Source organism: Variovorax sp. UMC13, assembly GCF_014170375.1.
Taxonomy (GTDB): Bacteria; Pseudomonadota; Gammaproteobacteria; order Burkholderiales; family Burkholderiaceae_C; genus Variovorax.
Genome location: NZ_LZZW01000007.1, coordinates 1 through 57,671 on the forward strand (window position 1 = coordinate 1; position 57,671 = coordinate 57,671).

A 57,671-nucleotide genomic window follows, 5' to 3' on the forward strand; every position below is an offset into this window, starting at 1 on the left:
ATCCCCCCCCGCACGGCCTCCGACCCCGGCCCGCTGGCGCTGGTCGTCGAGGACGAGTCGGGCATCGCCGACATCCTGGTGGCCTACCTGCAGCGCGACGGCATGCGGACCCAGCGCGCGGTCGACGGCCCCTCGGCGCTGCGCCTGTTTGGCCAGTTGCGGCCCGACATCGTGCTGCTCGACATCCACCTGCCCGGCATGGACGGCGTGGACGTGCTCAAGGCGATCCGCAGCGACAGCGACACCCCGGTGATCATGGTGACCGCGCTGGCCGACGACGTCGACAAGCTGCTGAGCCTGCGCATGGGGGCCGACGACTACGTGGTCAAGCCCTTCAGCCCGGCCGAGGTGGTGGCGCGGGTGCGCGCCGTGCTGCGCCGCACCGGGGCCCGTCCGGCCGAGACGCGCGCGGCGCCGATCCGCGTTGGGCGCCTGGTGGTGGACATGGAGGCCCACGGCGCCTCGACCGTCGACGACGACGGCACGCTGCACCCGCTGCCGCTGACCCTGACCGAATTCCGCCTGCTGGCCTGCCTGGCCAGTCAGCCGCGCCGCTGCTTCTCGCGCAGCCACCTGATCGAGACCTGCCTGCCCGAGAGCGACGCGCTCGACCGGGTGATCGACTCGCACCTGAGCAAGCTGCGGCGCAAGCTGCAGGACGCGGGCCAGGAAGGGCTCATCGAGACGGTGCGCAGCATCGGCTACCGCCTATGGCCCGGCCCCTAGACCGCATCTGGATCCGCTTCGGGCTCTGGATCGCGGCCACGGTGCTGGTCACCATCGCGATCCTGGGGGCGAGCGTCATGCTGTTCTCCGAGCTGCAGTACCGGGGCTTCTACGGCAGCCTGCCGGAGAACGTGCAGCAGGAGCTCGACGTGCTGCAGGATCGCTCGCTGGAAGACAGCCCGCGCGCCATGCAGATCTACGGCCAGTACTGGCGCGGCGACCTGCTGTTCGGCGAGAAGTGGTCGCTGCTGATCGGCCTGCTGGTGTGCCTGCCCTTCGGCCTGGCCGCGGGCTTCTGGGTCTCGCGCTTCGTCACCTTGCCGCTGGCCTCGATGGCCGAGGCCGCGCAGCGCGTGGCGCTGGGCGATTTCTCGGTGCGCGCCGAGCCCGGCGGGGAACGCGGCGAGATGGCCGACATGGTCAACGACTTCAACCACATGACGGACGCGCTGGAGCAGCTGGAGCGCGAGCGCAAGGCCACGGCGGCGGCGGTCTCGCACGAGCTGCGCACCCCGCTGGCCGTGCTGCGCGCGCGCCTGCATGCGGTGTGCGACGGCGTGATTCCGGCCGACGGCGCGGAATTCCGCACCCTGCTGGACCAGGTCGAGCACCTGGGGCGGCTGGTGGACGACCTGCACATGCTGTCGATGGCGGATGCGGGCGGCCTGTCGCTGCAGACCGCGCGGGTGGACCTGGCGATGCTGGTGCAGGACACCGTGGCCGGCTACGCCAGCCGGCTGGCCGAGCACGGCATCGCGCCGGAGCTGGACATCGGCCAGGGCCATGTCTGGGTCCATGCCGATCCGGACCGGATGCGCCAGGTGATCTCCAACCTGACCGAGAACGTGCTGCGCTATGCGCGCGACGGCGCCTGGCTGGGCATCCGGCTGCGGGCGGACACCGGCGCAGGCATGGCGGTGCTGAGCATCAGCGATGCCGGGGCCGGGCTGCCCGAGGACGTGTGCCAGAACCTGTTCCAGCGCTTCCAGCGCTCGGACAACTCGCGCTCGCGCGCCACCGGCGGCTCGGGCCTGGGCCTGTCGATCGTGCACATGCTGGTGCTGCGCCAGGGCGGCGAAATCTCCGCCGACGGCTCCGCGCGGGGCGGCACGCGCTTCACGATCCGCATGCCCCTGCTGGCGGCCGATCGACGCGGCCCGGCCTGAAGCGGCAGCCGCGCCGCCCGCCTTCCGATAATGGGGAATGCCATCCCCCTCACGCCCGACGCCGATCCTCTCGGCACTCCTGCTCTCCATCGTGCTGGCCGGCTGCACGATGCCCCGCAAACCCCCGACCGACGACGAGATGCTCCCGCCGTCCGCGGGACCGGTCGCGCATCCGCCGACGATCGCCGTCGAGCAGGCCGCACCGCCGATGGTCAGCGTCGCCCCCGCGCCGCCGGCCCCGGCGGCCGTCGTGCTGCCCGTGCCGCTGCGCCGGCCGGCGCCGGTCTTTCCGGCGGCGCTGGCCGAGCGCGGCATCGACGGCACGGTGGTGGCGAGCTTCTTCGTCGACACGCTGGGCGTGCCCGAGACCGTGCGCATCCTGCGCAGCCCGCATCCGCTGCTCGACGCCGCGGTGGTGGAAGCGGTGCGCCAGTGGCGCTACGAGCCGGCGCGCGATGCCCAGGGGCGCGCTGTGCGTCACCTGGTGCAGGTGCCGTTCCGCTTCCGCCTCGAGGACTGAGGCGGCCGCGCCTCAGGCGCGCCGGAACACCAGGTCCCAGACGCCGTGGCCCAGCTTGAGGCCGCGGTTCTCGAACTTGGTCAGCGGGCGGTAGTGCGGCTTCTCGGCATAGGCGGCGGCCGTGTTGCGTAGCAGCGGCTCCTGCGACAGCACCTCGAGCATCTGCTCGGCGTAGGGCTGCCAGTCGGTGGCGCAATGGATGTAGCCGCCCGGCTGCAGGTGCTGCGCCAGCTTGGTCACGAACTCGGCCTGGATCAGGCGGCGCTTGTTGTGCCGCTTCTTGTGCCAGGGGTCGGGAAAGAAGATGTGGACACCGGCCAGCGTGCCGGGCTGCAGCATGTGGTCGAGCACGTCGACCGCGTCGTGCGCGCAGATCCGGATGTTCGGGATCGACTGTTCGCCGATGCGCTTGAGCAGGGCGCCCACGCCGGGCTCGTGCACCTCACAGCAGAGGAAGTTGGTCTCGGGCAGCACGGTCGCGATGTGGGCCGTGGCCTCGCCCATGCCGAAACCGATCTCGAGCACGGTCGGGGCGGCGCGGCCGCCGAAGGCCGCCGTCAGGTCCAGCGCCTCGGGCGTGTAGGGCAGCAGGAACAGCGGTCCCAGTTCGGCGAAGGCCCGCGCCTGGCCGTCGGTGGTGCGGCCCGCGCGCTTCACGAAGCTCTTGAGGCGCCGGTGCAGCGGATGCGGTAGGGACGCGTCGGGGGCGCCGTCGTCGGTGGCGGGCGCGTCTTCGCTGGGCGGGAGGTCGTGGGGCACGGTGTCGGGGAAGTTCATGAGGGCCGCGAATTGTAGAGAGCGCGCCATTCGGGCACCCAGCCGGCCAGCGCGGCCGCGCAATTCAGGGCCGGGGTGGCCGCCAGGCCCAGCACGCGCGCGGCCCGGTCGAGCGCGGCCAGGGCGGCTTGCGGCGTGCCGGTGTCGAGCGCGGTGGCGCCGTTCTGCTTCGACAGCTTGTCGCCGTCGGCGCCGCGCACCAGCGGCGTGTGGAGGTAGCTCGGCGTGGGGAAGCCGAGGGCGCGCTGCAGCAGGATCTGGCGCGCGGTGTTGTCGGCCAGGTCCTCGCCGCGGACCACGTCGGTCACGCCCTGCTCGGCATCGTCCACCACCACCGCCAGCTGGTAGGCCCAGGGGCCGTCGGCGCGGCGCAGCACGAAGTCGCCGACCTCGCCGGCCACGTCCTGCCGCTGCGGGCCCAGCCGGCGGTCGGTCCAGCGCAGTTCGGCATCGACCTTGAAAGTGGCGAAGCGCCAGGCGCGCGCGGGCTTGCCGTGCAAGCCGTCGCGGCAGGTGCCGGGGTAGACGCGCTCGCCGTGCCGCTCGGGCGCCTGGCCGCGCTGCGCCAGCGCCTCGCCGATGTCCTTGCGCGAGCAGCCGCAGGGATAGGCAAGGCCCTGCGCCTGCAGCGCGGCCAGCGCGGCTTCGTAGCGCGCGCCTCGCTGGGTCTGCCAGACCGGCGCCTCGTCGGGCCGCAGGCCGCAGGCCGCCAGCTGCTGCAGGATGTGCGTGCCCATGCCGGGCAGGCAGCGCTCGGTGTCGGCGTCCTCGATGCGCACCAGCCACTGGGCCTGCGGGCCGCGGGCGCGCACGTCGAGCCAGCTGGCCAGCGCGGCGACCAGCGAACCCGCATGCAGCGGGCCGGTCGGGGAGGGGGCGAAGCGGCCGCGCATGCGGTCGGCGGGCGGGCCTTAGATCACCGCCAGGGCCAGCGACAGGCCCGAGAGGAAGGCGTCCTCGACCCGGTGGCCCATGCACCAGTCGCCGGCCAGGCCGATGCGGGCCTTGGCGTCCCACAGGTGAGGCTTGCCCAGCGGGGCCTGGGTCTGGGCCTCGGGCCAGCAGCGGGCGCGCGCATAGCTGGGCGTGGCGTGGATGCCGGTGATCTCCGAGAAGGCGCGCAGCAGCTTGGCCTCGACGCGGGAAGCGTCGTCGCGCAGGTGTTCCTGCGACCAGGTGGGGCTGGCCTGCAGCGTCCAGCGCTCGACCGGCTCGCGGCCGGGCTTGGACGATTCGCGCGCCAGCCAGGCCACGCGGTGGTGGGTGCTGCGCGCCGCGTTCCATTGCGGGCCCAGGTGCGGCAGCGTGGGCTGGCTGGCCTGGGGGAAGGCGATCATCAGGGTCCAGCAGGGCGAGGCCTGCACCTTGGCGATGTTGCGCTCCAGCGTGGGCGCGATCTTGCTGCGGCCCAGCAGCAGTCGCGCACGCGCGGGCGGCACGGCCAGCAGCACGGCATCGAAGCCGGAATGGACGGGGGCCGCGTCGCCCTCGGTGCGCAGCTGCCAGCGGCTGCGGTCGAGCGCGTCGGGCTCGATCTGCAGCACCTGGGCGCCGGTCACCAGGCGCTGGCCCAGCGGCTCTGCCCAGTGCGCCACCAGCGCGTCCATGCCGGGCTGCGCCACGTAGTGCGGGTCGCGCGCGGGCAGGGCGGCCTCGGCCACGCGGCCGTGGGGGTCGAGCACGCGCACGAGGTTGGCGCTCCAGGGGCGGCAGATCTTGGTGGCGGTCTGCAGGGCCAGCGCAAAACGCTCGTCGCGCACGGTGAAGTACTGGGCGCCGCTGTCAAAGCGGCCGAAGGCCGTGGATTCGCTGGCCATGCGGCCGCCGGCGCTGGCCTCGGCCTCGAACACGGTGACCTCGTGGCCGGCCTGCAGCAGCGTGCGGGCGCAGGCCACGCCGGCCATGCCGGCGCCGACGATGGCGAAGTGACGGGGGCCGGTGGCGGTGCTTCGGTGACGGTCGGCGGGCAGGGTGGTGGTCATGGCAGGTCTCTTTCTGGAAGGCGTTCGATGACGGGACGATGACGGTTGGGCAGCTGACTCTACATCGGCTTGCGGGGCGTTCAGCGGCCGCGATGCCGCTCGAGCAATGCGCGCCGCGTGCCCTCGTGCTCGAACTGCGCGAGCCACCACTCGAGCGCGCGTCCGGGCTGCGCATTGCTGCGCACGCGCCAGGCCAGGTGCATCTGCCCCACGGGCTGGACTCGCTCGGTGCGCAGCTCGACCAGGTGGCCGGCCTCGATGTAGGGCCGCGCCATGGGCTCGGGCAGGAAGCCGCCGCCCAGGCCGTGCAGCTGGGCCGACAGCTTGGCCTGCATGGTGGGCACGGTCAGCACGTCCTGCCCGCCGATCAGGTTGACCGTCATGCGCGGGCCGGCGCGCGAGGAGTCGGCCGCGGCCACCGCGCGGTGCGCGCGCAGCGCGGCATCGCTGAGCGGCTGCGGCAACGCGGCCAGCGGATGATGCGGCGCCACCGCGTAGACGAAGCGCAGCTCGCCCAGCAGCCGGGTGCGGATCGACGGCGCGGTGAAGCCCAGGGCGGCCGCATCCAGCACCGAGCCCACGGCCAGGTCGGCCTCGCCGCTGGCCAGCGCCTCGATGGTGCCCAGCAGGGTCTCGTCGCGCAGCTTGAGCCGGGTCGGCGGCTCGAGCGCGTAGAAGGCGCCCACCAGGTCGAGCATCGGGTCGCGCGCGATCACGCTGTCCATGGCGATGGTCAGCAGCGGCTCCCAGCCGGTCGCCACGCGCTTGACGCGGTTGGCCACGGCCTCGAGGTCGCCCAGCAGCCGCGGCGCCTCGCGCATCAGCTCGGCGCCGGCTTCGGTGAGCCGGGCCTGGCGCGCGCTGCGGTCGAACAGCAGCACGTCGAGCGCGTCCTCGATCTGGCGCACCCGGTAGCTCAGCGCGCTGGGCACCAGGTCGAGCACCCGGGCCGCGCCCGCGAAGCTGCCGGCGCTGACCACCGTCTGCAGCATGGCCAGGGCCTCGGGGGTCAGGACGTCGCGGGCGTTGGGCATGGTCTGAAGGTCATTCAAAAAAATTGAATGGTGCCATCAAAAGCGGGCCACTGCAGGGCGGAACGGCCGCCCTAAAGTTACATGCATCCGCTGCGCACACGGCGCGGCCCTTCGAAAGAGGCCCCAGGGCCCAGGAGTTCAACGATGTTGACGATTCGCAAATCCCAGGAACGTGGCTACGCCGATCACGGCTGGCTCAAGTCCTTCCACAGCTTCTCCTTCGCCGGCTACCACGACCCGGCCCACATGGGCTTCGGCAACCTGCGCGTGATCAACGAGGACCGCGTCGCGGCCGGCGCCGGCTTCGGCACCCATGGCCACAAGGACATGGAAATCATCAGCTATGTGCTGTCGGGCGAGCTGGCGCACAAGGACAGCATGGGCAACATCGAGAGCATTCCGCCGGGCGACGTCCAGCGCATGAGCGCGGGCCGCGGCGTGATGCACAGCGAGTTCAACCACAAGAAGGACGAGACCACGCACTTCCTGCAGATCTGGCTGCTGCCCAACGAGCGCGGCATCGCGCCGGGCTACGAGCAGAAGCAGTTCGATGCGGCCGACAAGCGCGGCCGGCTGCGGCTGGTGGCCTCGCCCGACGGCAGCGAGGGCTCGGTCACGGTGCATGCCGATGCGCGGCTCTACGCCGGTCTGCTGGATGGCGACGAGAAGGCGGCGCTGACGCTGGACCCGGCGCGCAAGAGCTATGTGCACCTGGTGCGCGGCGAGCTCGAGGTCAACGGTCGCAAGCTGGTGACCGGCGACGCCGCGATGCTCGAAGGCGAGGCGCAGCTGGCGCTGGCCGGCGGCAAGGATGCCGAAGTGCTGGTGTTCGATCTCGCCGCCTGAGAACGAGCGAATGAACCTGCTGCGCACCCCGATCCCGCATCTGCGGTGCTCACCGCACGCAAGTGCGGCTCCGCTCCTCGACGCAGGCTCGGCGCGCTCGCGACGGTTCCTTCGCCCGTTCTGACCCGTCTTTTCTCTTTCCATTTTTTCAACCGAGGAGTTTTTTCATGTCCACCATCACCACCACCCGCCCGACGGGCGTCTCCACCACCGGCAGCCAGGACGTCGCCGCGCTCGTCGGCCGCATCCTGCTGGCCGCCTTGTTCGTGCCCGCCGGCTTCGGCAAGCTCATGGGCTTTGCCGGCACGGTCGGCTACATCGCCTCGGTCGGCCTGCCGGTGCCGCAGGTCGCGGCCGTGGTCGCGATCCTGGTGGAGCTGGGCCTGGGCCTGGCACTGCTGGTCGGCTTCAAGACGCGCTGGGCCGCCATCGGCATCGCGCTGTTCACGCTGGTCGCGACCTTCTCCTTCCACAACTACTGGGCCATGGCCGCCGACAAGGCCTTCGTGAACCAGCTGATGTTCTTCAAGAACATCGCCGTGGTCGGTGGCCTGCTGGTCGTCTGGGCCTTCGGTCCGGGCCGGCTGAGCATCGACAAGCGCTAAGCTGCGTTTTATTTTTCAAGAGGATCGCTCCATGCCCCGCATCGCCGTCGTTTTCCATTCCGGCTATGGCCACACCCAGCGCGTGGCGCAGGCGGTGGCGGAGGCTGCGGGCGCCGAACTGATCGCCATCGACGCCGACGGCAACCTGGCCGCCGGCGGCTGGGAAGCCCTGGCCGAGGCCGACACCATCGTGTTTGGCTCGCCGACCTACATGGGCGGCGTGAGCTGGCAGTTCAAGAAGTTCGCCGATGCCTCGTCCAAGGTCTGGTACGCCGAGGGCTGGAAGGACAAGCTCTTCGCGGGCTTCACCAACAGCGCGACCATGAACGGCGACAAGGTCGCGACCATGGGCTACCTCTGGACGCTGGCCATGCAGCATGGCGGCCTGTGGATCAGCATGGGCATCCATCCCGCCAACGACAAGGCCGCGCGCCGCGATGCGCTCAACTACGTGGGCGGCTACGGCGGCCTGCTGACGGTCTCGCCCTCCGACGCGAGCCCGGCCGAGATGGCCAAGGGAGACTTCGACACCGCGCGCGCCTTCGGCGAACGCGTGGCCCAGGTGACCGCGGCACGCACACGATGAATGAAGGAACGAAAAGAATGACCGCACCCACGCTGCTTCGCCCCCACGACAAGGACCTCGGTGGCGGCTTCAAGGTCCGCCGCCTGCTGCCGGCCGCGCAGCGCCGGTCGGTCGGCCCCTTCGTCTTCTTCGATCATTTCGGGCCGGCCACCGAAACCCCCGACACCCAGCACGACGTGCGCCCGCATCCGCACATCGGGCTGGCCACCGTCACCTATCTTTTCGAGGGCGCGATGATGCATCGCGACAGCCTCGGCAGCGTGCAGGAGATCCTGCCCGGCGCCATCAACTGGATGACCGCCGGGCGCGGCATCGTGCATTCGGAGCGCAAGCCCGAGCGCCTGCGCGCCGACGACTACGTGAACCACGGCCTGCAGCTGTGGGCCGCGCTGCCGCAGGCCTTCGAGGAGGTCGAGCCCAGCTTCACGCACACCGCGGCCGACGCGATCCCCGAAGCCGACGAACAGGGTGCGCGCGTGCGCGTGCTGATCGGCGAAGCCTTCGGCCTGCGCTCGCCCGTCAAGACCTTCGCGCCCACGCTCTACCTCGACATCGCGCTGCCCGCGGGCACCTCCTTCGTGCTGCCCGCGCTGGCACCCGAGCTGGCGGTGTACCCGGTCGACGCCGATGTGCGCATCGACGGCGTGGCGGTCGAGGCCCACACCATGGCCGCGCTGCCGGCCGGGCAGGGCGCAACCTTGAGCGCCGACACGGCGGTGCGCCTGATGGTGGTCGGCGGCGCGCCGCTCGACGGCCCGCGCTACATCACCTGGAATTTCGTCTCGAGCCGGCGCGAACGCATCCTGCAGGCCGGTGACGACTGGGCCGCCCAGCGCATGGGCCAGGTGCCGGGCGAGACCGAGTTCATCCCGCTGCCGGGGCATCCGTTCCAGGTGCAGAGCCCGGCGCCGGACACGGGGACCACGCCGGCCTGAGTTTCTTTTCCTTCTCCTTTTGGGAGAGGGCAGGGTGAGGGCGGCGGCGGTCGTTCGACAACGTGCTTCAGCGAGGGCTGCCAGCCCTCACCCCCACCCTCTCCCGGAGGGAGAGGGAGTAAGACAAGCTCAGCCCTTGAGCGCCAGGTCCGGGTCTTCCGCGGCCCGCGCGCTCGCCGCGTTGCCGGTCGCGCTCAGGTCGGGCGCCAGCGTGCGGCGGCCGTCGAAGACGAAGCAGTCGCCGCGGTAGTGCGCGCCGCCGATGGTTTCGAAGTATTTGAGGATGCCGCCCTCGAGCTGCAGCACGTTCTCCACGCCCTGTTCGCGCATCAGGATCGCGGCCTTCTCGCAGCGGATGCCGCCGGTGCAGAAGCTCACCACCGTCTTGCCCGCGAGCTCGTCGCGGTGGTCCAGCAGCGCCTGCGGGAACTCGGTGAATTTCTCGATCCGCCAGTCGATCGCGCCCTCGAAGGTGCCGTGGTCGACCTCGAAGGCGTTGCGCGTGTCGAGCAGCACCACGGGCTGCCCGGCGTCGTCGTGCCCCTGGTCGAGCCAGCGCTTGAGCGTCTCGGCCTCGACCCCCGGCGCGCGGCCCGCCGCCGGCTGGATCGCGGGATGGTCCATGCGGATGATCTCGCGCTTGACCTTCACCAGCATGCGGCGGAAGGGCTGGGTATGGGACCAGCTCTCCTTGGTCTCGAGCGTGGCGAAGCGCGGGTCGGCGCGCAGTTCGGCGACGAAGCCGTGCACTTCCTCCGGCGCACCGGCCAGGAACAGGTTGATGCCCTCGGGCGCCAGCAGGATGGTGCCCATCAGCTGGCGGGCCTGCGCGCTGGCCAGCAGCACGGGTTTCAGGGCGAGGGGGTCTTCAATGGCGCTGAAGAGATAGGCGGCGATGTTGAGGATGGGAAGCACGGGCGGAATTGTAGAAGCGCCGGCTGCCCGGCCGCGGCGCCGCTTCTTGACCTGGCGCAAGGTGCGGCGTCTTCGGGCGATCTAGCATGGGCCTTTGCCCGTCCGGCCCCTGGCCTGCTACACACACACACCGCATGAGCATCCGCCTCGCCATTCCCGCCGCCCTGCGCTTCGTCGAGAACCTGCTGCGCAAGCAGGGCGTGCCCGAGGACATCGCCCAGGCCGTGGCGCTGCACCTGGTCGAGTCCGACCGCGTGGGCTACGCCAGCCACGGCATCTCGATCCTGCCGGGCTACGCCAAGGCGCTGGCCGAGGGGCAGCTCGACGGCAGTGCGCGGCCCGAGCTGCTCAACGACAGCGGCAGCCTGCAGGCCTGGCACGGCCACCACGGCTTCGGCCAGTTCGTGGGCCGGGAGGTCATGGCCTCGGCCGTCGAGGCCGCACGCCGGCACGGCCACTGCATCGTCACGCTGCGCGACAGCCACCACCTGGGCCGCATGGGCCACTACGGCGAGCAGGTGGCGGCCGCGGGCATGGTGCTGATGGCCTTCACCAACGTGACGCACCGGCCGCCGATGGTCGCGCCCTTCGGCGGCGCCGAGGCGCGCATGACGACCAACCCCTTGTGCTTCGCGAGTCCGCTGCCCGATGGCCGGCCGCCGTTGATCGTCGACATGGCGACCAGCACCATCGCGCTCAACAAGGCGCGCGTGCTGGCCGACGAGGGCGAGCCGGCGCCGCCCGGCGCACTGATCGACGGGCAGGGCCGGCCCACCACCGACCCGGCCGCGATGTTCGCCGACCCGCCGGGCGCGCTGCTGCCCTTCGGCGGCCACAAGGGCTATGCGCTGGGCGTGGTGGCCGAGCTGCTGGCCGGCGTGCTGTCGGGCGGCGGCACGATCCAGCCCGCGCACCCGCGCCGCGGCCTGGCGACCAACAACCTGTTCGCGCTGGTGTTCGACCCGGCACGGGCGGGCGCGGCGGCCTGGCAGGCGCAGGAGACCGGCGCCTTCATCGACTACCTGCTGTCCTGCCCGCCGCAGCCGGGCCGGGGCGCGGAGGAGGGCGTGCAGTACCCGGGCGAGTACGAGGCGCGCCACCGCGCGTGCCATGCCACGCACATCGAACTGGGCGAGGCCGGCTGGAAGGCGCTGGCCGACCTTGCGGCGCGGCTGGGCGTGGACGGCGCGCCCTAACATATTGCAACCCGGCCCGCGGCCGGCGCGGGCGGCCCGGCTTCCTACAATGGCGCGATGTTTGTCCATCTGCGCCTGCACACCGAATTCTCCGTCGTCGACGGCACCAACCGCATCGACGAAGTCGTGGCCGCCGCCAAGGCCGACCGCCAGCCCGCGCTGGCCATCACCGACCTGAACAACCTGTTCGGCGGTGTCAAGTTCTACAAGGAAGCGCGCGGCGCCGGCATCAAGCCGGTGCTGGGCGCCGAAGTCTTCATCGAGGGCCTGGGCGCCGAGCCCGGCGCGCTGACCCGGATCATCCTGCTGGTGCAGAACACCGAGGGTTATCTCCACCTGTCCGAGCTGCTGGCGCGGGCCTGGACGCAGAACGTCGGTCGCGGGCAGTCGCAGGCCGCCTGCAAGCTGGCCTGGCTGGAGGAACTCAACGGCGGGCTGATCGCGCTCTCGGGCGCGCAGGCCGGGCCGCTGGGCGCGGCGCTGCTGCAGGGCCAGGCCGAGCGCGCGGGCGAACTCGCGCTGCAGCTGGCCGGCCTGTTCCCGCACCGCTTCTACATCGAGCTCCAGCGCGCCGGCCGGCCCGAGGACGAGCCGCACGTGATCGCCGCGGTGCAGCTGGCCGCGCGGCTCAAGCTGCCGGTGGTCGCCACGCACCCGGTGCAGTTCGGCACCGCCGAGGACTACGAGGCGCACGAGGCGCGCGTCTGCATCTCCGAGGGCGAGATCCTGGGCAACCCGCGCCGCGTGCGCAAGTTCACCCGCGACCAGTACTTCAAGTCGGCCGCCGAGATGGAGGCGCTGTTCGCCGACGTGCCCAGCGCGATCGCCAACACGGTCGAGATCGCCAAGCGCTGCAACCTCACGCTGGTGCTGGGCAAGCCGCAGCTGCCCGACTTCCCGACGCCCTTCGTCTCCGAAGGCGTGCGCATGCCGATCGACGACTTCTTCCGCCAGGAGTCCTTCGAGGGCCTGGAGGTGCGGCTCAAGCACCTCTATCCCGATGCGGCCAAACGCGACGCCGAGCGGCCGCGCTACGTCGAGCGGCTGGAGTTCGAGATCAACACGATCCTGAAGATGGGCTTCCCCGGCTACTTCCTGATCGTGGGCGACTTCATCCAGTGGGCCAAGGCCAACGGCTGCCCGGTGGGACCGGGCCGGGGCTCGGGCGCCGGCTCGCTGGTGGCCTATGCGCTCAAGATCACCGACCTCGACCCGCTCGAGTACGCGCTGCTGTTCGAACGTTTCCTGAACCCCGAACGCGTCTCGATGCCCGACTTCGACATCGACTTCTGCCAGGGCAACCGCGACCGGGTGATCGACTACGTGAAGGACAAGTACGGCCGCAACGCCGTGAGCCAGATCGCCACCTTCGGCACCATGGCCGCGCGCGCCGCGATCCGCGACGTGGGCCGGGTGCTCGACATGAGCTACATGTTCTGCGACGGCGTGAGCAAGCTGATCCCGAACAAGCCCGGCATGTCGGTCACGCTGCAGTACCCGCCCGAGAAGAAGATCGAGGGCGACAAGAACAACTACGCCATCGAGATGGAGCCCCAGCTCAAGGAGCGCATCGAGAAGGAAGAGGAAGTCCGGATGCTGGTCGAGCTCGCGCAGAAGCTCGAGGGCATGACCCGCAACATCGGCATGCACGCAGGCGGCGTGCTGATCGCGCCCGGCAAGCTCACCGACTTCTGCCCGCTCTACCAGCAGCCGGGCAGCGAGTCGGCCGTGAGCCAGTACGACAAGGACGACGTGGAGGCCGTGGGCCTGGTCAAGTTCGACTTTTTGGGCCTGGCCACGCTGACCATCCTGGAGATCGCGCGCGAGTTCATCGTCAAGCGCCACAAGGGCCGCGAGAACTTCAACTACGAGGACATCAAGCTCGACGACGCCGCCACCTACCGGCTGTTCTCCGACGGCAAGACCGAGGCGGTGTTCCAGTTCGAATCGCGCGGCATGCAGGGCATGCTCAAGGACGCGCGGCCGACCCGGCTGGAAGACCTGATCGCGCTCAACGCGCTGTACCGCCCGGGCCCGATGGACCTGATCCCCAGCTTCGTGGCGCGCAAGCACGGCCGCGAGACGGTGGAGTACCCGCACCCGGCCGTGGCCCAGATGCTCTCCGAGACCTACGGGATCATGGTCTACCAGGAGCAGGTGATGCAGACCGCGCAGATCCTGGGTGGCTACTCGCTCGGCGGCGCCGACCTGCTGCGCCGCGCGATGGGCAAGAAGAAGCTCGAGGAGATGGCCGAGCACCGCGAGAAATTCCGCGCGGGCGCGCTCGCCACCCACGGCATCCCGCAGGACAAGGCCGACGAGATCTTCGACTTGATGGAGAAGTTCGCGGGCTACGGCTTCAACAAGTCGCACGCGGCCGCCTACTCGCTGCTGGCCTACCACACGGGCTGGCTCAAGGTCCACTACACGGCCGAGTTCTACTGCGCCAACATGACCGTGGAAATGGACGACACGGACAAGCTCAAGCTGCTGTTCGAGGACGCCACCAAGAACTTCGGCATGAGCTTCGAGCCGCCGGACGTGAACCGCGGCAACTACCGCTTCGAGCCCGTGACCGACAAGGTGATCCGCTACGGGCTGGGTGCCGTCAAGGGCACGGGCCAGCTGGCGGTCGAGGCCGTGGTGCGGGCGCGGGAAGAGGGCGGGCCGTTCAAGAGCCTCTACGACTTCTGCGTGCGCATCGACCGCCAGCGCATCAACAAGCGCACGGTCGAGGCGCTGATCAAGGCCGGCGCCTTCGACGCGATCCAGCAGAACCGCGCGTCGCTGCTGGCCTCGCTCGACCGGGCCTTCGAATTCGCCGCGGCCACGGCCGCCAACGCCTCGCAGGTCGACATCTTCGGCGACTGCGAGCACGGCTCGGCCTCGCAGGAGCCCGAGCTGGTCGACGCCACGCCCTGGGGCGTGAAGGAGCGGCTGACCTACGAGAAGACCGCCGTCGGCTTCTACCTGTCGGGCCACCTGTTCGACGAGGTGGCGCACGAGGTGCGGCGCTTCTGCAAGCGCCAGATCGACGACCTGCTCGACGGCCGCGAGCCGCAGGTGATCGCCGGCATCGTGAGCGACATGCGGGTGATCAACGGCCAGCGCGGCCGGCTGGCCATCTTCAAGCTCGACGACAAGTCGGGCGCGATCGACGCCACCGCCGACGAGGCGGTGATGAACGCCAACCGCAACACGCTCAAGGACGACGAGCTGGTCATCGTCAGCGGGCGCTTGCAGCCCGGGCGCAACGGCTTCGAGGCCCGCTTCCAGGTGCAGCAGGTCTGGGACCTGGCGGCGGCGCGCTGCCGCTTCGGCCGCTACCTGCGCGTGGCGGTCAACGGCAAGGCGCCGGACATCGCGCAGCTGGTGAAGGACTTCCCGCCGCGCATCGAGATGAGCGAGGTGGGCGAGCTGCGCCAGGGGCTGCCGGTGCGGCTCACGATGGCGCGCGGCGGCGCCAAGGTCGAGCTCGAACTGGGCGAGCGCGCCAAGTTCTTCCCCAACGACGCAGCGCTCGCGAGCTGGACCGCGCAGGCCGAGGCCGGGAAGGCCGTGATCGTCTACGACTGAGACGCGGGTGTGCCGAAATAACTTGTTGCAGTTAGTAAAAAGGACTACATTCCAGCCCGCGCCATCCGGCGCAGCCGCGCGGCGCCATGCCCGCGGCAAGAGAGAACTGGAGTGGGCGATGCAGTGTTTCGAGGACGGTGCGGCGTTCGAGCATTTCGACCGCGAGGCCTTCAAGTTCCAGCACAAGCTCATGGGCCATCCGGCGCTGAGCCTGGAGAACCTGGCGCGCGTGATCCCGGCCCTGCCGCCCAAGCGCGTGATGTACTCGATGGGTCGGCTCAAGGAAGGCGACGACTTCGAAGGCACCTTCAGCCGCAAGCCGGCCGAGCGCAGCATCGAGGAGACCATCGAGAACATCCGGGTCAGCGATTCCTACGTGATGGTCAGCGGACCGGAGATCGATCCGTCCTTCGCGTCGCTGCACCGCGAGCTGATCGGCGACGTCGAGAGCCTGATGCGCCGCCACGGCGTGGGCACCGAGGCGGTCGACCCGCAGCTCTACCTGTTCATCGCCTCGCCCAACAGCGTCACGCCCTTCCACATCGACCGCTATTCGACCTTCCTGATGCAGTTCCGCGGCAGCAAGGAGGTGACCGTGTTCCCGCAGTGGGACGAGCGGGTCGTGACCGCGGTGCAGCGCGAGGCCTACGTGTCCTATGCCAACACGCGGCTCCACTGGTCGAAGGAGACCGACGCGCTCGGCACCTGCTTCGCCTTCCAGCCGGGCGAGGCCATCCACATCCCCTTCGTCGCGGGCCACCACGTGCGCAACGGGCCCGACGACGTATCGATCTCGATGTCGATCATCTTCAACACGCGCCAGTCGATGGCCTGGCGCCGCGCGCTCAACTTCAACCACGCCTCGCGCCGCGTGCTGGGCCGCTTCGGCATGGCGCCCGCGCCCATCGGCGCTCAGGCCTGGCGCGACAGCGCCAAGTCGGGCCTTTGGCAGGCTGCCAGCCGCCTCCGCGGGCGTTGAGCAACCCGGGCCGCAGTGTTGTCTTTGGTGTTACGGGTACGAAGCTTTTCTTCGTAACGTGACGGGTACATCGCCCCGGCGGGGCGCCGTCGAGTCATGGCAATGACTTACCTGGGCCCTACAGTGCCTTCTGTCCGCAGCAGGCCGTGGCACGCACTTTGCATTCTTTGTCTCCGAGCTGTGATTCCCAAACAGCAGGAGCCGAGACATGGACAGCAGATTCGAACAGTGGACCGCCATGACCGACGAGTACGCCCAACTGCTGCTGGCCATCGCCAACGGCGAAGCCGGTGCGTGGACGCGGCTTCGACAACTGTCCGAGGACATCCGCGCCCTCGACTTGGTGGAGACGGCCGAGCTCGAGGCCTGAGCCTCGCGCGGCCGGCCGCTCAGCCGGCGAGCCCGACGTACACGTTCTGCACGTCGTCGTTGGCGTCGATGGCCGCCAGGAAGACTTCGACTTCCTCCAGGTCCGCCGCGCTCAGGCTGGCCGGATCGACCGGGTTCTTGGGCTTGTAGCCCAGCTTGGCCGACAGCACGGTGAAGCCCTGTGCGGGCAGCGCGCGGCTCACCAGGTCGAGGTCGGCCGGGGCCGTGAGGAACAGCGTTGCGCCTTCCTCATGGCCGGGCTCGAAATCCTGGGCGCCGGCTTCGATGGCCGCGAGTTCGGGATCGGCACCCGCGGTGGCCGGCTCGGCCTCGATCATGCCGAGGTGGTCGAAATCCCAGGCCACCGAGCCCGAGGTGCCCAACTGGCCCTTGCGGAACAGCACCCGCATCTCGGGCGCGGTGCGGTTCACGTTGTCGGTCAGGCATTCGACCATCACCGGCACCCGGTGCGGCGCGAAGCCTTCATAGATCACATGCTCGAAATGCACCGCCTCGCCGGTCAGGCCCGCGCCCTTCTTGATCGCGCGGTCGAGCGTTTCCTTGGGCATCGAGACCTTGCGCGCCTGCTCGACCACCAGCCGCAGCCGGGCGTTGGAGGCCGGGTCGGCGCCGCTGCGTGCCGCGATCATGATGTCCTTGGCCAGTTTTCCGAACATCCGGCCCTTGGCATTGGCGGCCAGGTCCTTGTGCTTTGCTTTCCACTGTGCGCCCATGGCTTGCTCCTAGTTGGGCGGACGGTCCGGGCCGCCCGCAGGAATGAATGATTTTGCGCGCCGGATCGGTGGCTCAGCCGCCGAGACCCTTCCAGAGCATGTACGCGGCCAGCAGGTACAGCACGCTGGCGAACACCCGCTTGAGCTTCTTCACCGGCAGGCTGTGCGCTGCCCGGGCGCCCAGCGGGGCGGTGAACACGCTGCAGGCCGCGATCACGACCAGCGCCGGCAGCCAGATGTAGCCGAAGGCGCCGGCGGGCAGGCCCTGCACCGAGGTACCGCTGAGGACGTAGCCCACCACGTTGGCCACGGCGATCGGGAAGCCCAGCGCCGCGCTGGTGGCGACGGCGTTGTGGATCGCGACGTTGCACCAGGTCATGAACGGGACGCTGATGAAGCCGCCGCCCGCGCCGACCAGGCCCGAGATGAAGCCGATCACGCCGCCCGCGGCGAACTGGCCGCCGGTGCCGGGCATCTGGCGCGTGGGGGTCGGCTTCTTGTCGAGGAACATCTGCGTGGCGGAGAAGCCCACGAACAGCGCGAAGAAGATCGCCAGCGCCGTGCCCTTGAGCAGCGCGAACACGCCCAGGCTGCCCACCAGGCTGCCGACCACGATGCCAGGCGACAGCCGCTTGACGATGTCCCAGCGCACCGCGCCGCGCTTGTGGTGCGCGCGCACGCTCGAGACCGAGGTGAAGACGATGGTGGCCATCGAGGTCGCGATCGCCATCTTCACCGCCAGGTCGGGCGACACGCCGCGCTGGCCGAGGATGATGGTGATGAAGGGCACCATCACCATGCCGCCGCCGATGCCCAGCAGCCCGGCGAGGAAGCCGCTGCCGATGCCCAGCAGGGCGAGTTCCACGATCAACAGCGGTTCGAGCGGCATGGGCGGTGCGGGGCGGAAAAGACGACGGCCCCGATCAAGGGGCCGTCGCCAGGAAAAAAGGTGTCTGCAGTGGGGTGCGCCGGACCCGCATCCTGAACCAGGGTTCAGGTGGGCGAGGGCAGCAGGACTTCGGGTTCATCTGACGCGAGATGATCACGCCCGTCCAGCGATGTACCAAGCCCGGCTCCGGAGAGCATTGGAACAAGGAAATATTAAGCCCGACGCGCACTGCAGACAGGCGTGATTTTACGCCTGCATCGACCCCGCCCGCGTGACCGCGCGGGCTTTTTGTCAGAGCAGGTGGTTGTCGCGCGCGAGGGCCTGGTCGAGGCGCTGCAGCAACTGCGCGGCGCGCTCGGCATCGTGCGCGCTGTGGGCCGTGGGCTCGGCCTCGGCGGGCGCCGGCGCGGGGGCTTCGGCCGCTTCGGGCTGCTGGCCCAGGTCGAAGGCCAGGTTCAGCGCGGCCAGCACCGCGATGCGGTCACGGGCCTTCACCTTGTTGGCATCGCGGATCTTGCACATGGCGAGGTCGACGCGTTCGACCGCCTCGCGCAGCTGCGCTTCGCCGCCTTCGGGGCAGCCGAGCAGGTAACTCTGTCCCATGATCTGGACTTCGAGCTGTTTCATGGGGTGGCGGGATCCTGTGGCGGGTCGAGGGGCAGCCGCTCCAGGACCGCGTCGATGCGCGTGCGTGCGGCGGCGAGGCGCGACTTGAGCGCGTCGCGTTCGCGCGTCAGCGCATCGACCTGTTCCTGCAGCAGCGTGTTGGTGCGCTGAATTTCTTCGTGGCGCACGAGCAGACGTTCAACGCGCTCGGCAATCTGATCGATGGGGCTCTGTGCGGACATGGCTGCAGATTGTAGGGGCGCCTTAGAATCGCCCGCGTTGGTGCTCGCACCGCGGTTCACGCGGCGCAGTTCAACGGGAAGCAGGAACCAGAGCTCTTCGGGCCGCGGTCAGCCTGCGCTGCCCCCGCAACGGTCCAGCAGACGGCGCATTCACGCGCGCCGCTTTCGTCACTCAGCCACTGGGCGCCCTGAAACAGGCGCCTGGGAAGGCGACGACAGTCGTTCTGCCAGCCCGGATACCGGCCAACGAGGAGAGGGTGGGTGCGCGTGATGCGCGGCCGCCTTCGTGACGCCCACACGTCCGGCGGGGAAGCCGGACAGGGTTTTGTTCTCAAGTTCGTCCCCATGAAGAATCGTTTTTCTCCCGACGGCGCCCGCGCGCCGGTGTCCGTGCGTGTGCGCACCGCCGCCCTGCCGCTGGCTGCCCTGAGCGCGGCCATCGCCGTGGCGCTGCCCGGCCTGGCGCTGGCCCAGCAGCAGTCGCTGCCCGAAACCGTGGTCACGGCCACGCGCGTGGCACAGCCGCTGTCGGACCTGACCTCGGACGTGTCCATCGTCGACCGCGAGACCATCGAGCGCAGCGGCGCCACCGGCGTGGCCGACGTGCTGGCGCGCCTGCCCGGCATCGAGATCAGCCGCAACGGCGGCATCGGCAACACCACCAGCGTGTTCATCCGCGGCGCCGAATCGCGCTTCACCGCGGTCTACATCGACGGCGTGCGCATCGACTCGCAGTCCACCGGCGGCGCCGGCTGGGAAGGCATCCCGCTGGGGCAGATCGACCGCATCGAAGTCCTGCGCGGCCCGGCCGCGGCGGTCTATGGCTCCGATGCCATCGGCGGCGTGATCCAGCTGTTCACCAAGCGCGGCGAAGGCCCGGCCACGCCCTTCGTCGGCGTGGCGATCGGCAGCAACAAGCTGCGCAAGGCCGAGGCCGGCCTGAGCGGGACGGCGGGCGTGAACGGCGCCTTCGACTACTCGTTGGGCGTCTCGCACGAGGAGAGCGACGGCTTCAACATCCAGCCGCTCGAGAAGCGCAACCCGGTCAAGACCGCGCAGTACGCGGCCGACGGCTGGACCAGCCCCGACCGCGACGGCTACCGCAGCACTGCGGCCAATGCGCGCCTGGGCTTCCAGATCAATCCGGCGCACCGGCTCGAAGGCACCTTCCTCTACAACGACATCGAGGCGCAGTACGACGCCTCGAAATCGGGCGCACGCCCGCCGGCCGTGTTCCCTGACGACATCTCGACCAACACGCTGCGCACCGCGGGCGTGTCCTGGATCGCCAAGTGGACCGACAACTACACGACGCGGCTGCAGGTCACCGACAGCAAGACCACCTACCAGACCGACCCGAGCTTCTACCGCACCGAGACCGCGCTGCGCGGCTACCTGTTCCAGAACGAGCTGCACTTCGGCGCGCACCGTTTCACGGCCGCGCTCGAGCGCCGCGAGGACGATCTGGAAAACGCCGCCACCGCCTCGGCCAAGCTGCTGGCGCGCGATCGTTCGCAGGACGCGGTGTCGCTGGGCTACGGCTTCGTGCAGGGCCCGCACACGGTGCAGCTGCAGGCGCGCCGCGACGACGACAGCGAGTTCGGCGCCAAGACCACCGGCAGCGCGGCCTATGGCTATGCGATCACGCCGCAATGGCGCGCCACCGCCTCGGTTGGCACCGCCTTCCGCGTGCCCACGCTCTACCAGCGCTTCAGCGAATACGGCGTGGCCAGCCTGCAGCCCGAGGAAAGCCGCAACGTCGAGCTGGGCCTGAACTGGACCTCGGGTGCCAGCAACGCCGGCGTGGTGGTCTACCGCAACAAGGTGCGCAACCTGATCACCTACGACGGCAGCGCCCGCGGCTGCCTCTCGAGCTTCGGCTGCTATGCCAACACCGCGCGCGCCGAGTACGAGGGCCTGACGCTGACCGCCGGCCACCGCATCGGCGACGTGACGCTGCGCGCCTCGGCCGACTTCCAGGATCCGCGCGACCTCGGCACCGACAAGCTGCTGGCCCGCCGCGCGCGCCGCCACGGCATGCTGGGCGCCGACTGGAAGGTCGCCGGCTGGACCTTGGGCGCGGAGGTGCAAACTTCGGGCATGCGCTATGACGATGCCGCCAACCTGCGCCGCCTGGGCGGCTACACCGTGCTCAACCTGGTCGCGAGCACGAAGCTCACGCCTTCGCTGACGCTGATCGGCCGGCTGGACAACGCGGGCGACAAGGACTATTCCTTCGCCCGCATCTACGCCACCGCGGGCCGCAGCGCCTACCTCGGGCTCAAGTGGTCGCCCCAGTAAGCCACAGCGCCACCTGCGCCGCCGTGCTCGTGGCCGCGCCTGCCTCCGGGCAGGGCAAGACCACGGTCACGGCCGCGCTGGCCCGCCTGCACGCACGCGCCGGGCGGCGCGTGCGCGTGTTCAAGTGCGGGCCCGATTTCCTCGACCCGCGCTGGCTCGCGCTGGCCAGCGGCGCGCCCGTGCATTCGCTCGATCTCTGGATGAACGGCGAAGCCGACTGCCGCGCGCGCCTGCATGCGGCGGCGCGCGAGGCCGATCTGCTGATCGTCGAGGGCGTGATGGGCCTGTTCGACGGCACGCCGAGCGCGGCCGACCTCGCTGTGCATTTCGGTTTGCCCGTGCTGGCCGTGATCGACGCGCGCGCCATGGCCGGCACCTTCGGGGCGCTGGCCTACGGCCTGCAGCATTTCAAGCCCGGCCTGCCGTGGTTCGGCGTGCTGGCCAACCGCGTGGCGAGCGAACGGCATGCGGGCATGCTCGAAGGCGCGCTGCGCAATCCCGCGCACTGGCTGGGCGCGCTGCCCAAGGGCGAGGATTTCACGCTGCCCGAACGGCACCTGGGCCTGGTCGCGGCCGACGAGACGCAGGATGCGCTGGCCCGGCTCGATGCCGCCGCCGATGCGCTCGCGGCCACGCCGCTGGGCCGGCTGTCGGTGGCGCAGCTGCCGCAGGTGCGCTTTGACGCTTCAGAGGTCGAGGCCATTGCGCCGCTGCTCGCGGGGCGCACGATCGCGATCGCGCACGACGCCGCCTTCGCCTTCATCTATCCGGCCAACCTCGAGGTGCTGCGTTCGCTCGGGGCGCGCCTCGCATTCTTTTCGCCGCTGGCCGGCGATGCCTTGCCGGAATGCGATGCCGTCTGGCTGCCCGGCGGCTACCCCGAACTGCACGCCGAAAAATTGGCCGCCTGCACGCCCTTGCGCGATGCACTGGTCGCGCATGCCGCGGCCGGCAAGCCGGTCTGGGCCGAGTGCGGCGGCATGATGGCCCTGTACGACACGCTGGTCACGGCCGACGGCGAATCCCACGCGATGTGGGGCCTGCTGCCGGGCCGCGTGACGGTGCAGAAGCGGCTCGCGGCGCTCGGGCCGCAGCAGCTGGCCCTGGCCGGGCACAGCCTGCGCGGCCACACCTTCCACTACTCGGTCTGCGACTCGCCGCAGCCTGTGGCGGCGCGCACCACGCGCCCGAACACCGACGCCGGCGGCGAAGCGGTCTATGTGCGCGGCACGCTGCGCGCGAGCTATTTCCACGCCTGGTTCGCCTCCAGTCCCGAAGCCACCGCGCGGCTGTTCGATGCCGCGCCGATCGGATTCCCGCATGACGACAGCTGAACGCGAATTCCTGCTCGGCGGCCAGAAGAGCGGCAAGTCGCGCCGCGCCGAGGAACGCGCGGCCGCCTGGCTGGCCGCCTCACCCGCGCACGATGCGGTGCTGATCGCCACCGCCACAGCCTGGGACGACGAGATGCGCGACCGCATCGCGCGCCACCAGGCCGACCGCGCCGAGCGCGTGCCGGGCCTGCGCACCGTCGAGGAGCCGGTGCAGCTGGCGGAGGCCCTCGCGGCCCACAGCGCGCCGGGCACGATGGTGCTGGTCGACTGCCTCACGCTGTGGCTGACGAACCTCACGATGCCGATGGAGGGCGCGGCCCGCGATGCGGCGCAGGCCATCGCGGCGCTGCGGGCCGCCTTGCGCGCGGCGCGCGGCCCGGTGGTGCTGGTGGGCAACGAGATCGGCCTGGGCGTGATCCCGATGGGCCGCGAGGTGCGCGCCTTCGTCGATGCGCTGGGCCGGCTCAACCAGGACGTCGCGGCCGAATGCGATCGCGTCACGCTGATGGCAGCAGGCCTGCCGCTGACCCTCAAGGAACCGACGTGAAGCGCTGGCTGCCCGGGTTGCTGCTCCTGCTGACGGGCCTCGCGCACGCCCAGCCCATCGAGATCACCGACGAGCGCGGCGTGCACGTGAGCCTGCCGCGCGCGCCGCAGCGCATCGTGACCTTGCTGCCCTCGCTCACCGAATCGGTTTGCGCGCTGGGCGCCTGCGAGCGCCTGATCGGCGTCGACCGCTACTCGAACTCGCCGGCCTCAGTGCGCGCGCTGCCGCAGCTCGGCGGCGGCATCGATCCCAACGTCGAGGCCATCGTCGCGCTCAAGCCCGACGTGGTGCTGCTGGCCAAGTCCTCGCGCGTCACGCAGCGGCTCGAAACCCTGGGTCTCAAGGTGCTGGTGCTCGAGCCCAAGACCCATGCCGACGTCAAGCGCGTGCTCGACCAACTGGGCCGCGTGCTGCAGGCCGACGATCCGCAGCGCGTCTGGCGCGCGATCGACGCCAGCGTCTCGGCGGCGGCGCAGTCGCTGTCGCCCGCGGCCAAGGCCACGCGCGTCTATTTCGAGGTCAACAGCGGCCCCTACGGCGCGGGCGAGAGCTCCTTCATCGGCGAGACGCTGACGCGGCTGGGCGTGAAGAACATCGTGCCCGCGGCGCTGGGCCCGTTCCCCAAGCTCAACCCCGAGTTCGTGGTGCGCGCCAATCCCGACCTGATCATGGTCAGCGTGCGCAGCGCCGCGGGCATGGAACAGCGCCCGGGGTGGGCCAGCATCCGCGCGGTGCGCGACGGCCGCATCTGCCGCTTCGCGCCGGAAGAGTCCGACGTGCTGGTGCGGCCCGGCCCGCGCATGGGCGAAGCCGCGCGCATCATGGCCCGCTGCCTGGCCGACAAGGCGCCGAAATGATCCGACACCGGCAACGCATCTGGCTGCTCGCGGCCGTGCTGATGCTGCTGTGCGCGGCCCTGCTGCTGCTGGGCGTGGGCATCGGCAGCACCGGTTTCGAGAGCGTGCTGGCCGCGCGCCACGACCCCATCGCGCTGCAGATCGTGCAGGAGATCCGGCTGCCGCGCACGCTGGGCGCCTGGTTGGCCGGCGCCTTGCTGGGCCTGGCGGGCGCAGTGGCGCAGGGGCTGTTCCGCAATCCGCTGGCCGACCCCTACCTGCTGGGCAGCGCCTCGGGCGCCTCGCTGGGCGTGGCGCTGGCGCTGGCCCTGTTCGGCGCTTCGCCCTCGACCACGCAATGGCTGGTGCGCCTGGGGCTCACCGGCGCGGCCTTCGTGGGGGCGGTGCTGGCGGTGCTGCTCACGCTGATGCTCGCGCGCGGCGTGCAGCAGACGCTGCGGCTGCTGCTGGCCGGCGTGATCGTCGGCGTGGTGCTGGGGGCCGCGAAGGACCTGGTGACCATCGGCTCGGCCGACATCCTGCAGGCGCTGCAGGGCTTCATGCTGGGCGGTACCGGCCTGGTCGGCTGGAGCGCCTGCGCGGTGATGGCCGGGCTCGGCGCCATCTGCCTGCTCGCGGGCTGGGCGCTGGCGCCGGTGCTCGATGGCCTGGCGCTGGGCGAGGCCACGGCCGCCAGCCTGGGCCTGCCGCTGGGCGCGATGCGCGCGGCGCTGGTCGCGGTGCTGGCGCTGGCCACCGGCACGGCCGTGGCCCAGACCGGGCTGATTGCCTTCGTCGGCCTGGCCGCGCCGCACCTGGTGCGCTCCATCGTCAAGACCACCCACGCCTGGCTGATCGTGCTGTCGGCCGTGATGGGCGGCCTGCTGCTGATGGCGGCCGACCTGCTGGCGCGCTGGCTGATCGCGCCGCAGGAGCTGCCGGTGGGCGTGCTCACCGCCGTTCTGGGCGGCAGCTACCTGCTGTGGCTCATGCACCGGCGCGGACGCGGAGGCATCCGGTGAGCGCGGCCCTCGAAGCACGCCAGGTCGGCGCGTCGCTGGGCGGCACGCCGGTGCTGCACGCCATCGACCTGGCCATCGCGGCCGGCCGCTGGACCAGCATCGTCGGGCCCAACGGCGCGGGCAAGTCGACCCTGCTGCGCGTGCTCGCGGGCCTGCTGCCGCACGGCGGCGAGGTGCGGCTGTTCGACGCCTCGCTGCACGGCCTGCCGGGCCGCGTGCGGGCGCGGCGCATGTCGTGGCTGGGGCAGGGCGGGGCGGGCGAGAGCAGCGCCGACGACCTGCTGGTCTACGACCTCGCGATGCTGGGCCGCATGCCGCACCAGCGCTGGCTCGCACCGCCCAGCGAGGCCGACCGCGCCGCGGTCGAGCGCGCGCTGCGCAGCACCCAGGCCTGGGAGTGGCGCGACCGGCCGCTGGGCCAGCTCTCGGGCGGCGAACGCCAGCGCGTGCTGCTGGCGCGCGCGCTGGCGGTCGAGGCCGAGGTGCTGCTGATGGACGAGCCGCTGGCCAACCTCGACCCGCCGCACCAGTCCGACTGGATGCAGACCATGCGCGCGCTGGTGGCCGAGGGCCGCACCGTGGTCAGCGTGCTGCACGAACTCTCGATGGCGCTGGCCGCCGATGCGCTGGTCGTGATGGACCGCGGACGCATGGTGCACCACGGCGGCTGCAGCGACCCGGCCACCCATGCAGCGCTCGAGCAGGTGTTCGAGCACCGTGTTCGCGTGCATCGCGTGGCGGAACAATGGATTGCGTTGCCGACATGACATACGGGATCGGGATCGGACAGCCGGACGCAGAAGACGCGGGGGTTTCGCAGAGGACGCGGAAGAAGACATTCAAAGACTTGTCTTGGTTTTCCTTTTGCGCCTTCTGCGAAACCTTTGCGTCCTCTGCGTCCGGCAACCCGCATTCCCGCCCTTCGAATTCGACCGCCTAGGAATCAACATGCAAATCGAAACCCCACCCAGCGCCAAGCCCTACGAGAAGCCCGAGGGCGAACGCCGCGGCATCGTGATCGTCAACACCGGCGACGGCAAGGGCAAGAGCACGGCCGCCTTCGGCCTGGCGCTGCGCGCGCATGGCCGCGGCAAGGCCGTGAAGATCTGGCAGTTCATGAAGGTGCCGACGGCGCGCTTCGGCGAGCACCGGATGTTCGAACACCTGGGCATCCCGATCGAGGGCCTGGGCGACGGCTTCAGCTGGAAGAGCCAGGACCTCGAGCATTCGGGCCAGCTCGCGCGCGACGGCTGGCTGCGCGCCAAGGCCTCGATCCTGTCGGGCGAGTACTTCCTCGTGGTGCTCGACGAGATCACCTACCCGCTGATCTACGGCTGGCTCCCGCTGGACGACGTGCTGGCCACGCTGCGCGAACGGCCCAAGCACGTGCACGTCGCGCTCACCGGCCGCCGCTGCCCGCCCGAGCTGATCGAGCTGGCCGACACCGTGACCGAGATGACCATGGTCAAGCATGCGTTCAAGGCCGGCATTCCCGCCCAACGCGGCATCGAAGATTGAGCACCCCGGCCTTCACCGCCGACGAGGCGCAAGCCGTCCATCGCGCGATCCGCGAGCGCCGCGACATGCGGCACTTCGCGGGCGGCGAGGTCGCGCCCGAACTGCTGCGCCGGCTGCTCGAGGCGGCCCATCACGCGCCCAGCGTGGGCTTCATGCAGCCCTGGCGCTTCATCCGGGTGCGCGACGCGGCCCTGCGCAGGCAGCTGCATGCGCTGGTCGAGCAGGAGCGCGTGCGCACCGCGCAGGCGCTGGGCGAACGCGAAGACGCATTCATGCGCCTCAAGGTCGAGGGCCTTCTCGATGCGGCCGAGCTCATCGCCGTCACGCTGGCCGACGGCCGCGAGCACCATGTGTTCGGCCGCCGCACCCTGCCGCAGATGGACCTGGCCTCGGCCGCCTGCGCGATCCAGAACCTGTGGCTGGCCGCGCGCGTCGAGGGGCTGGGCATGGGCTGGGTCTCGCTCTTCGACCCGGCGCAGGTCGCATCGCTGCTGGGGCTGCCCGCGGGCGCCGAGCCCATCGCGCTGCTGTGCCTGGGGCCGGTGCACGGCTTCTACGACGAACCGATGCTGCAGCGCGAACGCTGGGCGCAGCGCGCGCCGCTGGCATCGCTGGTGTTCGACGACCGCTGGGGCACGGCCTCGGCGCTGTTCGATGCCTCCGAAAAAAAGGAAACCCCGTGATGCTGGCCTTCGATAGCGTGCTGTTCGAGCTCGCGCGCCTGTTCCTCTGGCCGGTCACGCTGGGCGTGCTGCTGTCCTTCGTCTACGCGGTGTGGAGCCTGGGCGCCTTCGCGGTCGAAGGGCTGCAGCGCCGGCGCGACCCCGCACGGGTGCTGGTGCTGCGCGCGGTGGCCGACCAGGGCCAGGAACAGATGGAGCTGGCGGTGCTCAAGTCGCTCGAGGGCGTGCGCCTGTGCAGCCGCGTCGCGCCCATGCTGGGCCTGATCGCGACCATGATCCCGATGGGCCCCGCGCTGGTGGCCGTGGCCTCGGGCCAGTCGCAGGGCGTGGCCCAGAGCCTGGCGCCGGCCTTCGCGGCCGTGATCGTGGCACTGGCCTCGGCCTCGATCACCTTCGTGGTCTACACCGTGCGCCGGCGCTGGCTGATGCGCGAACTGGTGACGGTGCTGGACGCACGCGACGCACTCGTATGAGCGCAGCGCCGGGCCGCCCCAAGCCAGCTCGCACCGCAGCGCGGAGCGCGGAGGTTTCCGAATGCGCAGCGCCGGGCCGCCCCAAGCAAGCTCGCACCGCAGCGCGAAGCGCGGAGGTTTCCGAATGACGCGCCGCCGCTTCAGCATTCTCGACAGCCTCGACGCCGAGGACGACGACCCGGTGCTGTCGACCATCAACCTGATCGACGTGTTCCTGGTCGTGATCGGCATGCTGATGATCGCGGTGATCGACAACCCGATGAACCCCTTCGCGCAGGACAAGCTGACGATCATTCGCCACGAGGGCCAGCCTGACATGGAGATCCTCACCAAGGAAGGCCAGAAGCTCACGCGCTTCAAGGCCAGCGGCGCGACCGGGCAGGGCGACGGCGAGAAGGCCGGCACCGCCTGGCGGCTCAAGGACGGCACCATGGTCTATGTGCCGGCCGACGCGACGCCGGTGCAGGGTTCGAAGTGATGCGCTGGTGGCTGGCCGTGTGCTTGCTCCTTTGCGGGCTGCAGCCGGTGCTGGCGCAGCCTTCGCCATCGCATGTCGTGCTGCTGAGCACGCCGCTGGTCTCGCCCGCGCGCCTCGCGCGGCTGCAGGCGGCCGCGGCCGAGGCCGGCCTCGCGCTGCAGGTGGTGTCGGCCGCGCGTGATACGCCCGAGGTCCTGAGTGCCGCTTTGAAAGATGCGCGCCTGCTCGTGATCGACGCGCCGCACGCGAGCGTGGCGCAGGCCGCGGCGGCGCGCTTCGGTGAGATGGTCGCGCGCAGCGGCACGCCCTATGTGCTGATCGGTGAGTTCGCCCTGGTCGCCAAGGGCCAGGCCGCGGGCGCCGCGCCGCTGGCGGCCGAGCGCGGCGTGGACCCGGCCTGGGCGCAGCGGCTGCGCGCCTACTGGCGTTTTTCCGGCGCGGCGAATATCGCATCGGCCATGACGGCACTGGGCCGGGTCGGCGACATGGCCGGCCTGCCGCCACCGGTCGAGCTGCCGCTGGCCGGCTTCTACCACCCGGGCTGGCCGCGTGTCGAAGGCGACATCGCGGCGCTCGACACACTGCCCGCTTCGGCCGGCGGCACAGTGGCCATCGCGGTCAACAGCGCCACGCTGACCGGCGACGACACGGCCTGGCTCGACCAGCTGATCGACAGCCTCGGCCAGCGCGGCCTGCGCGCCTATGCCTTCTACGGCCCGCGCCAGCAGGCCGACCTCTACTTCCGCATGACCCACGCCACGGCCGCCGACGGCGGTACGCGCCGCATCGCCGACCTGATCGTGAATGCCGCGCTGGTGTTCAACCCCAACGAGCGCAAGGCCGAGCTCGAACGCATCGGCGTGCCGGTGCTGCAGACCCTGCCCGCACTGGCGATGAGCGCTGCGCAGTGGGAGGCCAGCCCCGACGGCCTCGCGCCCAGCGACGTCGCCTCCTACTACAGCCCCAGCGAGCTCGCGGGCATGACCGACGCGATGCTGGTCTCGGCGCGCGATCCGGCCACCGGCACATTGCAGCCGCTGCCCGCGCAGATCGACGCCGTGGCCGACAAGGCGGCCGCGCTGCTGCGGCTGCAGCGCACGCCGCCGGCCGAGCGCCGCGTCGCGATGCTGGTCTACAACTACCCGCCGGGCGAGGCGAACTTCGGTGCCTCCTTCCTCAACGTGCCGCGCAGCATCGACCGCATGCTGGGCGCGATGCAGGCGGCCGGCTACCGCACCGGCCCACCGGGCAGCGAGGCGCTGATCGCGCAGGTGCAGGCCACGATGCAGGCCTACTACCGCGCCGACGCGCTGCAGCCGCTGCTGGACCGCGACCTGGCGGCCAGCCTGCCGCTGGCGCGCTACCTCGCCTGGTTCCGCGCGCTGCCGGCCGCGACGCAGCAGCGCATCGAGGCCTACTGGGGTCCGCCCGAAACGTCGACCCTGCTGCGCACCGTGGACGGCGCGGCGGCCTTCGTGATCCCGCGCGTGCGCTTCGGCAACGTGGTGGTGCTGCGCCAGCCGCCGCGCTTCGAGCCCGGCACGACGGTGCGCGACCCGGCCGCGCAGGTCTACCACCGCTCGGCCGTGCCGCTGAGCCACAGCTACCTCGCGACCTACCTCTGGCTGCGCACGGCCTTCGGTGCCGGCGCGGTGGTGCACGTGGGCACGCATGGCACGGTCGAATGGTCGGCCGGCAAGGAGCGCGGCCTGTCGGCGCAGGACGATCCGCTGCTGGCGCTGGGCGACCTGCCCAATGTCTATCCCTACGTGATGGACAACCTCGGCGAAGCCACCACCGCCAAGCGCCGCGGCCGCGCGACCATGGTCAGCCATTCGACGCCGCTGTTCTCGCCGGCCGGCCTGCGCCCCGGCGTGCAGGCCCTGCACGAGCGCCTGCACGACTGGGAGACGCTGGCGCCGGGCCCGGTGAAGCGCGCGCTCGAAGCGCAACTGGCGACCGAGTTCACGGCCCAGCACTACGAGCGTGACCTGCAATGGACGCCCGCGCGCCTGCGCGCCGACTTCGCAGGCTTCGTCGCGGTGTTGCATCCCTACCTGGAGGAACTCGCGCAGACCGCGCAGCCCCTGGGCCTCGCCACCTTCGGCGAGACGCCTTCCCCCGAGCGCCGCCGGCTCACGCTGCTGCAGATCCTGCGCAAACCATTGCTCGCGGCGCTGGGCGGGGACCCGGAAGAAGCCGTGTTCGTCGAGGGCGACCAGCTCGCGGCGTCGGCATCGGCGCGCTGGCTCGAAGTCGCGGTGCGCGATCCCGAAGCCGCGGCCGCGCAAGGCCGGGGCCCGGCCGAGGTCGAGGCCCTGCGGGCGCTCGCGCTGCGCGCGCAGCGCCTCGATGCACTGCTCGCCGACAACCAGGAAACCGCGGGCCTGCTGACCGCGCTCGACGGCCGCTACCTGGCCTCGCGCTACGGCGGCGATCCGGTGCGCAACCCCGACAGCCTGCCGACCGGGCGCAACCTCCACGGCTTCGACCCCAGCCGCGTGCCGACGCGGGCCGCCTGGGCGGTCGGTACGGCCGCGCTCGATGCGTGGATCGCGGAGCATGCGAGAACGCATGGCGGCCGCGCGCCCGAGAAGATCGCCTTCACGCTCTGGGCCGGCGAGACGCTGCGCCACCAGGGGATGATGGAAAGCCAGGTCTTCCATGCGCTGGGCGTGCAGCCGCGCTGGGACGAAGGTGGGCGCATCGTGGGCATCGACATCGTGCCCAGGGCCACGCTGGGCCGGCCGCGCATCGACGTGCTGCTGAGCGTGACCGGCTCCTACCGCGACCAGTTCCCGGCCGTGATGCGCTGGATGGACGAGGCGGTGCGGCAGGTCGCGGCCCTGAACGAAGCCGACAACGCGGTCGCGCGCCACAGCGCGGCGATGGCGCAGCGCCTGCGCACCCAGGGCGCCTCGGCCGAGGAGTCGCAGCGCTGGTCCACCGCGCGCATCTTCTCCAACGCGCAGGGCAGCTACGGCGCCGGCCTGGAAGAGGCCGCGCTCGCGACCGCGCTCTGGACCGGCCAGCGCCGCGCGGGCGGCGACGCGCAGATGGCGCAGCTCTACATGGACCGCATGGGCCACGCCTACGGCGCCGGTCTCGAGGGCGCGCTGCGCCAGGGCGCCTATGCCGACAACCTGCGGCAGGTCGATGCCGCGCTGATGTCGCGCACCTCCAACCTCTACGGCGTGCTGACCAACGACGACCCCTTCCAGTACCTGGGCGGCATCGCGCAGGCGGTGCGCCAGCTCACGGGCCGGGACCCGGCGCTCTACGTGCAGAACCTGCGCAACGCGGCGGGCGAGGGCGGCGTGGTGCGCACCGACACCGCCGCCGGCGCCATCGCGCGCGAGATGCAGACCCGCTACCTGCACCCGCAATGGATCGCGGCCCAGAAGGCCGAGGGCTACAGCGGCACGCTGCAGGTGCTCAAGACCGCGCAGTTCCTCTGGGGCTGGCAGGTGACCGCGCCCGCGACCGTGCGGCAGGACCAGTGGCAGTCGCTGCACGACGTCTATGTGCGCGACCGCTACCGGCTCGGCACGCGCGCCTGGCTCGAGGGCGCGAACCGCGCGGCCTTCGCGCAGACGCTCGAACGCATGCTCGACGCGGTCCGGCTCGACTACTGGCGGCCCGATGCCGCGACCCGGCGCGAACTCGCGCGGGCCTATGCCGAGGCCGCCAAGGCCAGCGGCCTGGTCGAGCGCCATGCGGGCGTGCAGCGCTTCGCGCAGGCGGTGCTGGCGCCCGCGGCCGTGCCTTCGGTCAATGCCCCGGTGCGGCCGGTGGAAGCGGCACCGCCCGCCACCGTCGAGGCGCCCGCCGACCCCGACGCACCCCGGCGCGTGCAGGGCCTGCGCCTCGATGCCGTCGCGCCCACGCCGCCGCCCGTGCCGCCGGTGGTGCAGGGCCTGTGGGCTGCGCTGGCCGTCGCGCTGCTGCTGGCCTTGGGCGCGATCGCGCAATGGCGGCGCGGCCGCCGCACCGCCGCCGCGGAGGCGCGCGCATGACGGCCGCGGTCGCGATGGCCGCCGCGCTGCTGCTGGCACTGTGTGTCGACCATGCCTTCGGCGAGCCGCCCGCGCGCTGGCATCCGGTGGTGTGGATGGGGCGCTACCTGGGCGCGGCGGGCCGGCGTATCGCGCCGCTCGCAGGCACGGCCGAAGCGCCGCGGGCCAAACCCTTCATCGCGGGCGCGTTGGCCTGGTGCGTGGGCGCCGGGGTCGTGGTGCTCGTCGCCTACCTGCTGCAGCGCCTGGTGGCGCAGTCGTGGCCGGTGGTGGCCGCGCTGCTGCTGGGCCTGCTGCTCAAGCCGCTGCTGGCGTGGCGCATGCTGCGCGACGAGGTGCTGGCGGTCGAGGCCGCGCTGGCCGAATCGCTCGATGCGGGCCGGGCGCAACTCGCGCGCCTGGTGAGCCGCGACGTGAGCGCGCTGAGCGCGGCCGAGGTGCGCGAGAGCGCGATCGAGTCGCTGGCCGAGAACCTCAACGACTCGGTGGTCGCGCCCATCTTCTGGTTCGTGCTGGGCGGCCTGCCCGGCGCCGCGCTGTGCCGCTTCGCGAACACCGCCGATGCGATGTGGGGCTACCGCGGCGAGCGCGGCGGCCGCATCTGGGAATGGGCGGGCAAGTGGGCCGCGCATGCCGACGACTTGCTGTCTTGGGTGCCCGCGCGCCTCACGGCGCTGCTGCTGCACGGGCCCTGGCCCACTGCGGCGCTACGCCGCGAGGCGGCGCGCACGCCGTCGCCCAACAGCGGCTGGCCAATGGCGGCGATGGCGCTGCGGCTGGGCGTGCGCCTGGGCAAGCCGGGCGTCTATGTGCTCAACGCCGAGGGGCGTGCACCGGAACCGGCGGACCTGCCGCAGGCCGCGCGTCTGGGCGGCCGCGCGGTGCGCGTGTTGGCCGCGCTGGCGGCGGTGGCCGCAGTGGCCGTGCGCTGCTGAGGCGCGCTTGCGTATCCTCGACCCGATGTCCTCTTCCTCCTTCCCGCCCATCGTGCACGGCGGCCCCGATGCGCTGGGCGTGCCGGCCCACGATTTCTCGAGCAACGGCAATGCCTGCGGCCCATGCCCGGCCGCGCTGGCGGCCCTGCAGGCGGCCGATGCCGAACACTATCCCGACCCGCACTACACGGCCCTGCGCGAGACGCTGGCCCGCTTCCATGGCGTCGACGCCTCGCGCATCGTGGTCGCGGCCAGTGCCAGCGAGTTCATCTTCCGCATCACCGCGGCCTTCGCCGCCCGCGGTGGCCGCTATGTGGTGCTGCCGCCGCACAGCTACGGCGACTACCGCCGCGCGGCGCGCGCCTGGGGGCTGACGGCGGTGGCGCGCGGGGCGCCGGTCGAGCCCGCGGCGCTGCACTGGTACTGCGACCCCTCGAGCCCGCTGGGGCAGGCCGAGCCGGCCTTCGGCGCGGGCATCGATGCGCTGCCGCCGGCGGCCTGCGGCGTGCTCGACCTGGCCTACGAGCCCCTGCGCCTCGAAGGCGCATTGGCACTCGACGCGGTGCAGCGCGACCGCGTCTGGCAGCTCTGGACGCCCAACAAGGCGATGGGCCTGACCGGCATCCGCGCGGCCTACGCGATCGCGCCGCGCGCCGACCGCACGCTGCACGAGGCGCTGCTGCAGATGGCGCCCTCGTGGCCGGCCGGCGTGCATGGCGTGGCCCTGCTCGAAGCCTGGACCCGGCCCGATGCGCAGCAATGGCTGGCAGGCTGCCGCGCGACCTTGCGGCCCTGGAAGGCGCGCCAGCAGGCGCTGTGCGAGGACCTGGGCTGGACGGTGCTGCCCAGCGTGGGAAATTTCATCGGCGTGCGCCCGGCCGGGGGCGGCGTGCCGGCCCTGGCCGCGGCGCTGCGCGCGCGGGGCGTCAAGGTGCGCGACGCGGCCTCCTTCGGCCTGCCCGAGGCGCTGCGGCTGGCGGTGCTGCCGCCGGCCTCGCAGGACGCCTTGCGCGACGCGGTGCGCAGCCTGGGCTGAGCGCCCGCGCATCGACACTGCCCGCGGGCTTGCGTACCATCGCCTGCCCATGGCCCTTTCCAACACCCTTGACGCGAAGACCGTTGCGCTGACCGCAGCCCCCGTGCCGGCGGCGCCGGTGGCGGCATGGCCGTCCTGGCGCTGGCTGGCCGCCTGGCTGCTGCTCATGGTGCTGGGCGCCGCGCTGCTCGCGGGCTGGCGCTTCCACCAGCTGGGCCAGCGCTTCGACGACGAGGCCCGCACCCTGCACCGCACGATCGCGCAGCGGGTCGGCCAGCACGACGCGCACCTGACCAACCTGCATGCGATCGCGCAGCTCGACGATCCGCAGCGCGCCACCTTCCGCGCCGTGGCCTCGGCCATCCGGACCTTCTACCCGCGCATCGTGGCCATCGACCTGGTGCGCCTTTCGCCCACACCCGAGGTGCTGGCCTCGACCCGCGACGTTGGCGCCGCGCCGGTGCGGCTCGAGGTCGTGGCGCAGCGCGCGGCCACCCTGGGCGCGGGCAAGGCCGCCATGCTCGACGCGCCTGTGGGGACGGGCTACGCGATGGTCAAGCGCATCGGCGATGCGCCCTTGAGCGCGCTGGTGCTGCAGATCGACGCGGCGCAACTGATCGCGCCCGACGGCCTGGCGCCTGCGAACATGGCCGTGTGGCTCACCGATGCGCAGGGCACGGTCTTCGGCGGGCGGCCCGCCGACGCGGACGAGGGTTGGCCGCGTGCGCTGGGTTTCGCACAAGGCCTGGGCAGCACCAGCCAGCCGCTGCAGCTGGTGCTGAGCCGCCGCCTGGGCTGGGCCGAGCTGCTGCCGGCCGGTGGGCTGCTCGCGCTGGCCATCGGCGGCGCGGCGCTGCTGTGGGCCGCGGGCAGCGTGCAGCGCGTGCGGCGCGCGCGCCGCGAGGCGGCCCGCCAGGCGCAGGAACTGCGGCTGGCCCATGCGATGCGCGTCAACGGCCTGGGCGAGATGGCCTCGGGCATCGCGCACGAACTCACGCAGCCGCTGACCGCGATGCTGAGCCAGAGCCAGGCCGGATTGCGCCTGATCGAGCAGGGCGCCGACGCGGCGGCGATGGTGCCGATCCTGCAGGCCAACGTGCGGCTGGCGCGGCGCTCGGGCGACATCCTCGAGCGCATCCGTTCCTACGTGAGCCAGCGCGAGCCGGCGGTGGAAGCGGTGGCGCTCAATGCGCTGGTCGAGGGCGTGGCCGAACTGGTGCAGGCCGACCTGCGCGCGCGCGGCATCGCGCTCGAACTGGTGCTCGATCCCGCGGGCCCGGTGGTGCGCATCGACGCCATCTCAGTCGAGCAGGTGCTGCACAACCTGGTGCGCAACGCGGCCGAGGCGCTGCAGGGGCAGGACGGCGCGCGCATCACGGTGCGCACGCGAGCCGACGCCGCCGGCGCGCAGGTCGCGGTGATCGACAACGGACCGGGCATCGCGCCCGAGCAGCTGGCGCGCGTGTTCCAGCCCTTCTTCACCACCAAGGAGGGCGGCATGGGCCTGGGCCTGTCGCTGTGCGAGCGGCTGGTGGAGAACATCGGCGGGCGTATCGAGGCGCAGAGCACGCCGGGCGAGGGCAGCGTCTTCACCGTGCAGTTGAGGAAGGCCGCGCGATGACGCACCCGGTGTTCCTGATCGACGACGACGCCGACGTGCGCGAGGCCCTGGCGCTGCTGCTGCGCACCCTGGGCTATGCGGTGCAGGCCTTCGATGGCGCGGCCGCCTTCCTGCAGCGCGAGCCGGCTGGCGCGCAGGGCTGCGTGGTGACCGACGTGCGCATGGCCGGGCTCTCGGGCCTGCAACTGCTCGAGCGGCTGCAGGCCGATCCGCAGCCGCTGCCGGTGGTGGTGATCACCGGCCACGGCGACGTGTCGGTGTGCCGGCGTGCGTTCCGCGGCGGGGCGGTGGATTTCCTCACCAAGCCGGTGGACGAGCAGGCCCTGCTCGAGGCGGTGCAGGCCGGCATGGCGCGGCTCGAGGAGAGCGCGGCGCTGCAGGCGCAGCGCACGCAGGCCAGTGCCAAGCTCGAGCAGCTGAGCGCGCGTGAAGACGAGATCCTGCGGCTGATCGCCGACGGCCTGTCGACCAAGGAGATCGCGCGCCGGCTCGAACTCTCGCCGCGCACCGTGGAAAAACACCGCGCCGGCATCGCCTTCAAGCTCGGCACGGGCTCGGTGGCGGAGATGGTGCGCGCGGTGCTGTCGCCCTGAGGCTGAAGCGACTGGGTAGAACTACCCAGCCGCGCGGGTAGCGCCACGGCTGTTCAGCGCGCGGCGCGAAATTTAGATTCCCTGCTGAGCCGGATGTCCCGGCTTCGCCTCAAGGAAATCCAAATGAACACCTCCCGTCTTCTGATCGCCGCCGCACTCGTCGCCGCCCCGCTGCTGGGCCAGGCCCAGGTGCTGCAGGAGCGCAACATCTCGCTGGCCCTCGCGCAGGAAATCGCGCAGTCGGCCGTGGCGGCCTGCACGCAGAAGGGCGTCAACGTGACGGCCACCGTGGTCGACCGCGCGGGCCTGGTGCGCGCCGTGCTGCGCGCCGACAACGCCGGCCCGCATACCGTCGAAGCCAGCCGCGCCAAGGCCTTCACCTCGGCCTCGACCCGCGCACCCACGGCCAACCTGGGCGAGAACGCGCAGAAGAACCCGGGCGCGCAGTTCCTCAACGACATCCCCGGCTTCCTGCTGCTGGCCGGCGGCGTGCCGATCCGCGCGGGCAACGACGTGATCGGTGCCATCGGCATCGGCGGCGCACCGGCCGGCAGCACCGACGCGGAATGCGCGGTGGCGGCGCTCGAACTGGCCAAGGACAAGCTCAAGTAAGTCAGTCCTCGGTGCGCTCCTCGCCCGGCGCCTGGTCGAGCTTGGGGTTGCGCACCTTCTTCATCAGTTCCTCGCCCTCGGTGTCCTTGCCATCGCTGGGCACCGCTTCCTCCTGGGTGATCTCGGGCTCCTCGTGCAGGGTGGCGGGCTTCTGCGGGGTGGCGGGGCTGTTCGTCATGCGGGTCTCCAGGCTGGTAAAGCACCAAGGTCGCAGCTTCCGGCGCCCGCGCGCTTCAGGCCAACGCGCCGATGCCCGTCAGCCAAAGCCGACAGCGCGTTCGGCCTCCAGCCGCTGCTTCGCCCGCGGTCGGGTCGCGGCCACGGCGTCTTCCGGCACCACCAGCACGTCGCTGCCGACGCAGCCCAGCAGCCGCTGCGCCGTGCCGGGGCACAGCCATTCCGCCAGCAGTGAGCGCCGCTGCCGCCCGATCACCACCAGGTCGGCGCGCAGGTAATCCTGCTGGATCGCCAGCTGGCGCGCCGGGTCGCCGCGGCCGATGGCCGACATGACGCGGTTGCGCCGCGCGTCCGAGCCCCGGCCGAGCCCGGCCATGCGCGCGCGGGCGCGGTGCAGCCGCTCGCGCAGGTGGGCGTCGATCACGGCTTCGGACACCGAGGCATAGCGCAGCTTGGCCTCGTGACCCTCGCCCAGCGCGTGGAACAGCGCGATCTCGGCCTGGGCATCGAAACGGCCCGCGAGTTCGAGCAGCGGCTGCGATGCGGGGCCCAGGTCGACCGCCACCACGATGCGTTCGTAGTGGCGGCGTGGCCGCACGCGCGTGACCAGCACCAGGCAGCGGCACTGGCGCAGCAGCCGTTCCACGGTCTGGCCGAGCAGGTGCGCGCCCAGCGTCCGGTCGCGGCGATGGGCCAGCACCAGCAGATCCACGGACCGGGCTTCGTCGGCGATGTCCGCGACGCTGTTGACGGCCTGTTCGACCGTGCGGATCGCCAGCCCCAGCCGGCTGTTCATCTCGCGCGCCAGCTGGGCCAGGTGACTGGCGGCGCCCAGGCGCGGCGGGCTGCCGGCCGGACCGGCGTACATCAGCTTGAGCGTCGCGCCATGGGCCAACGCCAGGCGCGCGGCGCGCTCCATCGCCAGGTTGCCGTCGATCGACAGGTCGGTCACGGCCAGGATCGATTGGATGTTCTGCATCGTCTTGTCTCTTTCGGTGACGGACGGCGCGCGCATTGCTTCGAACGAACGCGCGGCGGTCCATCGCATGCGGCGGCCCCGAAACCCACGGGACGGCCGCGACCGCGCGGGGCGGATGCCCGGCGGTCGATGGTTTGCGCGAAGGAGGGGAAAGGGGCGGACCGCCGGGCTCAGGGATGTCCGGGCGTGGGCCGGAGATCCGCCGTTCCCGCCATGCGGCGTCCACGCGGCAGGCCCGTCGCGAGGGACGGGCGGAGGCTGTCGAGATGACGGCAGGACGCAGGGGAGGTGTGCACGCGCCCGAGTGTAGGAAGCCCGCGCGGGCGCGACAAGCAAAGGCCATGCGGCGTCTGCCGATATGCGCTCGCTGCGCCGATGTAACGAGGCTGTCGCATTGGGGCGCCACCATCCCATGTTCAGTGGAATGGTGCACAGGCCTTGTCGATTCGAATCGTCCTCCCTTCACGCTTCTTGCGGCGAGCCCGCGGGCGTGCGCCCGCGCGCGGCCGGGCAGGGCGCGCGGACGGTTCGCGGTGCGTTCCCAAGCAGCCGGCGTGAGCCGTCACCGGGTCATCCTGCAGATGCTGCTCTGCGGCCTGGCCGCGCCGGCGTGGGGGACGGATGAGGCGCTGCACGCCGCGCCGGGCCCCGTGGACATGGCGCGCGGCACGCTCGCATCGGCGGCGGCGCCGTGGTTCGATTTCGACATCCCCGCCCAGCCGCTGGCCGCGGCCTTGAACGCCTATGCCGACACCACCGGCCAGCCGGTGCTGCTGCCCAGCGAGGTCATCGGTCGCCGCTTTTCGGCGGCGGTGCAGGGCCGCCATTCGGCCGCGACGGGACTGCAGATCCTGCTCGAGGGTTCGGGTCTGGCCGCGGACCGGCGCAGCTCCCCATGGGGCCAGACCTTCGTGCTCAAGGAGAAGCTCGCCACCGCCGCCGCGCCGCCACCGCAGCCCGGCATGGCGGCGCTGTTCGGCGCGGAAGGCTATGCGGGGCTGGTGCAGGCGCGCGTCTGGCAGGCGCTGTGCGCCGATCGACGCAGCCGGCCGGGCGACTACGGCGCCGTGCTGCGCTTCGAGCTCGAGGCCGACGGCCGCGTCGGCCGCACCCGGCTCGTCGGCAGCAGCGGCGACGCCCGCCGCGACGCGGCCTTGCTGGACACGCTGCGGGCGGTCCGCATCGAGCGCGCGCCGCCGGTGGCGATCGCGCGGCAGCCACTCACGATCCGGATCGCGCCCGCGGGGCCGGGCGTCGGCCCCGCCTGTGCATCGCCAGGCGTGGGATAGCCATGGCCAACGAGACCCAACTCGTGCTGCTCGACTACCTGGGCAAGCACTACGCGACCCTCAAGCAGCGGCTCACGCGCAAGCTGGGCAACGCCGAGGACGCCGGCGACGCGCTGCACGACACCTGGCTGCGGCTCAAGGGCGGCGAGGACCTCGGGCCGATCCAGAACCCGGGCGCCTACCTGTCGCGCATGGCGGTCAACATCGCGGTCGACGTGCAGCGCCGGCACAGCCGCCTGCTGTCGGGCGAAGACGTCGACCAGCTGCTGGAGGAGGTGATGGACCCGGCCCCCGGTCCGGCGCAGACCGCCGAGGCGCGCTCGGAACTCGAGGCGGTGCGCCAGCTGCTGGAGCGCATGCCCGAGCGCCGCCGCGCGGTCGCGCTGCTGGTGCACGCCGAAGGGATGACGCAGAAGGAGGCCGCTGCGCACCTGGGCGTTTCGCTGCGCACGGTGGAGTACGAACTCAAGCGCTGCCATGAGCGCCTGGACGCCAGCCTGGCCGCGCAGCAAAAATAATGCGGGTTTCGCGGCCCGCCATTCGTCATCCCATATGAGAGAACAGAACGCACCCACGTCGCCCGCCGGTCTCGAGGACCAGGCGTGGAACTGGCTGCGCCTGCTCAGCTCGGGCGACGCCCGCGACATCGATGCGCAGCGCTTCCGGCGCTGGGTCCAGACCAGCCCCGCGCACCGGGCCGCCTACCAGCAGGTCAAGCTGCGCTGGGACGCGATCGAGCCGCCGGCGCGCGCGCTGCTGCGGATGAAGCCGGAGGCCGCCACGGTGCGGCCGCCTGCCATGCCGGCGCGCGGCCGCCGTGTTTTTCTCGGCACGGCGATGGCGGCAGCGGCGGTGACCGGCATGGCGGTGCTGCGCCCACCCATGGGCCTGTGGCCGGCGCCCGACGAATGGGCGGCCGACGACCGCACCGCGGCCGGCGAGCAGCGGCCGCTGCGGCTGTCCGACGGCGTCGAGGTCACGCTCAACACCCGCACCAGCGTGCGCCGCCAGACCGAGGACGGCCAGCCGGTCGGGCTGGACCTGATCGTCGGCGAAGCGGCCATCGACCTGAAGCGCGGCGGCCCTGCGTTCACCGTGGTGGCGGGCGTGGGCCGCAGCCAGGCGAGCGCGGGACAGTTCGAGGTGCGCCACCTGGACGGCAAGGTCTGCGTGAGCTGCCTCGAGGGCGCGGTGCGCGTGCAGCACCCGGCCGGGCTGCGTGCGCTCGAGGCGCGCCAGCAGACGGTCTACAGCGCCAGTGCGATCAGCGGCATCGCCCCCATCGACCCGCGCACGGTCTCGGCCTGGCGAGAGGGCATGCTGGTGTTCGACCAGACCCGGCTGGAGGACGCGCTGGCCGAGATCAACCGCTACCGCGCCGGCCGCGTGGTGCTGATGAACGATGCGCTGCGCGGCAAGCCGGTCAGCGGCCGTTTCGCCATCGCCGCGCTGGACCTCGCGCTGTGGCAGGTGCAGGAAGCCTTCGAACTCCGTGCGCGGTCCTTGCCCGGCGGCCTGCTGCTCCTGAGCTGAACGCGCGCTGCGCAAAAAACCACCTGCAGGAAGGGATCGGCCGCGTGTCATGCGCGCGGCCTACGCTGTCGTGTGCGTTCGAGGGTGCGGCGCGCGGCCCCTGCTTTCCCCGATCCGCGGCGGCTTCGAAAAAAGTTTGCGGTATCGGCCCGGGGCCACTCGTCAACCCTGCAGAGGGGGGAAGTTTCCGCAGCGCTCGTGCCGTGGACACCCCCATGGATCCGGCGGGCCGCGACGAGACGGCCCGCCGCATGGCAGCGACACCATCACCGGGCGGAAACCTCACATGAACACACGCGGACGCGGCGACAAGAACCTTCCAGGCACAGCCATGCAGGGGCGCGGATTCCGGCAGGCGCCGATCGCACAGGCCATCGCCATGGCCTTGGTCGCGAGCGGCGTCATGGCCGACGCGCAGGCCCAGCAGGCCCTGGGCGGCGCATGGTTCGCCGCCAAGGGCGCGATCCAGAACACGGCCGCGGCCACCGGCCGGCTGCCCAACGGCCTGCCGGTGTCCTCGCTGACCAACCCGCAGGCGCAGCAGCAGCAAGCGCAGGCACAGCTCGCGCGCTCGATCGACAACCTCAACCTCGCGGCACGCGGCATCGCGGCGCAGCAGGCGGCGCAGGCCGCGGCCCGCGCGGCGGCGCTGGCGGCCGGTGGCGGCGTGCCCGATGGGCTGGCCGAAGGCGGCCTCAAGGTCGACACGAACAGCCTCACGGCCGGGTGGTTGAACGCCAATGGCCCGGCCCAGACGACGGCCGATGGCAAGACCAACGTCGCGATCCAGCAGACCGCCGACAAGGCGATCCTGAACTGGGAGACTTTCAACGTCGGCAAGAACACAACGGTCGAGTTCAAGCAACACGCCGACTGGGCGGTGCTCAACCGCGTCAACGATCCAAGCGCGCGGCCCTCGCAGATCCAGGGCCGGATCAAGGCCGACGGCACGGTGCTGATCGCCAACCGCAACGGCATCGTGTTCAGCGGCAGCAGCCAGGTCGACACGCGCAACCTGGTGGCCGCGGCCGCGCACATCGGCGATGCGCAGTTCCAGGCCAACGGGCTCTACAGCAACGGCAGCGCGCCGAGCTTCACCGGCGCACAGGGCCAGGTCGAGGTGCAGGCGGGTGCGCGCATCGCCACGCTGGCGCCCCGCACCTCGACCGAGGGCGGGGGCTATGTGCTGCTGCTGGGCCAGGCGGTGCACAACGCCGGCGAGATCGCCACGCCCAAGGGCCAGGCGGCGCTGGCCGCGGGCGACAGCTTCCTGATCCGCAAGGGCGCGGGCACCGGTGGCAACCAGGCCTCCACCACGCGCGGCAACGAGGTCACGCCGCAGTTCGCCGCCGACAGCCTGGCGGGCCAGGTGACGAACACCGGCCTGATCGTGGCGCGCGAAGGCGATGTGACGATGACGGGGCGCGATGTGCGGCAGCAGGGCGTGCTGCTGTCGACGACCTCGGTCAACACCCGCGGCACGGTGCACCTGGCCGCGAGCGGTGCCACGGGCGCCGTGCGCTTCGGCACCGGCAGCGTGACCGCCATCGCGCTCGACGACAGCGACGCCACCGCGCTGGACAGCCAGCGCACCGGCCTGATGGGCCCGGCCGTGCCGATCGACAACAACAGCGGCCTCATGCCCGCGGGCAAGGACCGGCGCGACCTGTCGCGCGTGGAGGTCGCCAGCGGCGGCACGGTGGAGTTCCTGCAGGACTCGCTCACGCTGGCCACGGGCGGCCAGGTGGTCGTCGAGGCCGCGCAGCGCAGCCTGGTGCGCGAGGGCGCGCGCATCGACGTGTCGGGCGCGGTGGGCGTGAAGCTCTCCATGGCCTCGAACAACGTCAAGATCAACGTGCAGGGCAACGAGCAGCGCGATGCGCCGGGCAACCGCGACAGCAACCAGCTGGCCAACAACGACCTGTGGATCGACCGGCGCTCGCTGGTCTTCGTGCCCGGCGGCACCAACGGCTACGCGGGCGAGCGCTGGTACACGGGCGGCGGCCTGCTGGAAGTCGGGGGCTACCTGGGCACGCAAGGGCACACGGTGGGCGAATGGATGGCACAGGGGGGCGTGGTGAACTTCGGCGGCGGGGACCTGGTCACGCAGCGCGGCTCGAGCATCAACCTGTCGGGCGGCACGCTGGACGTGCAGACCGGCAAGCTCAACCAGAGCTGGCTCAAGGGCGCCGACGGCCGGCTGTACGAGGTGAACAAGGCGCCGGGCGACCTGCTGTACACGGGCGTCTACCGGGGCTTCGAGGATGCGCACGCGCGCTGGGGCAAGAATGCCACCGAATACTTCTACAGCCCGCTGATCGGCGCGCAGCAGCGGCTGGAGAGCGGCTACACGGTGGGCCGCGATGCCGGCCTGCTGATCGTCGGTACCCAGGCCGCGGTGCTCGAGGGCGAGATCGTGGCCGAGGCCTTCCAGGGCCCGCGCCAGACGCAGGCGGCGCAGGCGGGACTCGACGGCTACCGCCAATCCAGCCTCGCGGCCGCGCAGCGCGGGCAGCTCATCGTCGGCAGCTACGAGAGCTACTTCGACAAGAACACGGGCGCGCTGCACCGCCGGCTCGATGCCGGCAGCGTGAAGCAGGTGACGTTGAGCGACACGGTGCAGGCCATCGCGGCGGGGCTCGACCTGTCGAGCGTGCTGCCGGCCGAGCGGCGCGACACGCTGGTGCTCGACACCACCCTGCTCAGCGGCTTCGGCCTGGGTGCGGTGCGCATCGCGGCCAGCGAAAGCATCGCGGTGTACGGCGCCTTGCAGGCCGGCCACGGCGGCCACATCACGCTGTACGCGCCGAGCGTGTCGGTCGGCGCCGACCTGGTGGCGCACGGCGGCAGCATCCAGCTGGGCAACGTGCTGGAGCAGGTCGGCGCCAACAGCCTCAAGGACACGAGCACGCTGCTCGCGCCGGAAGGCCGCGTGGCCTCGGTGCGGCTTGCGGACGGCGCCCGGCTCGACACCAGCGGCCTGTGGACCAACCTGCTGAAGGACCCGGTCGACAGCGGCGGCGTGGCCTTCCGCAACGGCGGCAATGTGTCGGTGCGCAGCAGCGGCGACGTGCTGCTGGGCCAGGGCAGCGTGGTCGACGTGTCCTCGGGGGCCGCGCTGCTGGCCAAGGCGAAGACGCAGGGCGGCAAGGGCGGCAACGTGACGCTCGAGTCCGACGGCTTCAACACCGGTTCGGGCCAGGTGGTGCTCGAGGGCGCGGTGCTGCGCGGCCACGGGGTGGACGGCGGCGGCACGCTCACGCTGCAGACCCGTCGCATCGCCATCGGCGACAGCACGGGCACCGCATTGCCCGACACGCTGGCGCTCGGCGCCGACTTCTTCGACAAGGGCTTCAGCCGCTATGCCCTGATCGGCAATCACGGCTTCGCGGTGGCCGATGGGGCGCAGGTCGAGGTCACGATGCCGGTGTTCCGCTTCGGGCCCGAGGCGCTGGACAGCGCCACCGGCCGCCGGCCCGCCGACGCGCTGACGCTGTGGACGCCGCCGCTCTACCAGGAGGACCCGGTCAAGGGCGTGCTCACGCAGCGCAAGGGCGCGAGCCTGTCGCTGCAGGCGGGCACCATCAACACGCGCGCCGAGGACCTGCCGGTGGTGCGGGCCGTGGTGGGCCAGGGCGCGCTGATCGGTGTGGACCCCGGCCAGGCCATCGACCTGCGCAGCGTCGGCCAGCTCACGCTGGACGGCACGCTGCGCGCCTGGGGCGGCAGCGTGTCGCTGGCCGGCCTGACAGCCCGCGGCTTCGAGGCGGCCCAGGCGGCCGGCCACGGGCGTTCGATCTGGATCGGCGAGCAGGCGCTGATCGACGTGGCGGCCCGCGCGGTGAGCGCGGTGGACGACCATGGCCGCAGCTACGGCCAGGTGCGCGACGGCGGCAGGATCGTCGTCGGCGGCCAGATCGACCCGGTCACCGGCATCGCGACGGCCGGCGACCTGTTCGTGGTGGTGCGCGAGGGCGCGCGGCTGGAGGCGTCGGGCGACCAGGCGGCGCTGGACATTCCGGGCCAGGGTCGGGTGCAGGTGGCGAGCCAGGGCGGCAGCATCAGCCTGGCCTCGAACAACGGCCTGTACCTGGACGGCCGCTTCACGGCCCGTGCCGGCGGCGCGGGCGCGGCGGGCGGCAGCCTGTCGGTGGCGCTGGAAAGCCCGTACTACATCAAGGACGCGGTCAGCGAGCGCGTGACCAAGATCCGCGAACTGGTGCTCGGCCAGACACACCAAGGCAGCCCGCTGCCGGGCAGCGCCGATGCGGCCGCGGACAGCCTCGCGTATGGCCATGGCCGGCTCGGCGTGGACCAGGTCCGCGCGGGCGGCTTCGACACCCTCTCGGTGCTGAGCAACGGACTGCTGAGCTTCGACGGCGACGTGACGCTGGAGATGGGCCAGAGCCTGCGGCTGTACAGCGCCGCCATGGGCCTCACGGACAACGCCGCCGCCGCGTCGCGGGTCCGGCTCTCCGCGCCGCACCTGCTGCTGGCGGGCATCCTCGCCGCACCGGAAGCCAACCGGGACTGGTACCTGCGCCCGGTGTTCGGCCTGCCGACCATGTCGCAGCGCGACACCGCCGCCGTGTTCGAGGCCAGTGCGAAGCTCATCGACGTGCGCGGCAGCGTGCTGTTCGGCGCGCTGGGCAAGCTGCCGCAGGCCGACGGCAGCGACGTGAGCGTCGAGCGCCGCGGTTTCGACGATGTGCAGCCCCACAGCCAGGGTGACCTGCGCTTCCTCGCCGGCGCCAGCCCGGACGCGATCGCGCTGGGCATCAGCTCCCAGCTGCTGACCAAGGGCGACATGACGCTGCGGGCGGCCCAGCTGTACCCCGCGACCGACGTCGGCGCCCGGGTGGTGGCGGGCTTCCTCAGCGCCGTGTCCGACGACTTCACCGGCTTCCACTACGACCGCACGCGCACCCTGACCATCGCCCGCAGCGGCGAGGGCGATGCCGCCGTGCCGTATTCGGCCTTCGGCCGCCTGCAGCTGGGCGGCCCGACCATCCATCAGGGCGGCGTGGTGCGCGCGCCCCTGGGGCGGCTCGAGATCGGCTCGCTGGGCAGCAGCGACGTCGTGCTGCAGCCCGGCAGCCTGAGCTCGGTCAGCGGCAAGGGCCTGGTGCTGCCCTACGGCGGCACGGTCGACGGCCAGGTCTACAGCTACGACGGCAAGCCGGTGAGTTTCCTCGGCCAGGGCGGCAACACCAACGGCGACCTGGGTGTCGGGATGGTGCTGGGCAGCCGGTCGGTGGTGGTGCAGCCTGGCGCCATCGTGGACCTGTCCGGCGGTGGCGAGCTGCTCGGCGCGGGCTTCGTGTCGGGGCGCGGTGGTTCGACCGATGCGCGCTACCACCCGCTGGTGCAGACCGGCACCCAGGGCGGCTTCGTGCTGCCGGGACTGGGCACCAACCCGGTCTACGCGCTCGTGCCGGGCGTGCAGCCGGGCCAGGCGCCGGTGGCACCCGAGGGCGGTGCGTCGGCTGCGCTGGTCGGGCGGCAGGTCACGATCGGCGCCGGCGTGCCGGGGCTGCCCGCGGGCACCTACACGCTGATGCCGTCGACCTATGCCTTGATGCCCGGGGCCTTCCGCGTGGAGATCAACGGCCTGGCCGGCCCGGGCACCGGGGCGGGTGCACAGGCGCTGCGCAATGGCTCCTGGTCCGCGACAGGCCGCCTGTCGGTCGCCCATACCGGCATCGCCGATGCCGTCGCCAGCCAGCTGACCCTGACGCCGGCCGACACCCTGCGCCGCTACGCCCAGTACAACGAGACCGGCTATGCGGCCTTCGCCATGGCCGACGCGGCCCGGCTCGCCGTGCCCCGGCCCCTGCTGTCGGTGGATGCCAGGACCCTGAAGCTGGGCCTCAGGCAGGGTGCCGGGGCGGACGCCTTCTCCTTCGAGGGCATCGGCCGCTTCGAGGCCGCGACCGGCGGCTACGGCGGCACCGTGGCGCTGCTGAACATGGACTACGACGGCATCGAGGTGGTGGCGGCGGGCAAGGCCGCCACCAGCGGCTTCGGCGGCGTCACCGTGGCGGCGGAGAGCCTCAACGCGCTGGGCGCCTCGCGCCTGATGATCGGCGGCATGACCGTGGTCCTGTATGGGCAGACCGGCAACTACATCAACCTCGTGCAGGGCATCAACGCCAGCAACAGCTCGATGATCCTGCGGGACGGCGCGCACCTGGCGGCGCCGGAAGTGTTCATGGTGAGCAAGGGCGCATCCGGCGCGGTCATCGTGGAGCAGGGCGCGTCGATCAACACCATCGGTCGCGGCAAGGCCAGCTACGACGCGCGCGACGGCTTCGTCTACCAGGTGGGCAACATGCTGGCGGTGTCCAACGGGCTGCTCGACGTGATCAGCCCGACCGTCGTGCAGGACAGCGGCGGCATCCGCCTGGGCGTGTGCAGCAGCGCGCCCTGCAGCGGGGCGACCGCGCTCTACTCCGAAGGCAGCATCGTCGCCATGACCGACAAGACCTTGCAGATGGGCGAGGCGGTGCGCTACGGCACCCGCCACCTCAACGTGGGGCTGAGCAGCATCAACGTTGGCAGTCCCGAAGCCCTGGCCGCCGCCGCGGCGGCCAACCGCCTGCCCACCGGCCTGACCCTGACCCAGCCCGTGCTGGACCGCCTGCTGCGCGGCGACACGCAGTTCGGCGCGCCGGCCCTGGAGACGTTGCAGCTCTCGGCGCGCGACAGCTTCAACTTCTACGGCACGGCCGCGCTGGACACCTACGACGCGGTGACCGGCAAGTCGCTGCTCAGCAAGCTGCTGCTCTCGACCCCGGCGATCTATGGCGCCGGCGGCGCCGACGACGTGGCGACCATCCGCACCGCCAACCTGATCTGGCAGGGCGCGACCACCCCGCCGTCCGCGGTGGTGGCGGGCGGCGCCGGCACCGGCAGCGGACGCCTGGACATCCGCACCGAGCGCATCGACTTCGGCTATGGCGCCTTCGCCCAGCCCAGCACCACCCTCCGCTTCGACCGGCTGGCGCTGGGCTTTGCCGACGTGGACCTCGCCGCCACTGAACGCATCACGACCAACCACAAGGGCAGCCTCGCGGTGTACGAGCGCCGGGGCGCGTACGACCCGGTCCAGGGTTTCGCCTACAGCGGCGGCAACCTGCACATCACGACCCCGCTGATGACCGGCGAGGCGGCCTCGGTGAACCGCATCACGGCCGGCGGCGCCCTCGACATCGCGGCCTCGGGCGGCCCGGTCGGGCAGGCCGAGGGCCTGGGCGCCGAACTGTTCCTGCAGGGCGACAGCATCCGCCTGGCCAGTGCCGTGGTGCTGCCCAGCGGCAAGCTCACGCTGGAGGCGCGCGGCGACGTGGTGCTGACCGATGCGGCCTCGGTCGACGTGTCGGGTCGCGCCATCGCCTTCAACGATTTGACCAAGTACAGCGCCGGCGGCGAGGTGCTGCTGGACAGCCGCGCGGGCAACGTGCTGCAGGCGGCGGGCTCGACCATCGACCTGTCGGCGCGGAACAACCAGGCCGGCCGGCTGCGGGTGGTGGCGGTGGACGGCACGGCCGGCAGCGTCGACCTGGCAGGCCGGATCCTGGGCGGCAGCAGCGGCGAGTACGACGCGGGCGGCACGCTGATGCCCTACCTGTCGGGCGCGGTGGAGATCCAGGCCCAGCGCCTGGGCGCCAGCGGCACTTTGGACGCGCAGTTCGCGTCGCTCAACCAGCGCCTCAACGAGGGCGGCGTGTTCGGCGCGCGCAGCTTCCAGCTCAAGCAGGGCGACCTCACCATCGGCAACGACCTCAAGGCCAGCAGCATCAGCGTCTCGGTGGACAACGGCAGCCTGCGGGTCGCGGGCCGGGTCGATGCCAGCGGCGAGCGCGTCGGCAGCATCACGCTGGCCGGCAAGAACGGCCTGAGCCTCGACAGCAGCGCGGTGCTCGACGCCCATGGCAGCCGCCTGCGCGTGGACAGCTACGGCAAGATCATCGATTCGCCCAACCGCGCCATCGTGAACCTGGCTTCCGGCACCGGCGCGCTGACGCTGGCCGACGGCGCGCGCATCGACCTGCGCCACGGCACCGACGTGGCCGTGGGCAGCGCGGCGGGCCAGAACGACGGCCGCAGCCGCGGCACGCTGGAGCTCGACGCGCCCCGCGTGTCCAAGGCCGACGGCAGCAGCGACGACATCGCCATCGACGCCCGCGGCCGGCTGGAGATCGAGGGCGCGCGCTCGATCGCGGTCAACGGCATGGCCCGCTACGACGACGCGCCCACCCGGACCGACGCCACCGCGAGCGGGCGTCCGTACCAGGTGATCGACCAGTCCTACCTCGACCAGAAGCATGTGCTGAGCGAGCGCTTCATCGACGCCGCGCTGCAGAACGACGACCTGATGCGCCACCGGCTCGCGGGCCTGAACAATGCCCGCTATGCCGATGCCTTCCATCTGCGCCCGGGCGTGGAGATCGTCAGCAGGACGCCGGACGGCGACCTGGTGGTGCAGGGCGACCTCGACCTCTCGGGCTACCGCTATGCCAGCGTCAACCCCCACACGCAGAAGAACACTGCGGTCTACGGCTCCGGCGAGGTGGGCCGGCTGACGCTGCGCGCGGGTGGCGACCTGAACATCTACGGCAGCATCAACGACGGCTTCGCGCCGCCGCCGCCGACCGACGACGACAAGGGCTGGATCCTGCGCGCCGGCGTCGATTGGACCGGCGGCAACGTGGTGGTGCCGGGCAGCGGCGTGACCCTGGCCGACGGCACCACCTTCCCGGCCGGTGTGACCCTCAACTTCGACCTGCCGATCAAGGCCTTGAACCTGATCGCCGGCACCCGGCTGCCGGTGCCGGCATCCCTCACCGCGGCGCTGGTGCTGTCGGCCGGCACGGTGCTGGCGGCCGCCGTGCGGGACGCCACGGGCAAGGTGCTGTACCCCGCGGGCACGCTGCTGAGCCAGAACGTGACCCTGCCGGTCAACAGCACGCTGGACGCCGGCACCCTGCTGGTCAGCCTCGCGCGGGTCAAGGCCATGGTCTGGCCCAAGGGCGTTCCCCTGCCCGGGAACCTGGGCACCATCGCCACCGTGAGCCTCAACGGCAGCAAGGTCCTGCCGCGCGGCGCCATCCTGCCCGCGCGCACCAACGTCAAGCTGCCGGGCGGCGCGGCCTTCGTGCAGCTGCGGGTGGAGGAGGCCGGGCGCCAGGGCCAGAACTGGGCGGTCGCGCCCATGCTGGCCGACGGTGCCCAGTCCTGGTCGATCCGGCTGGTGGCCGGCGCCGACACCGAAGCGGCCGACAGCCGCCAGCTGCAGCCGCACCCGGTGTCCGGCAACCTGCGGCTGGCCGACAGCCATCTGGGGGCCCATGGCAAAGGCGCCTTCGTGTGGAGCGAACAGGGCTCCGTGGACTTCTTCGGCGACGACAGCATGGCCGGACAGCCGATCGATTTCGTCCGCGATGCCTATGACGGCATGTGCAGCGACTTTCCCGAGTACTGTGTCATGAGCGGCGACGTCTACACCCTGGTGACAGGCGGTAGCACCCGCTTCAGCGTGGTCCGCACCGGCGCGGCCGACCTGGACCTGCTGGCCGCGCGCGACCTGAGCATGGAGTCGCTCTACGGCGTCTACACGGCCGGCACTTCCTCGGCCCGCACCGCGGCCGGCGACCCCTACAGCCTGGGCCGGGCCCTGGGCCCCAACGGCCGGGTGCTGGGCGACGCGGGTGGCCACGAGAAGCTGGTCAACGGCGGACCGGACAGCGTGTACCGCGCCTGGTATCCCGAGGGCGGCGGCAACCTGGTGCTGAAGGTGGGCGGCAACCTGAGCGGCAACATCGTCAGTCGTTCCTCGGCCAACGCCGGGCGCCCCGTGGACATCGACAGCGGCCACGACACCGCCAACGTCGGCAACTGGCTGTGGCGCCAGGGCAATGGCCTGAGCGGCGACCGGGCGCAGGCCACCGCCTGGTGGATCAACTTCGGTTCCTACGCGGCAAGCCTGACCGGTGGCGCCGACCAGATGGTCGGCTTCACCGGCTTCGGCACCCTGGGCGGGGGCAACCTGGATGTCGAGGTGCGCGGCGATGCGGGAATCATCAGTCCTCTGGCGGTGGGCTACGTGCCAGTCAACGTCAACGCGCGCAGCCCGGGGCTGGTGCTGGCGGTGGGCAGTACCGGACGGGTGGCGGCCGACGGCAGCCTGCAATTGACCGGTGGCGGCGACCTGAACCTGCGGGTCGGCGGCGCCGTGAACCCCGGCAGCCAGATCACCGGCGGCCATCTCAATGGCGCGCTGGTCGATGTGCGGGGACATGTGCAGCTGACCGGCGGCGCCCTCGGCAGCCTGACGCTGCGCTATGGCATCCGTGACGGGGAGAAGAATCCCAACGAAGTGCGGGCTTTCGACCCCATCGGCTACGGCACGGCCCGCGCGGCCGGCGGCCTGAGCCTGCTGCCGGGCGACGCCACCGTCAGCCTGGCCACGCGCGGGGACCTGGTGGTGCAGGACGTGGCGGACCCGGGGCGCGCGCCGCAGGCGAACGCGTCACCCTATGTGAGCGCCGGGGCCCCCGGCTTCGGCCAGAGCTGGTTCAGCCTCTGGACCGAACGCACGGCGGTGGACCTGTTCGCTGCCGGCGGCAACCTCACGCCGCTGACCGAGTCCGCGCCGACCGACATGGCGACGGTCTATCCCTCGACCTTGCGGGCGGTCGCGGCCAGCGGCAACCTGTACTACGGCCGCGCCGCGGCCCTCGACACGACGGTCGTGCCGGCGCACGGCGCGCTGGTGCTGGCGCCGTCGGCGCGTGGCCAACTGGAATTGCTGGCGGCGGAGTCGATCTATGGCGGGGAACTGTCCATCAGCCGTTCCGGCGCGGCGCCGTCGTCGCTGGCGACGGTCCTGCATCCGGCCTTCCAGGCCTTCGCTCTCGACGGACCGATCGCGGGCGCCGGCAATCTGTCGAGCGACGGCAGCGTGGCCCGCATGGGGCTCTCGCCGCTGTTCGCCTTCGGACCCAACACCGCCAGCCTGTCGTGGGGCGACGCGCTGGAGCCGGCGCGCTTCTATGCGCTGGGCGGCGACCTGCTGGGCGTCAACAGCGGACGTTCCATCACGCTCAACAGCCCGTACGACCCGCGCTTCGGACAGACCTTCCACGAAGGCGCGGGCCCGGTCTGGATGCTGGCCGGGCGCGACATCGTCAGCAGCGGCACGCAGCTGGGCGGCACCATCGCTGGCGAGACCTCGACGGGTGTCTACAACCAGGCCGGCAACCTGTTCGTGCACCAGAGCCCCACCGACATCTCCATCGTGAGTGCCGGCCGCGACATCATCTACAGCGCCTTCAACGTCGCGGGACCCGGCACGCTGGAACTGACGGCCGGCCGCGACATCCGCATGGACGACAAGGTCGGCGTCACCAGCCTCGGCGCCGTGGCTTCCGGCGACAAGCGCCCGGGCGCCAGCATCGTGATGCAGGCGGGCGCGGGCCCCCTGGGCCCCGACTACCGGCGCTTCGTCGAGGGCTACCTCGACCCGGCCAGGCTGACCCAGCCGGGCGAGAGCCTGGCGATCGGCAAGACCGTCAAGACCTACGAGGACGAACTGGCCGCCTGGCTGGCCGCGCGCTTCGGCTTCGCCGGCGACGGCACGCAGGCCCGTGCCTACTACGCCGCGCTGCCCGCCGAGCAGCAGCGGGTGTTCGCGCGCAGCGTGTACTTCGCCGAACTCCTGGCCGCGGGTCGCGAGTACACCCAGGACGGCGGCGTGCGCCAGGGCAGCTATGTGCGCGGCCGGGCGGCCATCGCCGCGCTGTTCCCCGACCAGGACGCGGCCGGTGAGGCCCTCCGCTACAAGGGCGACATCACGCTGTTCGGCGGCGCCGGCGTGCACACCGATTTCGGCGGCGACATCCAGCTGCTCACGCCGGGCGGCGCCCAGACCTTCGGCATCGAGGGCACGGCGCCACCGTCGACCGCAGGCGTGATCACCCAGGGCGCGGGCGACATCGCGATCTACTCGCTGGGCAGCATCCTGCTGGGCCAGAGCCGGATCATGACCACCTTCGGCGGCGGCATCCAGGCCTGGTCGGCCGCGGGCGACATCAACGCCGGCCGCGGCTCTAAGACCACCGTGGTCTACACGCCGCCCAAGCGGGTCTACGACCAGTGGGGCAACGTCTCGGTCTCGTCGGTGGTGCCCAGCACCGGCGCGGGCATCGCCACGCTGGCGCCGATTCCGGAAGTGCCGGCCGGCGACATCGACCTGATCGCGCCGCTGGGCACCATCGATGCGGGCGAGGCGGGCATCCGGGTCTCGGGCAACGTGAACCTGGCGGCCCTGCAGGTGGTGAACGCGGCCAACATCGCGGTCAAGGGCGAGGCCACCGGCATCCCGACCGTGGCGGCGGTGAACGTGGGCGCGCTGAGCAACGCCAGCGCGGCCGCCGCGCAGGCCGCGGGTGCGGCGCAGGAGGTGATGCAGCGCGAACGCGTGGCCTCGCGCCAGGCGCTGCCCTCGGTGTTCACGGTGCGCGTGCTGGGCTTCGGCAACGAGCCGGCGCCGGGCGCCGAGCCGGCAACGGCCGCGCCCCGGGCCGCGCTGCAGCCGGTACGCGGCCTGCCTTACGACCCCGCGAGCCCGGTGCAGTTCGTCGGCGTGGGCCAGGACTTCGATGCCGCGCAGCTGGCGCGGCTGAGTCCCGAGCAGCGGCGCCAGCTGCGGCAGGAACGCTGAGCCGGGGCAGGGTGGACTGTCATGGCATTGAGCATCCTGTACGACCCGGAGGCCGCGGTGGGCGACGAAGCGGCCAACGAACCGCTGGACGAGGCGCAGCGCCGCGTCGCGCTGCAGGCCTTCATCGCGGCGCACTACGAACGGCTGCGGCAGCGGCTGCTGCGCCACCTGGGCTGCCCGGCGCTGGCCAGCGAATGCCTGCACGACGCCTGGCTGCGCCTGGGCGAGATGGATGTGCGCGCCGCCGTGCAGAACCCGGAGGCCTACGTCTACCGCGTGGCCTGCAATGCCGCGATGGACCGCATGCGCAGCCACCGGCCCTGGCAGTACGCCGGCCTCGCGGACGATGCGCTCGACCATGTGGCCGACCCCGCGCCGGGGCCCGAACACATCGCCGCCGACCGCTCCGAGCTGGCCGCGGTGGACCGGGCCATGGCCAGGCTGCCGCGCCGCCATCGCGCGGTGCTGCTCGGGCTGCGCCTGGACGAGCTGAGCCGGCCCGAGGTCGCGCGCCGGCAGGGCATCTCGCTGCGCAGCGTCGACACCGCGCTGCGCCAGGCGCTGGACCACTGCGCGGGCGGCAGCGGCCGCACGGTGCTGGCCGGCGTGAGCGCGCCCCGGCGCGCGCTGCGCTCGCCGCCGCCCTGAGCGGCGCTCAGCCGCGCTGCATCTGCGCGTTCTTGGCGAACAGCTCGGCCGCCCAGTCGACGAAGGCCCGCACCTTGGCGCTCAGGTGGCGGTTGGGCGGGTAGACCACGTAGATCGGCAGCGGGTCGCGCGCCCAGTCGGCCAGCACCTCGACCAGCTCGCCGCTGTCCAGGTAGGGCTGGGCGATGACGGTCGCCATCTGCGCCACGCCCAGCCCGGCCACCACGGCCGCGGTGTGGGCGATGTTCTCGTTCACCGCCAGGCTGTAGGGCGCGGCCGGTTCGAAGTGCTCGCCGTCCTTGTTGAACTCCATCGGGAACATGCGCCGCGTGTTGCCGAAGAAGTGGTTGACCACGCGGTGGTTGCGCTCCAGGTCGCGCGGATGCTGCGGTGCGCCATAGCGCTTCACGTAGGCGGCCGAGGCCACCGCGATCAGCGGCAGCTGGCCGATGCGGCGCGCCACCAGCGACTGGTCGGTGATCTCCCCGATGCGGATCACGCAGTCGACGTTGTCGGTCAGCAGGTCCACCACCCGATCGCTCACGCCCATGTCGATCTGGATGTCGGGATAGCGCGCGTAGAAGGTGTCGAGCGCGGGGATCAGCAGCAGGGTGGCAGTGGACGAGCCCACGTCGATGCGCAGCCGGCCCGAGGGGTTGGCCTGGGCGTTGGTCATGCTGGCGTCGAGGTCGTCGAGGTCGGTCAGCAGCTGGGAGGCCCGCTCGTAGTAGGCGGCGCCGTCGGGCGTGACCGTGACGCGGCGCGTGGTGCGGTTGAGCAGCTTGACGCGCACGCGCGCCTCCAGCGCCTGGATCTGCTTGGTGACCGTGCCCTTGGGCAGGGCCAGCGAATCGGCGGCGCGCGTGAAACTCCCGGTTTCCACGACGCGCGAGAACACCCGCATGGCCTGGATCTGATCCATGGGACTTTCCTCTCTCTGTCTTTATGGGGGGCGCAGCCCCCGCTGCGTGAGGGAATTCTCACACGCACACGAGCCCTCATTGTTGTTCCGATGGAAACGGTGAGGTGGCAAAGTGCCTGATTCAGGCTTGCCATTGGCCCGTACATTTAATCCCATCGTTCTTCCACCTCCGCCTACAGGTTCACCATGTCCACCCGTTCATCGCCAAGCGCCACCGAACTGCCGGCCACTGCTGCACTGCAGGCGGTCGAAAGCGACATCACCATCGAGCTGCCCGGACGCGAACCGGTGGCGGCCCGCACCTACGGCGTGCGCACCCAGCGCGGCGCGGGCGCCGAGACCGACCGCCCGCTGGTGCTGCACTTCCATGGCGGCAACTTCGCCTGCGGCGACCTCGACGACGGCCGCAGCGTGGCGCGGATGCTGGTGAGCGCGGGCGCGACCGTGGTGTCGATGGCCTATCCGCTGGCACCGCTGCATCCCTTCCCGGATGCGATCGAGGTGGGCTACGAGGCGCTGGAGTGGCTCTACAAGCAGCGCACCAAGCTGGCCGGCAAGGGCGCCCGCGTCTACCTGGCGGGCGAGGAGGCCGGCGGCAACCTGGCAGCCTCGCTGGCGCTGATCGCCCGCGACCGGGCCCATCCGCCGCTGTCGGGCCAGGTGCTGCTGTCGCCGATGCTCGACCCCTGCGCCGGCACCGCCTCCCTGCGCCAGGCGACGGGCGACGCCACCGGCTGCAAGTACACCGAGGGCTGGCAGCAGTACCTGCGCTGTCCGCGCGATGCCGAGCATCCGTACGCGGTGCCGGGCTCCTCGCGCCGCCTGGCCGACCTGGCGCCCACGCTGGTGCTGGTGGGCAAGGACGACCCGATGCGCGACGAGGCCGTGGCCTATGCGAAGCGGCTCGAGGGCGCAGGGATCCCGGTGCGCAGCGAGGTGCTGAGCGGTGCCGAGGGATGGCCCGACGCGCTGGCCGACCCCGTCACCGGCTGCGAATGCCCTTGTGCCGGCGCGGTGACGCAGCAGTTCCGCGACTTCTTCGAGGCGACGCGCGCACCCGTCGCGCCGCAACCGCCGCACTAGGCGCTGGCCGGTGACTGCAGCGCAGCGCACCGGCACTGAACCCCACTGAACCGATTTCGGCAGCCGGAGACCCCGGCGGCCAGCCCTTTTGTCGCCCGACGTATCGCGCCGGGTGGCGCTTCGCATCTCCAGAAACATCCCAAGAGGACGGAACACATCATGACCAAGCCACTCGCCACCCCCTCCGCCAAGCCCCTCGCCGCCGTCGCCCGCCGCGGTGTCTGGCCCGCCGTGACCGCGCTGACCGCGGCCGCGGCCATCGTCTCCGCCGTGTTCGGGCTGCGCCCGCTCGAGGCCGAAGCCAACACGCCCGCAGCCGCCCCGCAGGCCACGCCGGTGTCCGTCGCGGCGGTGGTGCAGACCGACGTCACGGCCTGGGACGAGTTCTCGGGCCGGCTCGAGGCCGTCGAGCGCGTCGACGTGCGCTCCCGCGTCGCGGGCGCCGTGCAGTCGGTGCACTTCAAGGAAGGCTCGCTGGTGAAGAAGGGCGACCTGCTGATCACCATCGACCCCGCGCCCTATGCGGCCGAGGTCGAGCGCGCCGAAGCGCAGGTCGCCTCGGCCCAGGCCCGCACCGCCTTCAGCCGCAGCGAGCAGGAACGCGCCAAGCGGCTGTGGGACGAGAAGGCCATCGCCCAGCGCGAACTCGACGAGCGCACCAACGCCGGCCGCGAAGCCGAAGCCAACCTGCGCGCCGCCCAGGCCGCGCTGCAGACCGCGCGCCTGAGCCTGGGCTACACCCAGGTGCGGGCGCCGGTGTCCGGCCGCATCGGCAAGCTCGAAGTCACGGTGGGCAACCTGGTGGCCGCCGGCCCGGGCGCGCCGGTGCTGACCACGCTGGTCTCGGTGAGCCCGATCTACGCGAGCTTCGATGCCGACGAGCAGATCGTGGGCAAGGCGCTCAAGGACATCGCGGGCGGTTCCGGCGGCCGCATGCCGATCGAGCAGATCCCGGTCCAGATGGGCACGGCCGCGAGCACCGGCACGCCCTTCGAGGGCAAGCTGCAGCTGATCGACAACCAGGTCGACGCCCGCAGCGGCACGGTGCGCGTGCGCGCCGCCTTCGACAACAAGGACGGCGCGCTGATCCCCGGCCAGTTCGCCCGCATCCGCATGGGCCAGGCCCACACCAGCAGCGTGCTGCTGGTGAGCGAACGCGCCATCGGCACCGACCAGAGCAAGAAGTTCGTGATGGTCGTGAATGCCGACAACAAGACCGAGTACCGCGAGGTGACGCTGGGCGCGCCGGCCAATGGCCTGCGCGTGGTGAGCGCCGGCCTCAAGGCGGGCGAGCGCGTGGTCGTGAACGGCCTGCAGCACGTGCGCCCCGGCGCGCTGGTGGCACCGGCCACGGTGCCGATGGACGCGGCCCAGGCCAAGGCCCAGGCCAGCGCCAAGGTCGCGGCCGGCTGAGCCCGGAGCCGCGACGCTTCGTAGAAGAAAGAACACCATGAACCTCTCCAAATTCTTCATCGACAGGCCGATCTTTGCCGGCGTGCTGTCGGTGCTGATCCTGATTGCCGGCCTGATCGCCATGCGCGCGCTGCCGATCTCCGAGTACCCGGAAGTCGCACCGCCCTCGGTGGTGGTGCGGGCCCAGTACCCGGGCGCGAACCCCAAGGTGATCG

The 57,671-nt window shown here is 71.8% G+C and carries 47 protein-coding genes and 1 riboswitch (1 of these 48 running past the window's edge); of the genes, 35 read left to right on the forward strand and 12 right to left on the reverse strand.

The features are described 5' to 3' along the window. From A9977_RS03595 to A9977_RS03605, 3 genes are read left to right on the forward strand one after another with little or no spacing between them, the layout of a single operon-like run. Positions 1–726 carry a response regulator gene (locus A9977_RS03595; protein WP_183023516.1) on the forward strand — a complete coding sequence of 242 codons (726 nt, stop codon included), beginning with the start codon at positions 1–3 and terminating at the stop codon, positions 724–726. Continuing rightward, on the forward strand, positions 711–1,892 hold the full coding sequence (locus A9977_RS03600; protein WP_183023517.1) for an ATP-binding protein: 1,182 nt from the start codon (positions 711–713) through the stop codon (positions 1,890–1,892). Before A9977_RS03595 ends, A9977_RS03600 begins: the two co-directional genes overlap by 16 nt. A 37-nt stretch (positions 1,893–1,929) precedes the next feature. Then, positions 1,930–2,412: an energy transducer TonB gene (locus A9977_RS03605; RefSeq protein WP_183023518.1), complete on the forward strand. Its 483-nt coding sequence runs from the start codon at positions 1,930–1,932 to the stop codon at positions 2,410–2,412. Positions 2,413–2,424: 12 nt separating this feature from the next. Here the strand turns inward: A9977_RS03605 and trmB are convergent, their stop codons facing one another. From trmB to A9977_RS03625, 4 genes are all read right to left on the reverse strand, one after another. Beyond that, positions 2,425–3,189, reverse strand: a complete 765-nt coding sequence (trmB, locus tag A9977_RS03610; protein WP_183023519.1) for a tRNA (guanosine(46)-N7)-methyltransferase TrmB — start codon at positions 3,187–3,189, stop codon at positions 2,425–2,427. Continuing rightward, on the reverse strand, positions 3,186–4,082 hold the full coding sequence (gene gluQRS, locus A9977_RS03615) for a tRNA glutamyl-Q(34) synthetase GluQRS (protein WP_183023520.1): 897 nt from the start codon (positions 4,080–4,082) through the stop codon (positions 3,186–3,188). Before gluQRS ends, trmB begins: the two co-directional genes overlap by 4 nt. Before the next feature lie 18 nt (positions 4,083–4,100). Beyond that, positions 4,101–5,171 carry an NAD(P)/FAD-dependent oxidoreductase gene (locus A9977_RS03620; protein WP_183023521.1) on the reverse strand — a complete coding sequence of 357 codons (1,071 nt, stop codon included), beginning with the start codon at positions 5,169–5,171 and terminating at the stop codon, positions 4,101–4,103. Positions 5,172–5,251: 80 nt separating this feature from the next. Next, positions 5,252–6,205 carry a LysR family transcriptional regulator gene (locus tag A9977_RS03625; RefSeq protein ID WP_183023522.1) on the reverse strand — a complete coding sequence of 318 codons (954 nt, stop codon included), beginning with the start codon at positions 6,203–6,205 and terminating at the stop codon, positions 5,252–5,254. 144 nt (positions 6,206–6,349) lie between these two features. On the opposite strand from A9977_RS03625, the gene A9977_RS03630 reads away from it, so the two are divergent. The 4 genes from A9977_RS03630 (at position 6,350) to A9977_RS03645 (ending at position 9,177) form a co-directional block, all read left to right on the forward strand. Further along, on the forward strand, positions 6,350–7,051 hold the full coding sequence (locus tag A9977_RS03630; protein WP_183023523.1) for a pirin family protein: 702 nt from the start codon (positions 6,350–6,352) through the stop codon (positions 7,049–7,051). A 167-nt stretch (positions 7,052–7,218) separates the two neighbouring features. After that, positions 7,219–7,656, forward strand: coding sequence for a DoxX family protein (locus A9977_RS03635; protein ID WP_183023524.1), 438 nt, complete (start codon positions 7,219–7,221; stop codon positions 7,654–7,656). Positions 7,657–7,687: 31 nt separating this feature from the next. Continuing rightward, positions 7,688–8,242, forward strand: coding sequence for a flavodoxin family protein (locus tag A9977_RS03640; protein WP_183023525.1), 555 nt, complete (start codon positions 7,688–7,690; stop codon positions 8,240–8,242). A 17-nt stretch (positions 8,243–8,259) separates the two neighbouring features. Then, positions 8,260–9,177, forward strand: a complete 918-nt coding sequence (locus A9977_RS03645; RefSeq protein ID WP_183023526.1) for a pirin family protein — start codon at positions 8,260–8,262, stop codon at positions 9,175–9,177. A 129-nt stretch (positions 9,178–9,306) separates the two neighbouring features. On the opposite strand, the gene A9977_RS03650 is transcribed toward A9977_RS03645, so the two are convergent. Next, positions 9,307–10,092, reverse strand: a complete 786-nt coding sequence (locus A9977_RS03650) for a sulfurtransferase (RefSeq protein WP_183023527.1) — start codon at positions 10,090–10,092, stop codon at positions 9,307–9,309. Between the two features lie 140 nt (positions 10,093–10,232). Between A9977_RS03650 and A9977_RS03655 the strand changes: the two genes are divergently transcribed. From A9977_RS03655 to A9977_RS03670, 4 genes are all read left to right on the forward strand, one after another. Beyond that, positions 10,233–11,288, forward strand: a complete 1,056-nt coding sequence (locus A9977_RS03655) for an Ldh family oxidoreductase (RefSeq protein ID WP_183023666.1) — start codon at positions 10,233–10,235, stop codon at positions 11,286–11,288. A gap of 57 nt (positions 11,289–11,345) precedes the next feature. Continuing rightward, the gene (dnaE, locus tag A9977_RS03660) at positions 11,346–14,864 is read left to right on the forward strand and encodes a DNA polymerase III subunit alpha (protein WP_183023528.1); all 3,519 of its coding nucleotides are present in this window, start codon (positions 11,346–11,348) and stop codon (positions 14,862–14,864) included. Positions 14,865–14,982: 118 nt separating this feature from the next. Further along, positions 14,983–15,843 carry a cupin-like domain-containing protein gene (locus A9977_RS03665; protein WP_183023529.1) on the forward strand — a complete coding sequence of 287 codons (861 nt, stop codon included), beginning with the start codon at positions 14,983–14,985 and terminating at the stop codon, positions 15,841–15,843. Positions 15,844–16,051: 208 nt separating this feature from the next. Beyond that, positions 16,052–16,213, forward strand: a complete 162-nt coding sequence (locus A9977_RS03670) for a hypothetical protein (protein WP_183023530.1) — start codon at positions 16,052–16,054, stop codon at positions 16,211–16,213. Positions 16,214–16,232: 19 nt separating this feature from the next. Here the strand turns inward: A9977_RS03670 and A9977_RS03675 are convergent, their stop codons facing one another. The 4 genes from A9977_RS03675 to A9977_RS03690 all read right to left on the reverse strand — a co-directional run bounded on the left by A9977_RS03675 (position 16,233) and on the right by A9977_RS03690 (position 18,683). After that, positions 16,233–16,946 carry a YebC/PmpR family DNA-binding transcriptional regulator gene (locus tag A9977_RS03675; RefSeq protein ID WP_183023531.1) on the reverse strand — a complete coding sequence of 238 codons (714 nt, stop codon included), beginning with the start codon at positions 16,944–16,946 and terminating at the stop codon, positions 16,233–16,235. 73 nt (positions 16,947–17,019) lie between these two features. Continuing rightward, the gene (locus tag A9977_RS03680; protein WP_183023532.1) at positions 17,020–17,835 is read right to left on the reverse strand and encodes a sulfite exporter TauE/SafE family protein; all 816 of its coding nucleotides are present in this window, start codon (positions 17,833–17,835) and stop codon (positions 17,020–17,022) included. Between the two features lie 291 nt (positions 17,836–18,126). Continuing rightward, positions 18,127–18,462, reverse strand: a complete 336-nt coding sequence (locus A9977_RS03685; protein ID WP_183023533.1) for a cell division protein ZapA — start codon at positions 18,460–18,462, stop codon at positions 18,127–18,129. Beyond that, the gene (locus A9977_RS03690; RefSeq protein WP_183023534.1) at positions 18,459–18,683 is read right to left on the reverse strand and encodes a DUF904 domain-containing protein; all 225 of its coding nucleotides are present in this window, start codon (positions 18,681–18,683) and stop codon (positions 18,459–18,461) included. Before A9977_RS03690 ends, A9977_RS03685 begins: the two co-directional genes overlap by 4 nt. 21 nt (positions 18,684–18,704) lie before the next feature. Beyond that, positions 18,705–18,946: riboswitch (cobalamin riboswitch) on the forward strand. Positions 18,947–19,028: 82 nt separating this feature from the next. Here A9977_RS03690 and A9977_RS03695 point away from each other — a divergent pair. The 16 genes from A9977_RS03695 to A9977_RS03770 all read left to right on the forward strand — a co-directional run bounded on the left by A9977_RS03695 (position 19,029) and on the right by A9977_RS03770 (position 36,688). Continuing rightward, on the forward strand, positions 19,029–20,984 hold the full coding sequence (locus A9977_RS03695) for a TonB-dependent receptor domain-containing protein (protein WP_183023535.1): 1,956 nt from the start codon (positions 19,029–19,031) through the stop codon (positions 20,982–20,984). Beyond that, positions 20,969–22,318, forward strand: coding sequence for a cobyrinate a,c-diamide synthase (locus A9977_RS03700; protein ID WP_310936083.1), 1,350 nt, complete (start codon positions 20,969–20,971; stop codon positions 22,316–22,318). Before A9977_RS03695 ends, A9977_RS03700 begins: the two co-directional genes overlap by 16 nt. Further along, positions 22,305–22,865 carry a bifunctional adenosylcobinamide kinase/adenosylcobinamide-phosphate guanylyltransferase gene (locus A9977_RS03705; RefSeq protein ID WP_183023536.1) on the forward strand — a complete coding sequence of 187 codons (561 nt, stop codon included), beginning with the start codon at positions 22,305–22,307 and terminating at the stop codon, positions 22,863–22,865. Before A9977_RS03700 ends, A9977_RS03705 begins: the two co-directional genes overlap by 14 nt. Further along, positions 22,862–23,722 carry a helical backbone metal receptor gene (locus A9977_RS03710; RefSeq protein ID WP_310936084.1) on the forward strand — a complete coding sequence of 287 codons (861 nt, stop codon included), beginning with the start codon at positions 22,862–22,864 and terminating at the stop codon, positions 23,720–23,722. The genes A9977_RS03705 and A9977_RS03710 overlap by 4 nt, the downstream gene beginning before the upstream one ends. Continuing rightward, entirely contained in the window at positions 23,719–24,723 is a 1,005-nt protein-coding gene (locus A9977_RS03715; RefSeq protein ID WP_183023538.1) for an iron ABC transporter permease, read from the forward strand. Before A9977_RS03710 ends, A9977_RS03715 begins: the two co-directional genes overlap by 4 nt. Further along, positions 24,720–25,490, forward strand: coding sequence for an ABC transporter ATP-binding protein (locus A9977_RS03720; protein ID WP_183023539.1), 771 nt, complete (start codon positions 24,720–24,722; stop codon positions 25,488–25,490). Before A9977_RS03715 ends, A9977_RS03720 begins: the two co-directional genes overlap by 4 nt. Before the next feature lie 181 nt (positions 25,491–25,671). Continuing rightward, positions 25,672–26,241, forward strand: coding sequence for a cob(I)yrinic acid a,c-diamide adenosyltransferase (gene cobO, locus A9977_RS03725; RefSeq protein WP_183023540.1), 570 nt, complete (start codon positions 25,672–25,674; stop codon positions 26,239–26,241). Beyond that, positions 26,238–26,924, forward strand: coding sequence for a 5,6-dimethylbenzimidazole synthase (gene bluB, locus A9977_RS03730; RefSeq protein ID WP_183023541.1), 687 nt, complete (start codon positions 26,238–26,240; stop codon positions 26,922–26,924). The genes cobO and bluB overlap by 4 nt, the downstream gene beginning before the upstream one ends. Further along, positions 26,924–27,397, forward strand: coding sequence for a MotA/TolQ/ExbB proton channel family protein (locus A9977_RS03735; protein ID WP_183023542.1), 474 nt, complete (start codon positions 26,924–26,926; stop codon positions 27,395–27,397). The genes bluB and A9977_RS03735 overlap by 1 nt, the downstream gene beginning before the upstream one ends. 124 nt (positions 27,398–27,521) lie before the next feature. Continuing rightward, a complete protein-coding gene (locus tag A9977_RS03740) occupies positions 27,522–27,875 on the forward strand; it encodes a DUF2149 domain-containing protein (protein WP_183023543.1) in 354 nt (117 codons plus the stop codon). Between the two features lie 17 nt (positions 27,876–27,892). Continuing rightward, on the forward strand, positions 27,893–31,891 hold the full coding sequence (cobN, locus tag A9977_RS03745; RefSeq protein WP_310936085.1) for a cobaltochelatase subunit CobN: 3,999 nt from the start codon (positions 27,893–27,895) through the stop codon (positions 31,889–31,891). Then, positions 31,888–32,826 (forward strand): adenosylcobinamide-phosphate synthase CbiB, encoded by a 939-nt coding sequence (gene cbiB, locus A9977_RS03750; RefSeq protein WP_183023545.1) that lies wholly within the window; start codon positions 31,888–31,890, stop codon positions 32,824–32,826. The genes cobN and cbiB overlap by 4 nt, the downstream gene beginning before the upstream one ends. 25 nt (positions 32,827–32,851) lie before the next feature. Further along, entirely contained in the window at positions 32,852–33,862 is a 1,011-nt protein-coding gene (locus tag A9977_RS03755; RefSeq protein ID WP_183023546.1) for an aminotransferase class I/II-fold pyridoxal phosphate-dependent enzyme, read from the forward strand. A gap of 49 nt (positions 33,863–33,911) precedes the next feature. Then, entirely contained in the window at positions 33,912–35,483 is a 1,572-nt protein-coding gene (locus A9977_RS03760) for an ATP-binding protein (protein WP_183023547.1), read from the forward strand. Continuing rightward, complete coding sequence (locus A9977_RS03765; protein ID WP_183023548.1) at positions 35,480–36,076, forward strand: response regulator transcription factor; 597 nt, start codon at positions 35,480–35,482, stop codon at positions 36,074–36,076. The genes A9977_RS03760 and A9977_RS03765 overlap by 4 nt, the downstream gene beginning before the upstream one ends. 123 nt (positions 36,077–36,199) lie before the next feature. After that, a complete protein-coding gene (locus A9977_RS03770) occupies positions 36,200–36,688 on the forward strand; it encodes a heme-binding protein (RefSeq protein WP_183023549.1) in 489 nt (162 codons plus the stop codon). Between the two features lies 1 nt (position 36,689). Here A9977_RS03770 and A9977_RS03775 read toward each other — a convergent pair whose 3' ends face one another. Then, entirely contained in the window at positions 36,690–36,866 is a 177-nt protein-coding gene (locus A9977_RS03775) for a hypothetical protein (RefSeq protein WP_183023550.1), read from the reverse strand. A gap of 78 nt (positions 36,867–36,944) precedes the next feature. Further along, the gene (locus A9977_RS03780) at positions 36,945–37,844 is read right to left on the reverse strand and encodes a universal stress protein (protein ID WP_183023551.1); all 900 of its coding nucleotides are present in this window, start codon (positions 37,842–37,844) and stop codon (positions 36,945–36,947) included. Between the two features lie 554 nt (positions 37,845–38,398). On the opposite strand from A9977_RS03780, the gene A9977_RS34585 reads away from it, so the two are divergent. The 5 genes from A9977_RS34585 to A9977_RS03805 all read left to right on the forward strand — a co-directional run bounded on the left by A9977_RS34585 (position 38,399) and on the right by A9977_RS03805 (position 54,038). Then, positions 38,399–39,133 carry a TonB family protein gene (locus A9977_RS34585; RefSeq protein ID WP_220811507.1) on the forward strand — a complete coding sequence of 245 codons (735 nt, stop codon included), beginning with the start codon at positions 38,399–38,401 and terminating at the stop codon, positions 39,131–39,133. A 2-nt stretch (positions 39,134–39,135) separates the two neighbouring features. Then, entirely contained in the window at positions 39,136–39,651 is a 516-nt protein-coding gene (locus A9977_RS03790; RefSeq protein WP_183023553.1) for an RNA polymerase sigma factor, read from the forward strand. 34 nt (positions 39,652–39,685) lie between these two features. After that, positions 39,686–40,666 (forward strand): FecR domain-containing protein, encoded by a 981-nt coding sequence (locus tag A9977_RS03795; protein WP_183023554.1) that lies wholly within the window; start codon positions 39,686–39,688, stop codon positions 40,664–40,666. A 331-nt stretch (positions 40,667–40,997) separates the two neighbouring features. Continuing rightward, positions 40,998–53,390 (forward strand): filamentous hemagglutinin family protein, encoded by a 12,393-nt coding sequence (locus A9977_RS03800; RefSeq protein ID WP_183023668.1) that lies wholly within the window; start codon positions 40,998–41,000, stop codon positions 53,388–53,390. Between the two features lie 21 nt (positions 53,391–53,411). Beyond that, positions 53,412–54,038, forward strand: coding sequence for an RNA polymerase sigma factor (locus A9977_RS03805; protein ID WP_183023555.1), 627 nt, complete (start codon positions 53,412–53,414; stop codon positions 54,036–54,038). 7 nt (positions 54,039–54,045) lie between these two features. Here the strand turns inward: A9977_RS03805 and A9977_RS03810 are convergent, their stop codons facing one another. After that, positions 54,046–54,960 carry a LysR family transcriptional regulator gene (locus tag A9977_RS03810; RefSeq protein WP_183023556.1) on the reverse strand — a complete coding sequence of 305 codons (915 nt, stop codon included), beginning with the start codon at positions 54,958–54,960 and terminating at the stop codon, positions 54,046–54,048. A 186-nt stretch (positions 54,961–55,146) separates the two neighbouring features. Between A9977_RS03810 and A9977_RS03815 the strand changes: the two genes are divergently transcribed. The 3 genes from A9977_RS03815 to A9977_RS03825 all read left to right on the forward strand — a co-directional run. After that, positions 55,147–56,043 (forward strand): alpha/beta hydrolase, encoded by an 897-nt coding sequence (locus A9977_RS03815; protein WP_183023557.1) that lies wholly within the window; start codon positions 55,147–55,149, stop codon positions 56,041–56,043. A 159-nt stretch (positions 56,044–56,202) separates the two neighbouring features. After that, entirely contained in the window at positions 56,203–57,456 is a 1,254-nt protein-coding gene (locus A9977_RS03820; RefSeq protein ID WP_183023558.1) for an efflux RND transporter periplasmic adaptor subunit, read from the forward strand. 37 nt (positions 57,457–57,493) lie between these two features. Next, a protein-coding gene (locus tag A9977_RS03825) for an efflux RND transporter permease subunit (protein WP_183023559.1) crosses the window boundary here: on the forward strand, positions 57,494–57,671 show its beginning. The gene runs 3,086 nt beyond the window's last position; only the first 178 of its 3,264 coding nucleotides appear in the window; the start codon lies at positions 57,494–57,496; the stop codon falls past the right edge of the window.

Bases quoted from the DNA above. Each gene is read 5' to 3' on its own strand.
- A9977_RS03600 (WP_183023517.1), top strand. From the start codon at position 711: ATGGCCCGGCCCCTAGACCGCATCTGGATCCGCTTCGGGCTCTGGATC.
- A9977_RS03605 (WP_183023518.1), top strand. From the start codon at position 1,930: ATGCCATCCCCCTCACGCCCGACGCCGATCCTCTCGGCACTCCTGCTC.
- trmB (WP_183023519.1), bottom strand. From the start codon at position 3,189: ATGAACTTCCCCGACACCGTGCCCCACGACCTCCCGCCCAGCGAAGAC.
- gluQRS (WP_183023520.1), bottom strand. From the start codon at position 4,082: ATGCGCGGCCGCTTCGCCCCCTCCCCGACCGGCCCGCTGCATGCGGGT.
- A9977_RS03620 (WP_183023521.1), bottom strand. From the start codon at position 5,171: ATGACCACCACCCTGCCCGCCGACCGTCACCGAAGCACCGCCACCGGC.
- A9977_RS03625 (WP_183023522.1), bottom strand. From the start codon at position 6,205: ATGCCCAACGCCCGCGACGTCCTGACCCCCGAGGCCCTGGCCATGCTG.
- A9977_RS03630 (WP_183023523.1), top strand. From the start codon at position 6,350: ATGTTGACGATTCGCAAATCCCAGGAACGTGGCTACGCCGATCACGGC.
- A9977_RS03635 (WP_183023524.1), top strand. From the start codon at position 7,219: ATGTCCACCATCACCACCACCCGCCCGACGGGCGTCTCCACCACCGGC.
- A9977_RS03640 (WP_183023525.1), top strand. From the start codon at position 7,688: ATGCCCCGCATCGCCGTCGTTTTCCATTCCGGCTATGGCCACACCCAG.
- A9977_RS03645 (WP_183023526.1), top strand. From the start codon at position 8,260: ATGACCGCACCCACGCTGCTTCGCCCCCACGACAAGGACCTCGGTGGC.
- dnaE (WP_183023528.1), top strand. From the start codon at position 11,346: ATGTTTGTCCATCTGCGCCTGCACACCGAATTCTCCGTCGTCGACGGC.
- A9977_RS03665 (WP_183023529.1), top strand. From the start codon at position 14,983: ATGCAGTGTTTCGAGGACGGTGCGGCGTTCGAGCATTTCGACCGCGAG.
- A9977_RS03670 (WP_183023530.1), top strand. From the start codon at position 16,052: ATGGACAGCAGATTCGAACAGTGGACCGCCATGACCGACGAGTACGCC.
- A9977_RS03675 (WP_183023531.1), bottom strand. From the start codon at position 16,946: ATGGGCGCACAGTGGAAAGCAAAGCACAAGGACCTGGCCGCCAATGCC.
- A9977_RS03680 (WP_183023532.1), bottom strand. From the start codon at position 17,835: ATGCCGCTCGAACCGCTGTTGATCGTGGAACTCGCCCTGCTGGGCATC.
- A9977_RS03685 (WP_183023533.1), bottom strand. From the start codon at position 18,462: ATGAAACAGCTCGAAGTCCAGATCATGGGACAGAGTTACCTGCTCGGC.
- A9977_RS03690 (WP_183023534.1), bottom strand. From the start codon at position 18,683: ATGTCCGCACAGAGCCCCATCGATCAGATTGCCGAGCGCGTTGAACGT.
- A9977_RS03695 (WP_183023535.1), top strand. From the start codon at position 19,029: ATGAAGAATCGTTTTTCTCCCGACGGCGCCCGCGCGCCGGTGTCCGTG.
- A9977_RS03705 (WP_183023536.1), top strand. From the start codon at position 22,305: ATGACGACAGCTGAACGCGAATTCCTGCTCGGCGGCCAGAAGAGCGGC.
- A9977_RS03715 (WP_183023538.1), top strand. From the start codon at position 23,719: ATGATCCGACACCGGCAACGCATCTGGCTGCTCGCGGCCGTGCTGATG.
- cobO (WP_183023540.1), top strand. From the start codon at position 25,672: ATGCAAATCGAAACCCCACCCAGCGCCAAGCCCTACGAGAAGCCCGAG.
- A9977_RS03735 (WP_183023542.1), top strand. From the start codon at position 26,924: ATGCTGGCCTTCGATAGCGTGCTGTTCGAGCTCGCGCGCCTGTTCCTC.
- A9977_RS03740 (WP_183023543.1), top strand. From the start codon at position 27,522: ATGACGCGCCGCCGCTTCAGCATTCTCGACAGCCTCGACGCCGAGGAC.
- cbiB (WP_183023545.1), top strand. From the start codon at position 31,888: ATGACGGCCGCGGTCGCGATGGCCGCCGCGCTGCTGCTGGCACTGTGT.
- A9977_RS03755 (WP_183023546.1), top strand. From the start codon at position 32,852: ATGTCCTCTTCCTCCTTCCCGCCCATCGTGCACGGCGGCCCCGATGCG.
- A9977_RS03760 (WP_183023547.1), top strand. From the start codon at position 33,912: ATGGCCCTTTCCAACACCCTTGACGCGAAGACCGTTGCGCTGACCGCA.
- A9977_RS03765 (WP_183023548.1), top strand. From the start codon at position 35,480: ATGACGCACCCGGTGTTCCTGATCGACGACGACGCCGACGTGCGCGAG.
- A9977_RS03770 (WP_183023549.1), top strand. From the start codon at position 36,200: ATGAACACCTCCCGTCTTCTGATCGCCGCCGCACTCGTCGCCGCCCCG.
- A9977_RS03775 (WP_183023550.1), bottom strand. From the start codon at position 36,866: ATGACGAACAGCCCCGCCACCCCGCAGAAGCCCGCCACCCTGCACGAG.
- A9977_RS03780 (WP_183023551.1), bottom strand. From the start codon at position 37,844: ATGCAGAACATCCAATCGATCCTGGCCGTGACCGACCTGTCGATCGAC.
- A9977_RS03790 (WP_183023553.1), top strand. From the start codon at position 39,136: ATGGCCAACGAGACCCAACTCGTGCTGCTCGACTACCTGGGCAAGCAC.
- A9977_RS03795 (WP_183023554.1), top strand. From the start codon at position 39,686: ATGAGAGAACAGAACGCACCCACGTCGCCCGCCGGTCTCGAGGACCAG.
- A9977_RS03800 (WP_183023668.1), top strand. From the start codon at position 40,998: ATGCAGGGGCGCGGATTCCGGCAGGCGCCGATCGCACAGGCCATCGCC.
- A9977_RS03805 (WP_183023555.1), top strand. From the start codon at position 53,412: ATGGCATTGAGCATCCTGTACGACCCGGAGGCCGCGGTGGGCGACGAA.
- A9977_RS03810 (WP_183023556.1), bottom strand. From the start codon at position 54,960: ATGGATCAGATCCAGGCCATGCGGGTGTTCTCGCGCGTCGTGGAAACC.
- A9977_RS03815 (WP_183023557.1), top strand. From the start codon at position 55,147: ATGTCCACCCGTTCATCGCCAAGCGCCACCGAACTGCCGGCCACTGCT.
- A9977_RS03820 (WP_183023558.1), top strand. From the start codon at position 56,203: ATGACCAAGCCACTCGCCACCCCCTCCGCCAAGCCCCTCGCCGCCGTC.